General features: G+C 61.2%; 56 protein-coding genes (2 of these 56 only partly in view). 24 read left to right on the top strand and 32 right to left on the bottom strand.

Annotation, left to right across the window (positions count from 1 at the left end; all coding sequences use genetic code 11):
• On the bottom strand, positions 1 to 1,264 hold the 5' portion of the coding sequence (locus Q1A07_RS15590) for a peptide chain release factor 3 (RefSeq protein WP_299782923.1). It extends 344 nt beyond the left edge of the window; the window shows 1,264 of its 1,608 coding nt (coding positions 1-1,264); its start codon is at positions 1,262 to 1,264; its stop codon lies beyond the left edge, outside the window.
• Positions 1,265 to 1,349: 85 nt separating this feature from the next.
• Positions 1,350 to 2,357, bottom strand: a complete 1,008-nt coding sequence (locus Q1A07_RS15595; RefSeq protein WP_299782924.1) for a Hint domain-containing protein — start codon at positions 2,355 to 2,357, stop codon at positions 1,350 to 1,352.
• A 140-nt stretch (positions 2,358 to 2,497) separates the two neighbouring features.
• Here Q1A07_RS15595 and Q1A07_RS15600 point away from each other — a divergent pair, with 140 nt between their 5' ends.
• From Q1A07_RS15600 to Q1A07_RS15625, 6 genes are all read left to right on the top strand, one after another.
• Complete coding sequence (locus Q1A07_RS15600) at positions 2,498 to 3,277, top strand: SDR family oxidoreductase (protein ID WP_299782931.1); 780 nt, start codon at positions 2,498 to 2,500, stop codon at positions 3,275 to 3,277.
• Positions 3,278 to 3,280: 3 nt separating this feature from the next.
• Complete coding sequence (locus tag Q1A07_RS15605) at positions 3,281 to 4,399, top strand: hypothetical protein (RefSeq protein ID WP_299782934.1); 1,119 nt, start codon at positions 3,281 to 3,283, stop codon at positions 4,397 to 4,399.
• 145 nt (positions 4,400 to 4,544) lie between these two features.
• Positions 4,545 to 5,627 carry an ABC transporter ATP-binding protein gene (locus Q1A07_RS15610; protein ID WP_299782936.1) on the top strand — a complete coding sequence of 361 codons (1,083 nt, stop codon included), beginning with the start codon at positions 4,545 to 4,547 and terminating at the stop codon, positions 5,625 to 5,627.
• 21 nt (positions 5,628 to 5,648) lie between these two features.
• A complete protein-coding gene (locus Q1A07_RS15615) occupies positions 5,649 to 5,999 on the top strand; it encodes a Lin0512 family protein (protein WP_299782939.1) in 351 nt (116 codons plus the stop codon).
• A complete protein-coding gene (locus Q1A07_RS15620; RefSeq protein WP_299782941.1) occupies positions 5,992 to 6,360 on the top strand; it encodes a Lin0512 family protein in 369 nt (122 codons plus the stop codon). Before Q1A07_RS15615 ends, Q1A07_RS15620 begins: the two co-directional genes overlap by 8 nt.
• 102 nt (positions 6,361 to 6,462) lie before the next feature.
• The gene (locus Q1A07_RS15625; RefSeq protein WP_299782944.1) at positions 6,463 to 6,693 is read left to right on the top strand and encodes a glycine zipper 2TM domain-containing protein; all 231 of its coding nucleotides are present in this window, start codon (positions 6,463 to 6,465) and stop codon (positions 6,691 to 6,693) included.
• 53 nt (positions 6,694 to 6,746) lie between these two features.
• On the opposite strand, the gene Q1A07_RS15630 is transcribed toward Q1A07_RS15625, so the two are convergent.
• Together Q1A07_RS15630 and Q1A07_RS15635 are read right to left on the bottom strand one after the other, a co-directional pair.
• On the bottom strand, positions 6,747 to 7,412 hold the full coding sequence (locus Q1A07_RS15630) for a YafY family protein (protein ID WP_299782946.1): 666 nt from the start codon (positions 7,410 to 7,412) through the stop codon (positions 6,747 to 6,749).
• Positions 7,413 to 7,439: 27 nt separating this feature from the next.
• On the bottom strand, positions 7,440 to 7,814 hold the full coding sequence (locus tag Q1A07_RS15635) for a hypothetical protein (RefSeq protein ID WP_299782948.1): 375 nt from the start codon (positions 7,812 to 7,814) through the stop codon (positions 7,440 to 7,442).
• A gap of 225 nt (positions 7,815 to 8,039) precedes the next feature.
• Between Q1A07_RS15635 and tatA the strand changes: the two genes are divergently transcribed.
• From tatA to Q1A07_RS15655, 4 genes are read left to right on the top strand one after another with little or no spacing between them, the layout of a single operon-like run.
• A complete protein-coding gene (gene tatA / locus Q1A07_RS15640) occupies positions 8,040 to 8,249 on the top strand; it encodes a twin-arginine translocase TatA/TatE family subunit (protein ID WP_195820502.1) in 210 nt (69 codons plus the stop codon).
• A gap of 3 nt (positions 8,250 to 8,252) precedes the next feature.
• On the top strand, positions 8,253 to 8,705 hold the full coding sequence (tatB, locus tag Q1A07_RS15645) for a Sec-independent protein translocase protein TatB (RefSeq protein ID WP_299782951.1): 453 nt from the start codon (positions 8,253 to 8,255) through the stop codon (positions 8,703 to 8,705).
• Positions 8,702 to 9,616 carry a twin-arginine translocase subunit TatC gene (locus Q1A07_RS15650; RefSeq protein ID WP_299782953.1) on the top strand — a complete coding sequence of 305 codons (915 nt, stop codon included), beginning with the start codon at positions 8,702 to 8,704 and terminating at the stop codon, positions 9,614 to 9,616. The genes tatB and Q1A07_RS15650 overlap by 4 nt, the downstream gene beginning before the upstream one ends.
• Positions 9,613 to 10,458, top strand: a complete 846-nt coding sequence (locus tag Q1A07_RS15655; protein ID WP_299782955.1) for an ATP-binding protein — start codon at positions 9,613 to 9,615, stop codon at positions 10,456 to 10,458. The genes Q1A07_RS15650 and Q1A07_RS15655 overlap by 4 nt, the downstream gene beginning before the upstream one ends.
• Before the next feature lie 162 nt (positions 10,459 to 10,620).
• Here Q1A07_RS15655 and Q1A07_RS15660 read toward each other — a convergent pair whose 3' ends face one another.
• From Q1A07_RS15660 to Q1A07_RS15725, 14 genes are all read right to left on the bottom strand, one after another.
• Complete coding sequence (locus Q1A07_RS15660) at positions 10,621 to 11,646, bottom strand: Hint domain-containing protein (protein ID WP_299782957.1); 1,026 nt, start codon at positions 11,644 to 11,646, stop codon at positions 10,621 to 10,623.
• A 156-nt stretch (positions 11,647 to 11,802) separates the two neighbouring features.
• A complete protein-coding gene (locus tag Q1A07_RS15665; RefSeq protein WP_299782959.1) occupies positions 11,803 to 12,996 on the bottom strand; it encodes a LysM peptidoglycan-binding domain-containing M23 family metallopeptidase in 1,194 nt (397 codons plus the stop codon).
• Between the two features lie 69 nt (positions 12,997 to 13,065).
• Entirely contained in the window at positions 13,066 to 13,710 is a 645-nt protein-coding gene (locus tag Q1A07_RS15670; RefSeq protein WP_299782961.1) for a protein-L-isoaspartate(D-aspartate) O-methyltransferase, read from the bottom strand.
• A complete protein-coding gene (gene surE / locus Q1A07_RS15675; protein WP_299782963.1) occupies positions 13,707 to 14,492 on the bottom strand; it encodes a 5'/3'-nucleotidase SurE in 786 nt (261 codons plus the stop codon). Before surE ends, Q1A07_RS15670 begins: the two co-directional genes overlap by 4 nt.
• Positions 14,493 to 14,565: 73 nt before the next feature.
• A complete protein-coding gene (locus Q1A07_RS15680; protein ID WP_299782965.1) occupies positions 14,566 to 15,219 on the bottom strand; it encodes an SDR family NAD(P)-dependent oxidoreductase in 654 nt (217 codons plus the stop codon).
• A gap of 39 nt (positions 15,220 to 15,258) precedes the next feature.
• Positions 15,259 to 15,783 carry a hypothetical protein gene (locus Q1A07_RS15685; protein ID WP_299782967.1) on the bottom strand — a complete coding sequence of 175 codons (525 nt, stop codon included), beginning with the start codon at positions 15,781 to 15,783 and terminating at the stop codon, positions 15,259 to 15,261.
• Positions 15,780 to 17,261, bottom strand: a complete 1,482-nt coding sequence (purF, locus tag Q1A07_RS15690; protein ID WP_299782969.1) for an amidophosphoribosyltransferase — start codon at positions 17,259 to 17,261, stop codon at positions 15,780 to 15,782. Before purF ends, Q1A07_RS15685 begins: the two co-directional genes overlap by 4 nt.
• A 167-nt stretch (positions 17,262 to 17,428) precedes the next feature.
• Entirely contained in the window at positions 17,429 to 17,983 is a 555-nt protein-coding gene (locus tag Q1A07_RS15695) for a CvpA family protein (protein WP_299783552.1), read from the bottom strand.
• A gap of 29 nt (positions 17,984 to 18,012) precedes the next feature.
• Positions 18,013 to 19,374, bottom strand: coding sequence for a DNA repair protein RadA (gene radA, locus Q1A07_RS15700; RefSeq protein WP_299782971.1), 1,362 nt, complete (start codon positions 19,372 to 19,374; stop codon positions 18,013 to 18,015).
• A gap of 50 nt (positions 19,375 to 19,424) precedes the next feature.
• Positions 19,425 to 20,177 (bottom strand): DNA repair protein, encoded by a 753-nt coding sequence (locus tag Q1A07_RS15705; protein WP_299782973.1) that lies wholly within the window; start codon positions 20,175 to 20,177, stop codon positions 19,425 to 19,427.
• 192 nt (positions 20,178 to 20,369) lie between these two features.
• Positions 20,370 to 21,116, bottom strand: coding sequence for an ATP-binding cassette domain-containing protein (locus Q1A07_RS15710; RefSeq protein WP_299782975.1), 747 nt, complete (start codon positions 21,114 to 21,116; stop codon positions 20,370 to 20,372).
• On the bottom strand, positions 21,113 to 21,886 hold the full coding sequence (locus Q1A07_RS15715) for an ABC transporter permease (protein WP_299782976.1): 774 nt from the start codon (positions 21,884 to 21,886) through the stop codon (positions 21,113 to 21,115). Before Q1A07_RS15715 ends, Q1A07_RS15710 begins: the two co-directional genes overlap by 4 nt.
• A complete protein-coding gene (gene alr, locus Q1A07_RS15720) occupies positions 21,886 to 22,917 on the bottom strand; it encodes an alanine racemase (RefSeq protein WP_299782978.1) in 1,032 nt (343 codons plus the stop codon). Before alr ends, Q1A07_RS15715 begins: the two co-directional genes overlap by 1 nt.
• An 82-nt stretch (positions 22,918 to 22,999) precedes the next feature.
• Entirely contained in the window at positions 23,000 to 23,788 is a 789-nt protein-coding gene (locus Q1A07_RS15725) for a DUF1194 domain-containing protein (protein WP_299782980.1), read from the bottom strand.
• A gap of 263 nt (positions 23,789 to 24,051) precedes the next feature.
• On the opposite strand from Q1A07_RS15725, the gene Q1A07_RS15730 reads away from it, so the two are divergent.
• Positions 24,052 to 24,483 (top strand): NUDIX hydrolase, encoded by a 432-nt coding sequence (locus Q1A07_RS15730; RefSeq protein WP_299782982.1) that lies wholly within the window; start codon positions 24,052 to 24,054, stop codon positions 24,481 to 24,483.
• A 34-nt stretch (positions 24,484 to 24,517) separates the two neighbouring features.
• Here Q1A07_RS15730 and Q1A07_RS15735 read toward each other — a convergent pair whose 3' ends face one another.
• From Q1A07_RS15735 to Q1A07_RS15755, 5 genes are all read right to left on the bottom strand, one after another.
• Positions 24,518 to 26,011 carry a replicative DNA helicase gene (locus Q1A07_RS15735; protein WP_299782984.1) on the bottom strand — a complete coding sequence of 498 codons (1,494 nt, stop codon included), beginning with the start codon at positions 26,009 to 26,011 and terminating at the stop codon, positions 24,518 to 24,520.
• Between the two features lie 154 nt (positions 26,012 to 26,165).
• Entirely contained in the window at positions 26,166 to 26,846 is a 681-nt protein-coding gene (locus Q1A07_RS15740) for an orotate phosphoribosyltransferase (RefSeq protein ID WP_299782986.1), read from the bottom strand.
• 69 nt (positions 26,847 to 26,915) lie between these two features.
• On the bottom strand, positions 26,916 to 27,950 hold the full coding sequence (gene pyrC, locus Q1A07_RS15745; RefSeq protein ID WP_299782988.1) for a dihydroorotase: 1,035 nt from the start codon (positions 27,948 to 27,950) through the stop codon (positions 26,916 to 26,918).
• Positions 27,951 to 27,988: 38 nt separating this feature from the next.
• Positions 27,989 to 28,918 (bottom strand): phosphoadenosine phosphosulfate reductase, encoded by a 930-nt coding sequence (locus tag Q1A07_RS15750; RefSeq protein WP_299782989.1) that lies wholly within the window; start codon positions 28,916 to 28,918, stop codon positions 27,989 to 27,991.
• 104 nt (positions 28,919 to 29,022) lie between these two features.
• Entirely contained in the window at positions 29,023 to 30,054 is a 1,032-nt protein-coding gene (locus Q1A07_RS15755) for a glycosyltransferase family 2 protein (RefSeq protein ID WP_299782990.1), read from the bottom strand.
• 237 nt (positions 30,055 to 30,291) lie between these two features.
• Here Q1A07_RS15755 and Q1A07_RS15760 point away from each other — a divergent pair, with 237 nt between their 5' ends.
• Positions 30,292 to 31,200, top strand: a complete 909-nt coding sequence (locus Q1A07_RS15760; protein ID WP_299782991.1) for a MoxR family ATPase — start codon at positions 30,292 to 30,294, stop codon at positions 31,198 to 31,200.
• Positions 31,201 to 31,266: 66 nt separating this feature from the next.
• On the top strand, positions 31,267 to 32,529 hold the full coding sequence (locus Q1A07_RS15765; protein WP_299782992.1) for a VWA domain-containing protein: 1,263 nt from the start codon (positions 31,267 to 31,269) through the stop codon (positions 32,527 to 32,529).
• A gap of 3 nt (positions 32,530 to 32,532) precedes the next feature.
• Here Q1A07_RS15765 and purL read toward each other — a convergent pair whose 3' ends face one another.
• Both purL and Q1A07_RS15775 read right to left on the bottom strand, forming a co-directional pair.
• Positions 32,533 to 34,692 carry a phosphoribosylformylglycinamidine synthase subunit PurL gene (purL, locus tag Q1A07_RS15770; RefSeq protein WP_299782993.1) on the bottom strand — a complete coding sequence of 720 codons (2,160 nt, stop codon included), beginning with the start codon at positions 34,690 to 34,692 and terminating at the stop codon, positions 32,533 to 32,535.
• A gap of 263 nt (positions 34,693 to 34,955) precedes the next feature.
• Entirely contained in the window at positions 34,956 to 35,861 is a 906-nt protein-coding gene (locus tag Q1A07_RS15775) for a LysR family transcriptional regulator (RefSeq protein WP_195820479.1), read from the bottom strand.
• Between the two features lie 173 nt (positions 35,862 to 36,034).
• Between Q1A07_RS15775 and Q1A07_RS15780 the strand changes: the two genes are divergently transcribed.
• From Q1A07_RS15780 to Q1A07_RS15825, 10 genes are all read left to right on the top strand, one after another.
• Positions 36,035 to 39,454 carry an indolepyruvate ferredoxin oxidoreductase family protein gene (locus Q1A07_RS15780; RefSeq protein WP_299782994.1) on the top strand — a complete coding sequence of 1,140 codons (3,420 nt, stop codon included), beginning with the start codon at positions 36,035 to 36,037 and terminating at the stop codon, positions 39,452 to 39,454.
• 85 nt (positions 39,455 to 39,539) lie between these two features.
• Positions 39,540 to 40,412 carry a lysophospholipid acyltransferase family protein gene (locus Q1A07_RS15785; RefSeq protein ID WP_299782995.1) on the top strand — a complete coding sequence of 291 codons (873 nt, stop codon included), beginning with the start codon at positions 39,540 to 39,542 and terminating at the stop codon, positions 40,410 to 40,412.
• A 26-nt stretch (positions 40,413 to 40,438) separates the two neighbouring features.
• Complete coding sequence (murI, locus tag Q1A07_RS15790; protein ID WP_299782996.1) at positions 40,439 to 41,248, top strand: glutamate racemase; 810 nt, start codon at positions 40,439 to 40,441, stop codon at positions 41,246 to 41,248.
• Positions 41,249 to 41,278: 30 nt separating this feature from the next.
• Complete coding sequence (argC, locus tag Q1A07_RS15795; protein ID WP_299782997.1) at positions 41,279 to 42,307, top strand: N-acetyl-gamma-glutamyl-phosphate reductase; 1,029 nt, start codon at positions 41,279 to 41,281, stop codon at positions 42,305 to 42,307.
• A 6-nt stretch (positions 42,308 to 42,313) separates the two neighbouring features.
• A complete protein-coding gene (ccmE, locus tag Q1A07_RS15800) occupies positions 42,314 to 42,757 on the top strand; it encodes a cytochrome c maturation protein CcmE (RefSeq protein ID WP_299782998.1) in 444 nt (147 codons plus the stop codon).
• A gap of 93 nt (positions 42,758 to 42,850) precedes the next feature.
• The gene (locus tag Q1A07_RS15805) at positions 42,851 to 43,462 is read left to right on the top strand and encodes a holin-associated N-acetylmuramidase (RefSeq protein WP_299782999.1); all 612 of its coding nucleotides are present in this window, start codon (positions 42,851 to 42,853) and stop codon (positions 43,460 to 43,462) included.
• Positions 43,453 to 44,043 carry a holin family protein gene (locus Q1A07_RS15810; RefSeq protein ID WP_299783000.1) on the top strand — a complete coding sequence of 197 codons (591 nt, stop codon included), beginning with the start codon at positions 43,453 to 43,455 and terminating at the stop codon, positions 44,041 to 44,043. Before Q1A07_RS15805 ends, Q1A07_RS15810 begins: the two co-directional genes overlap by 10 nt.
• A 60-nt stretch (positions 44,044 to 44,103) precedes the next feature.
• Positions 44,104 to 46,068, top strand: a complete 1,965-nt coding sequence (locus Q1A07_RS15815; RefSeq protein WP_299783001.1) for a heme lyase CcmF/NrfE family subunit — start codon at positions 44,104 to 44,106, stop codon at positions 46,066 to 46,068.
• Complete coding sequence (locus Q1A07_RS15820; protein WP_299783002.1) at positions 46,065 to 46,517, top strand: cytochrome c-type biogenesis protein; 453 nt, start codon at positions 46,065 to 46,067, stop codon at positions 46,515 to 46,517. The genes Q1A07_RS15815 and Q1A07_RS15820 overlap by 4 nt, the downstream gene beginning before the upstream one ends.
• 70 nt (positions 46,518 to 46,587) lie before the next feature.
• On the top strand, positions 46,588 to 47,364 hold the full coding sequence (locus Q1A07_RS15825) for an enoyl-CoA hydratase-related protein (RefSeq protein WP_299783003.1): 777 nt from the start codon (positions 46,588 to 46,590) through the stop codon (positions 47,362 to 47,364).
• Positions 47,365 to 47,366: 2 nt separating this feature from the next.
• Here the strand turns inward: Q1A07_RS15825 and Q1A07_RS15830 are convergent, their stop codons facing one another.
• The 3 genes from Q1A07_RS15830 to gltX all read right to left on the bottom strand — a co-directional run bounded on the left by Q1A07_RS15830 (position 47,367) and on the right by gltX (position 50,863).
• A complete protein-coding gene (locus tag Q1A07_RS15830; RefSeq protein ID WP_299783004.1) occupies positions 47,367 to 47,678 on the bottom strand; it encodes a hypothetical protein in 312 nt (103 codons plus the stop codon).
• A gap of 392 nt (positions 47,679 to 48,070) precedes the next feature.
• The gene (gene gltA, locus Q1A07_RS15835; RefSeq protein ID WP_299783005.1) at positions 48,071 to 49,366 is read right to left on the bottom strand and encodes a citrate synthase; all 1,296 of its coding nucleotides are present in this window, start codon (positions 49,364 to 49,366) and stop codon (positions 48,071 to 48,073) included.
• An 87-nt stretch (positions 49,367 to 49,453) separates the two neighbouring features.
• A complete protein-coding gene (gene gltX, locus Q1A07_RS15840; protein ID WP_299783006.1) occupies positions 49,454 to 50,863 on the bottom strand; it encodes a glutamate--tRNA ligase in 1,410 nt (469 codons plus the stop codon).
• An 89-nt stretch (positions 50,864 to 50,952) separates the two neighbouring features.
• Between gltX and Q1A07_RS15845 the strand changes: the two genes are divergently transcribed.
• Entirely contained in the window at positions 50,953 to 53,001 is a 2,049-nt protein-coding gene (locus Q1A07_RS15845) for a ComEC/Rec2 family competence protein (RefSeq protein WP_299783007.1), read from the top strand.
• Here Q1A07_RS15845 and lexA read toward each other — a convergent pair.
• From lexA to trpC, 4 genes are all read right to left on the bottom strand, one after another.
• Entirely contained in the window at positions 52,995 to 53,696 is a 702-nt protein-coding gene (lexA, locus tag Q1A07_RS15850) for a transcriptional repressor LexA (RefSeq protein ID WP_299783008.1), read from the bottom strand. The two genes, Q1A07_RS15845 and lexA, sit on opposite strands and share 7 nt — an antisense overlap.
• 66 nt (positions 53,697 to 53,762) lie before the next feature.
• A complete protein-coding gene (gene glp, locus Q1A07_RS15855; protein WP_299783009.1) occupies positions 53,763 to 54,935 on the bottom strand; it encodes a gephyrin-like molybdotransferase Glp in 1,173 nt (390 codons plus the stop codon).
• The gene (moaC, locus tag Q1A07_RS15860; protein ID WP_299783010.1) at positions 54,932 to 55,411 is read right to left on the bottom strand and encodes a cyclic pyranopterin monophosphate synthase MoaC; all 480 of its coding nucleotides are present in this window, start codon (positions 55,409 to 55,411) and stop codon (positions 54,932 to 54,934) included. Before moaC ends, glp begins: the two co-directional genes overlap by 4 nt.
• Before the next feature lies 1 nt (position 55,412).
• Positions 55,413 to 55,752: the 3' end of an indole-3-glycerol phosphate synthase TrpC gene (trpC, locus tag Q1A07_RS15865; RefSeq protein ID WP_299783011.1), read on the bottom strand. Its footprint extends 473 nt past the window's final position; 340 of the gene's 813 nt are visible here — the last part of the coding sequence; its start codon lies beyond the right edge, outside the window; its stop codon occupies positions 55,413 to 55,415.

Below are 55,752 nucleotides of genomic sequence, written 5' to 3' on the forward strand. Positions count from 1 at the left end.
TCAGGGCTTTTTCAAGGTGTTTGGCTTTCAGCGGATCGCCCGCCCGCACGCCTTGCAGCAGTTCCGGCGCAAAAGAGGGGATGCCGGTAACGCGGATCGCCTCACCTTCGGTCAATGTGTCGCCGATGCGCAGTTGCCCGTGGTTGGGGATGCCGATGATATCCCCGGCCCAGGCCTCTTCGGCCAGCTCGCGGTCACTGGCTAGAAACATCACCGGGTTGGTGATCGCCATTGGCTTCTTGGAGCGCACGTGGGTCAGTTTCATGCCCCGCTCAAAATGTCCCGAGGCCAGCCGCACAAAGGCCACGCGGTCGCGGTGTTTCGGGTCCATATTGGCTTGCACCTTGAAGACGAATCCGGCCACTTTTTTCTCTTCGGGCAGGATCTGGCGCGGCTCGGCCGACTGGATCTGGGGCTGCGGACCGTAGGAGGCGATGCCCTCCATCAACTCCTTGACGCCAAAGGAATTGATCGCGGAGCCGAACCAGATGGGGGTGAGCGATCCTTCGTGCATCGCGGCCATGTCGAGGGGGGGGAGCAATTCGCGCGCCATTTCCAGATCCTCGCGCAGCTTTTCCAGCAGCTCGGCGGGTACATGTTCTGCCAGTTTCGGGTCGTCCAGCCCATTGATCTCGACGCTTTCGGCGACCCGGTTGCGGTCCGCCCGGTCCATCAATTCCAAACGGTCGCGCAGGATATCGTAACACCCCAGAAAGTCGCGCCCGACGCCGATGGGCCAGCTGGCCGGCGTCACGTCGATAGCGAGGTTCTCCTGAATTTCGTCAATGATCTCAAAGACGTCACGGCTTTCCCGGTCCATCTTGTTACAGAAGGTCAGGATGGGCAGATCACGCATGCGGCAGACCTCAAAGAGCTTTTGCGTCTGGCTCTCGACCCCTTTCGCACCGTCGATGACCATAACCGCCGCATCCACTGCCGTGAGTGTGCGATAGGTGTCTTCAGAGAAATCGGAGTGGCCCGGCGTGTCCACCAGATTGAACCGGAACTCCCTGAAATCAAACGACATTGCCGAGGCGGACACGGAAATGCCCCTGTCTTTTTCCATAGCCATAAAGTCAGAGCGGGTGCGGCGGGCCTCGCCCTTGGCGCGCACCTGTCCCGCCATCTGGATCGCCCCGCCAAAGAGCAGGAACTTTTCCGTCAGCGTGGTCTTGCCCGCATCCGGGTGACTGATGATCGCAAAAGTGCGGCGGCGCGCGATTTCAGGCGGCAGATCGGGGCGGTTTTTGGTGGTGTCCAACATGAGCGAGCATATAGCGAGGCAGACCGGGCACAGCAAGCGCTGCGCTCTCGGTGGACAGGTAGGGTGGGCTTCAGGCCACCTGTGATCAGCGCAGCGAGGCGCGACGCAGCAACTCGGCAGCATCTGGATGGTTCAACAGGTCCTTCTGCACGTCGAGCCCCCGCAACGTATCATGGTGCCGTTGAGGCTGCCCGTCCTGACCATTCTGTCCCAGCACAGGTGGCAGCAAGGGCGCCGTTCGGTCATCCACAAGCATGGATTCCGCCGCGATACCTTCGGCGTAGATGATCTGGTGGGTGTCAAACAGCAGTTGAAAATAGTCGATAAATCCGCCTTGTTGTACAGTCACGCTCTGCCCGTTGACCAGATGGCGGGCCTTGACCAGTAATTCCGAACGCCCAGCACCCAACCGATCCGTCCGCTGATAGATGAAAAGTCTGTGGTCCGGGCTCACAACCAGGTTTCGAGTGTTGTTAAGCGTGCCTGCCGCTATGCGAATCGGAGCAAACTCGCCTACCGCGCGTTGCGTGCTGTGCCCGACCCAGCGGATCGGTTGCACCCCATCATCGCGGGTCAGTACCGGATCACCCGGCTGCAGCTCTTCGATCGGGCGCTGGCGGCCTGATCCCATGGTGATATGCGTGCCGCGGGAAAAGGAGACACAGGCCACCTGCGCCAGTTTTCGGGCGGCATCGGACCTGTCGATCCCGACCAGTTGGTATTCGGTCTTGGGGACCAGCGGTGCCAGCGGCAGCGCAAAAACATCCTCCGCATGCCCATCAGCGCCTACTTGCACAAGGATCAGCACTTCGGTCACCGGAGCATCCTGTGACATCAAAGTGAGCGCACAGTCCAGGTGCACCTCGGCGCCCGGTGTGCCCAATTCAGTGTCCGTGCCGATGACCATTTCGTGGGTATGCGCCCGCAACAAGGCCAGCCGCGCGAGCTCGGCGCCCGACCGTAGCCCATAGATGTCATCCATGATCAGATCATCGGCAAAGCTCAGGCCGTCCCCTTCGTTCGCGCCGGAGATCACCAGTAAATCGGCAGCCCGCAAAACGGAAACGGATTGGCTGGTGGTGATCAGGGACATCAGCGGCGGTCGCTTTCTTCAAGGTGCATCAGCGCATTAACCTAGAATTGTGGCAGGTACCGGTCAACTTTCCGGTGTTTTACTGGTCTCCACCGCGTGCGAGGTGCTACGCATGCGATGAATCACGGGAGGAGCATGACATGGATTTGGGTATTAATGGTAAACGGGCGGTTGTCTGTGCCTCTTCCAAGGGGTTGGGGTTTGGATGCGCCCAGGCTTTGGCGGCCGCGGGCTGCGATCTCATCCTGAATGCACGGGGTGCAGATGCGCTGGAAACTGCGGCCGACGCAATCCGCGCCGCCCACGGTGTGTCCGTTCAGACAGTGGCTGCGGACGTGACGAGCGAAGAGGGGCGCGCAGCCGTGCTCGACGCGGCGCAAGGCGTTGATATCCTTGTGAACAACGCTGGCGGCCCACCGCCCGGCATGTGGCACGACTGGGATCGGGATGATTTCATCAAGGCGCTGGATGCCAACATGCTGACGCCCATCGCGATGATCAAGGCGCTGGTGCCCGGCATGATGGAGCGGGGCTGGGGCCGGGTGGTCAATATCACCTCGCAATCGGTCAAGGCGCCGATCCCGCAACTGGGCCTCAGCAATGCGGCACGCACCGGGCTGACGGGCTATGTGGCGGGCACAAGCCGTCAGGTAGCGGGGTCCGGGGTGACGATCAACAACCTGCTACCGGGTATTCACGCAACCGACCGCGCCGAAGCGCTGGACGGCCCCGTGGCCAAGCGGGAAGGTATCACCATCGAAGAGGCCCGCGCGCGCCGCTCGGCCACCATCCCCGCCGGACGCTACGGCACCGCAGAGGAATTCGGGGCCACCTGCGCCTTCCTGTGTTCGCAGCACGCAGGGTTCATCGTTGGCCAGAACATCCTGTGCGATGGCGGCGCCACCAACGCCACGATCTGATCCATGGCGGAACGGTTTTCTCTCAAGGACGCGCTTTTCAACGCCGAGAGCGTCGGCCAGTTGGCTGGTGAATACGCAGGTGCTGTCCCCGGCTTTGATGCCGACAGGTTCAAGGCGGAGGCGCTGGCAGGATTTCCCGACCGTGAATTGATGGCGCGACTGGAGTGGCTCGCCGATTGCATCGAGACGCAGTTGGCCGATGACTTTCCGACCATGGCCGAGCAGCTGGAAGCCGCGATGCCCGCGCCATTGGACCCTGGCCTCAAAGACGACGACTTTGGTCAGTTCATTCACGCGGTGCCGGGCATTCTGGCCGTACGGCACGGGCTGGAGGATCATCGGGACCGGGCGATGGACCTGCTCTACCGGGCCACACAGCGGTTCTCGATGGAATTCTACATCCGCCCTTTCCTCAACCGCTGGACGGAGGCAACGCTCGCTGATCTGGAAACATGGGCCGTGGATCAGAACTACCATGTCCGGCGATTGGTGAGCGAAGGTACCCGTCCGAAACTGCCCTGGGCCAAGGCCGTGACGCTGACACCGGATCAGACCCTGCCGCTGCTCGACCGGCTGCAGGGGGATCCCACGCGCTATGTGACACGCTCTGTCGCGAACCATCTCAATGACCTCTCCAAAACCCATGACGATCTGGTGCTCGGCAGGCTGTCGGCGTGGCAGGCAAAAGCGATCCAGACACCCAAAGAGTTGGATTGGATGACCCGTCACGCCCTGCGCACCCTGATCAAGCAGGGGCATCCGGGAGCGATGACTGCTCTGGGGTTTGACGGGGACGTGCCGGTCTCTGTCGCCCTTGATATCGAAACGCCGCAGGTCGCAATGGGGGAGGCCTTGTGCTTTTCCTGCCGTGTCGCGGCGGAAGTCGATCTGCCGCTCCTTGTGGATTACAGGATCACCTTTGCCCGTCCGGGCGGCAAACAGGCGGCAAAAGTTTTCAAGCTGAAACAGGGCCAGAGCACACCGGCAAAACCCTTCGAGGTGCGCAAGGTTCACAAGCTGAAAGGCAACGCGACGACATTTACGCTGCACCCCGGCACACATCTGATTACGGTTCAGGTCAATGGCGTGGACCGCGCGCAGGCATCCTTTGAACTGGGCTGAGGCAGGGCTTGGCCGCACCGGTTGAATCTCGGGCGGGACGATCTGCCTGCACCACGGAGGCGCGCGCGCGGCTGCAGTGCTTGCGGGCACGCCAAAGGGCTGATAGCTCGTTATCCGATGAATTCTATCGGATTTGGACCGCCACGTGACCACTCCCCCTGCACGGCTGGAAATCAGGAACCTGCGCCGCGTCTTTGACGGGCGCGCCGTGGTTGATAACGTCAGCATTGCCATTCAGCCGGGGCAGGTGACCTGCCTGCTGGGGCCCTCGGGTTGCGGTAAATCCACGACCCTGCGGATGATCGCGGGTGTGGAAATGCAGGACAGCGGCGAGATTTACGTGGACGGCCAGCTGGTCTGTGACACGATTTTCCGCCTGCCGCCGGAAAGGCGCGAGATCGGCCTGATGTTTCAGGACTTCGCCCTCTTCCCGCATCTCAGCGTGGCCGACAATGTGGCCTTTGGCCTGAAGGGGGCCACCAAAGTCCAGAAACGCGCGCGGGTAGAGGAGCTGCTGGAGCGGGTGGACCTGATGCGCTTCATTGATGGCTTTCCGCATCAGCTGTCAGGCGGGGAACAGCAGCGCGTTGCGCTGGCCCGCGCGCTGGCACCGAAGCCCAAGATCATGCTGATGGACGAGCCTTTCTCCGGCCTCGACAATCGCCTGCGCGACGGCATTCGGGACGAGACCCTGACCATCCTCAAGGAGGAGAACACCGCCGTCCTGCTGGTCACCCACGAGCCCGAAGAGGCCATGCGCATGGCCGATGAAATCGCTCTGATGCGCGACGGCAGGATTGTGCAGCAGGGCGCGCCTTATAACGTCTATACCCGACCGGTGGACCGCGCCGCCGTAGCGTTCTTTTCGGATGCCAATGTGCTGCGGGCCACGGTGAGCGGCGCCTTGGCGGAAACACCCTTCGGTCAGTTTCTGGCGCCCGGCGTGCCGGATGGCACGGATGTGCACATCGTTTTCAGGCCGCAACACCTGCGCATTGATTTCGACCGGAACGGGCAGGGGCCCAAACCCACCGCGACGGACGGCACGGCGGCGCGCGGGGTTGTGCAGCGGGCGCGGTTCATGGGCAACGAAAGCCTCGTGGAATTTGCGATGGATTATGATGGCTCTGTCCTGCGCGCGACGGTGCCCAATGTGTTCCTGCCGCAGCCGGGGACCGTCATGTGGCTGACGATCCGGCGCGACAGATGCTTTGTATTCGATGCCTGAGGGGCGCAGAGGAGAATGGCGATGACAAGACTGCTGGTGGAATTCGGCATGGGCACCTCGCTGCGGCGGGGCGACTATACGCAGGCGGCGGTGCGTGGGGTGAAGGACGCCTTGTGGCATAATTCGATCAACCTGGCCGAGCTGTTCGGATTTGAGAAAACGGATATGCAAATCCGCGTCGACATCGGCGTCCAGAACCCCGATGCCGTCGATGTGGCGGAAGTGCTCAAGGTTTTTCCCTACGGCGATGCGCAGGTGCATGTGCAGCACGGCGGGCTGGATATTTCGCGCCCCGAGGGCGAGGGCAACCCGACGATCATGGCCAATGTGGCGCTGACCGTTGGCTTTGACATGGAGCGGGCCGATGGCTGAGCAACGTCTGATCATTGAAATGGGCATGGGCAACGACCTGCATGGGCAGGATTACACCAAGGCGGCCAAACGCGCGATCGAGGATGCGTTTCGCCATTCGTCGCTGCCGATCTTTGGCGTCGTTGGATTGGGGCACGATCAGATGCGGGTTCAGGTCACCGTCGGGGTGCAAGACCCCGAGGCCGTTGATGTGGACGCCCTCGTGTCTACCCTGCCGCGGGGCCGCGCAGAGGTGCGCGTGGTCAAGGGCGGGCTGAACGTCGGCACGGACACGGATGACCCGATTGTGATCGCGCAAGCCAGCGTGGAGGCCTTTTTGCCGCCGCAAACCGATTGGCGGCTGCGCGCTCAAAGCCAGTAATTTTTTTCGATAGTTTGGACTATTTTCGGACTTTATGCGTTATCCCTTCACGGGCGCGCTGCATGTCGCGGGCGACCCAATGTTTGAAAAAGGACCAGTACGATGAAAAAATTCGGTATTCTCAGCGCTTTGGGTGTGATGGCAGTGCTGCAGGCCTGTGCAACAACCCCGCAACAACAACGGCAGGTCGGATGCACCGGCGCCGGTGTCGCCGGTGCACTGGCCGGGGCTGCTGTTGGCAATCAGCTGGGTGGCGGATCCGGCAGAGATATCCTGACCGCCGGTGGTGCGGTCGCGGGCGGCCTCGCCGGCAACAACGCGGCGGGCTGCTGAGCGCAGAGCGTTACCATCCCGCGTTCCTTGCGCGGTGACCGATCTGCGATGCCTCAGGGCACGTAGTCGGCAAGCGTCTTTCCGGGCTCGTCGACAAAAAGCTCGGGAAGCGCGTCTGCTGTCTGGATCAGATCGACCCGGAACACGCGGAAATCATTGCGCAATTCGCACCATGATGTGAGCGTCCAGATCCGTCCCCAATACTCCATATGCAGGGGGCGGATCGTACGCGTGGTCACCCGCGCCTCCTTGGAGGTATAGGTCAGGCGCAGTTTCTGTTTCGCCCGGATCGCCGCGCGCAGTGTCGGCATATGGGCGAACCCGCGTGCGGCATCCGCGAAAGGGTAGACCGCAAATTTCCATTGATCCGCGTCGGCGATGGTCTTCGTGGGTAACACCGCATCGACCTTGTCCGCCAAGCTCAGGGCGGCAGCTTTCAGATCAGGGTCAGCGGCTTCCGCCACAATCGCCATGCCGAGGTTCAACGCCTCCAGCTCCGCCACGGTCAGGTTCAGCGGCGGCAGGCTGATCGCTTCGGTGATCATGTAGCCCACGCCACGTTCACCCTCCACCGGCACGCCAGAGGCCACGAGCGTGTCCATGTCGCGGTAAATCGTGCGGGTCGAGACTTCCAGGGTCTCCGCGATGTCCTGCGCGCGGTGCAGTTTCCCGTCGCGCAGGATCTGGATGATGTCAAAAAGGCGGTCAGTGCGACGCATGGGCCGACCCTGCCACCGACCCGCCGTCTAGTCCATCTGCATCAGAACCGGCGCATGGCGCAACTGCGCTGATCCCTCCGCCATCATAGCAAAGAACGCAGCGAATTCAGGGCGTTCCATTGCCTGCGCTTCGGTAGCCTTGGCCGCTTCAAGCGACGTCCAGAGGATGTAGTCGGTCCAGAGGCCATTTTCATCCCGCGACAATTGACGGGACAGGACGGCACCGGTGTCGCGCAGGAAGGCTTCGGTCTTGCGCGCCGCCTGCAACAGGTCTTCGGTTTCGATGCCATCCCTGACGGTGTAGGTCACAATTTCGGCAACCGGCATCTGTGCCGTGCCGCCCCTGGCAGTATCCGCTGCCGCAAATGGTACAAAGGGGGTAAGACGCGTGAGTCTGCGCATGAACGTATCCTTTCTGTATCTTGCGTTCGACGTGGACATGGCAGACATCAACTGACATAAACCTGTCAGTTGATGTCCAGAGGCCGTGATTTCTTGAATAAGTGACGGGTGTCCGAGGCCGTTTGGACGCATCAGCGCTTTCGGGATCTGCAGGATTTCCGTAGTTCTATAAGCGACTTGAGCGGGTCCCTGCTGTCGGGATTCGCACGATATGGGAGAAATGACATGTTGAACAATATTGGTCTGCCGGGCCTGCTGTTGATTGCCGTGGTGGTGCTTGTGCTCTTTGGCCGCGGTAAAATCTCGAGCCTCATGGGCGAAGTGGGCAAGGGCATCACTTCGTTCAAGAAAGGCATCAGCGAAGGTCAGGATGAAATTGCCAAGGCCGAAGAGGCCAAGGACGTCACCCCCGAGACGGAAAAAGACAAGGTCTAAACAATGCTCGACATCGGCTGGACGGAGATGCTGGTCATCGGCATCGTCGCGCTCATTGTTGTGGGTCCCAAGGATTTGCCGGTTCTGTTCCGCAAGCTGGGGCAGGCCGTGGGCAAGGCCAAGGGCATGGCGCGCGAGTTCAGCCGGGCCATGAATGATGCCGCCGATGAGACCGGTATGAAGGACGTGGCCAAGGGGCTGAAAACGGCAACGAACCCGATCAATTCCGCGATGGATGGCGTGAAAAGCGCCGCTGCCGATCTGGGCAAGTTCGATCCTGACAGCGAAACCGGCAAGCTGGCGGCGCAACGGGCGGAAGACACCAAGAAAATTCAGGCCGCCACGGCGCGTGCCGCTGCCGACCGGAAGATGAAAGAAGCGCAGGAGGCGCAGGCCAGGGCCGCCGAGCTTGAGGCCGCGCGCGATGCCGAGCCACCTGCAAAGAGTGATACATGAGCGCATCTGACGACATTGACGAAAGCGCCGCCCCGCTGATCGAGCATCTGGCGGAGTTGCGCACACGGCTGATCCGCTCTGTGATCGCCTTCCTGATCGGCATCGTGCTGGTCTTCACGGTGGCCGAGCCGATTCTGCAGTTCCTGCTCGGCCCCATCGAGGAAACTCTGCGCGAATTGGGCGATCCGTCGCCCACCATGCAGTACACCTCGCCGCAGGAATACCTCTTCACCCTGTTCCGCATCTCAATGGTCTTTGGCTTTGCGCTGGCCTTCCCGGTGATCGGGTTTCAGCTCTGGCGCTTTGTAGCGCCGGGCCTCTACAAAACGGAAAAGAACGCGTTTTTGCCCTTCCTGATCGCATCGCCCGTCATGTTCCTGTTGGGCGCATCCTTTGCGCATTTCGTTGTCACACCGCTGGCCATGGCCTTTTTCCTTGGCTTTGCGGATGTGCCCTCGATCATCGCGGACCTTATGGGGTCTGTCACTGGCGCGGATCAGGTCCCGGTTGTCGCAGGCGCTGCGCAGGAGGGTATTCGCATTACCTTCTTCGGGAAGGTGAACGAATCCCTTGATATCACGCTGAAATTCATCATGGCCTTTGGGCTTTGCTTTCAACTGCCGGTGCTTCTGACCCTGATGGGAAAGGCCGGGTTGGTGAACGCCGAGGGGCTTGGCAATGTCCGGAAATATGCTGTCGTGGCCATTCTCGTGCTGGCTGCCCTGGTCACGCCGCCCGATGTCATCACGCAGGGCATTCTCTTCACAGTGGTCTACGGGCTCTACGAGGTGTCTATTTTCCTTGTCCGGCGGGTGGAGACCAAGCGCGAAGCGAAGCTGCGCGAGGAAGGTGTCTGGTTCGAGGATGACGATGAAGAAGCAGATGACATCGCCGAGGACCAGCTGAAGTGATCGACGATCCGATGGACCGCATCGCGGCGGCATTGGAGCGCATGGCGCCAGCGCCGCAACCCGCGCCTGATTTTTCCGTAGCATCAGCTTTTGTCTGGCACGTGGAGCCGGATCGTCTGGAACCGGTGCAGCGTGTCGCGCGGGTGGACTTGCCGTTGCTGGTTGGGGTGGATCGATCACGGGATACCTTGCTGAAGAACACCGAACAATTTGCTCGCGGTTTGCCAGCGAACAACGCGCTGCTATGGGGCGCGCGGGGTATGGGAAAATCAAGCCTTGTGAAGGCAATACACGGAAAAGTTCACGCGCAACATGAGGCTTTGCGCATCGTCGAATTGCAACGCGAAGATCTGCCCTCGGTTGGTCGCCTGCTGAACCTTCTGCGCGATGCGCCCTATCGCTTTATCCTGTTTTGCGACGATCTGTCCTTTGGCCATGATGATGCACACTATAAGAGCCTGAAAGCGGTGCTTGACGGCGGTATCGAAGGGCGACCGGAGAATGTGGTGCTCTACGCGACATCGAACCGGCGTCACCTGATGCCACGCGACATGATCGAGAATGAACGCGGCAGTGCGATCAACCCCTCTGAAGCGGTCGAGGAAAAGGTATCGCTGTCAGATCGTTTCGGGCTGTGGCTGGGCTTTCATCCCTGTGACCAGGACCAGTATCTGGAAATGATCCGCGGCTATTGCGATGCCTATGGTGTCGAAATCTCGGATGCTGATCTGCGTGCGGAAGCCGTTGAATGGCAGGCCACACGTGGTGCGCGCTCGGGCCGCGTCGCCTGGCAGTATTTTACTGATTTGGCGGGCAGGCGGGGTGTGGTGCTGGCTGATTAACGGGCTGGACTAGGCGAACAACCTTGGCGCGGCGTCCAGAGCATCTCATTGCCGTTCGGTTGCGTTGCAAAGTGATGCAAAGCGATTTGCAGAATCCTCTGTCCTTGTTGCCGAGAAAAAACGATGCCGTGACCGTTTGTGCGTTTTTTCTCAAGGAATGGGTCATGAGAGAAGACACGCAGCCTCGAAACGGCGCAAGCAGCGCGCGGCCTTGGGTCCAAAGGACTGCAGGTCCGGGAAGAGTGTTTCGATTTCCATCCGCGCCGCAGGGTTCACGGTCTGCAGCGTCATGTCGCCGGGATAGAGGCTTTCCGACCACAATCCCGAGGCCTGCACCAGATGATGCGCATCAAAGAGGATGTGACAGTACGTCACGATACCCCCGGGGCGTCTGTAAACGCCTTCGTGTCCCAGAAGGTCGACAGCGCGTACCAGAACATCCGGCGCGCCATACAGCAGTTCCGCCCGCCAGTCTTCCAGCAGCAAGGCATGTTGTGGCGAGACAATCAGATCGCGATCGTTTCCTAAAACGCCTGCTGAAATGACGATGGGCGCAAGATCGCCCACTGCGGGCACCATGGTCGCGCCCGCCCATCGCAGGGGCTGTGCGCCGGCATCCCGTGTCAACACCATGTCATCTGCCTTCAACGTCTCTACAGCCCGCGGCCCGAATGGTGTTTCGATCAGCGTTCCCGCCGCAAAACATACAACGGTAGCCCCGAGACCCAGATGCGGCGTGCTATTGTCATTCTCGACGATGCCAAGGACGTTCAGGTCGGTGTCTGCCGGGGGCATGCCGTCGGGAAAGACCAGGAAGTATCCGTTTTCCGCACCTGCCTGGATGGAATCGTCATTGTTCAGATCGACGTCGATGACAGCGACCCGCCACGTATCGGTACCGTCGGTCACTTCGAACGTATAGTCCCAGATCAGCTGGGTCTGTGTGCCGCCGATATCGGTTGTTTGCTCCCAGGTACCGCCAATCTGTTCCTGCGCCGAGACTTCTTCATTTGTCGGATCGCCATTGAATTGGGTGGCCCCGTCGTTTTCCTCGACAACGAAATAGGTGTCGGTGCCGGTATAGCGCCAGACGCCGCTGGGGGCGAAGCGATAGTCAATCGCCGCGCCACCAGTGGTTGATGACTGTGTGCCAAAAATGGCGAATGTATAGGCGTAGAAAACCGCCATAGGTGCCGTCCAATGGTTGAAAACCTGTTGGATTGTTTCTGACGGTGAAACGCGGCAGCAGAATGGCCCGTGATCCGGCATTGGGGCAGGATCAGGGCATTTCCCGGGTTATTTCAGTGCGTTAACACTTTTAGATTGATTTGACCGACGCGCCTATCACTGCAGGTAGGGCATCGGATCGACACTGTCGAAGCCTTTGCGCACCTCAAAATGCACATAGGCATCGCTGCCGCTGCGCAGTTTTGCAATGGGCTGACCGCGTTTGACCTTGGTGCCTTTTTCCACGGAAACATCTGTCACATTTGCATAGACGGTCAGCAACTCAGGGTCGTGCCGGACAACAATGATAGGAATGCCATCGGCGCTTTTCGTGATCGCAGCCACCGTACCTGCATCCGCCGCGTTGACGGGGGCGCCGGCGTCGGCCTTGATGTTGATGCCTTCGTTCTTGCCCTTGGCGTATTCGCGGATGATCGAACCGGTAACGGGGAACACCATACGCGCGTCCGAAGAGGTTTGGGTCTGTTCGCCCACATCCACCGGCGGTGGGGCCGCGACAGTCTTCTGAGGCTCGGCCTCGGGCAAAGGCTTCACAGCACTGGGCGGGGTCGGCGTGGGAGAGCCTGCGCCGGGCTTGGTGACAGTGGCGGCAACCGGGGCCGCCTGCTTTGCAACCGGGATCAGGAGGTACTGCCCCTCACGAATGGCAAAATCTGAGCCCAGCCCGTTCCATTCAGCCAGCGATTTGACCGGTACCTGGTAGAGGCGCGCGATGGTATAGGCGGTTTCGCCACGTTCAACCTTGTGACGCGTGGGTTCATCACCGGTTTGTGGTTTTGGCGTTGCTGCCGCTGTTGCGGGGGGAAGGGCAGCCGTTTGCACGCCCTGACCTTCTGGCGTCCGGTTGATCGCGTCGCCGGCCAGCGTACCGATATCAACACTGCCGGACTGGATCGGGCCGGTTCCCACGGCGCCCGTTGCGGGAGAGGGTTCAGCCACGCGTTTCGGCAAGGCAATCACCTCGCCCTTTCGCAGCGGCACATCGGCCTCGATCCCGTTGAAACGCGCCAGCTCAGGCGTGCTGACACCCAGTCGCGATGCGATGCTCTGGATTGTGTCGCCGCGTTCGGCCACGGCCACTTGATAGTTCGGGTAAGAGATAACGCCCCGGTCATCGGGCTGTGGTCGCTCGGCCGTTGCGGCGCCGGTTGCGGCGCTTGCGGTACTGAAGCCCCCAAGCCCGCCCCGCAGATCGAAGTCCAGCGGATCGGTACAGGCGGTCAGTGCCACCAGTGACGTTACGGTCATCAGCGAAAGGCGCGCTCGGCTGCGCGAAATCCTAAGGGTCATCTGCTTGTCCTCAATCGGGCCACGGCCACGCATTGGTTGGTCCAACACTTTATACCCCTTTATAGCAGCTTATGCGTCCTTTCCCAAGCCTTCGAGTAAAGGCACGAAGCGAACCTGACGCAATTCTTCGTAATCAATGCCTTCCGCCGTCTTGCGCACGATGATGAGGTGCTGCACGGCATCGGATTGTCCGACCGGCACCACCATGATGCCGCCGACCTTGAGCTGCTCCATCAGGGTGCCGGGCGGGTCCTCGGCCGCTGCGGTCACGATGATCCGGTCAAAAGGGGCCTGATCGGGAATGCCGAAACTGCCGTCCGCGGTGATCGCGGTGATGTTGGTGAGCCCCATGTCGTCAAAAAGGTCGCGGGCCTCGCGCACCAGGCGGCTGTGCCTGTCGATGGTGTAGACGCGCCGGGCCAGTTTGCTGAGGATGGCGGCCTGGTAGCCCGAGCCCGTGCCAACCTCGAGCACTTTGTCGCGTGGGCTGACGTGCAGTGCCTGCGTCATCAATCCTACAACCGAGGGCTGGCTGATGGTCTGGCCACAGGCGATGGGCAGTGGCATGTCCTCATAGGCGCGCCCCGAAAAGATGCCCCGGATGAAGGGTCCGCGATCAATCGCCTCCATTGCGGAAAGCACGCGTTTGTCTGTCACCCCCTTGGAGCGGAGGGCGTAGAGAAACTGCATTTTGCGTTCCGCGTCCTCGCTCATGTGGCGATGCCCGAGAGCTGATCCATCATGTCGTGGGCCGTGAGATCCGCGCGCATTGGTGTCACGGAGACGTAGCCATCGAGGTTGTCGGCAGCGTCCGAACCGGGGGCTGTGGCGATCTGCTGATTGCCGCCCCTGATCCAGAGGAAGCGGCGGCCTGAGGGAGAGAGATGCGGCTCGGTTGAAAACCCCGTGCCCGGGCGCATGCCTTGGGTGGAAAGCCGGATGCCCTTGACGTCCGCGCCGGTCACCGGCGGGAAATTCACGTTGTAGAAAAGCCGGTAGCCGCCGTTTTCTTCTGGCGTGCGGGCCAGAATACGCCGGACCACCTCGGCACCATGCTGCGCTGCCGCCTCGAAAGGGTTGTCCGTCTTGGCGTTGCCGGGTCCGTAGTATTGCGACAGGGCAATCGCCGGAAGGCCTTGCAAGGCCGCCTCCATTGCACCGCCAATGGTCCCGGAATAGAGCGTGTTTTCGGCGGAGTTGTTGCCCCGGTTCACGCCAGACAGCACCAGATCGGGGGGCGTGTCTTTCATCACGTCATGCAAACCGGCAAGCACGCAATCGGCGGGTGAGCCTTCGGCGGCAAAGCGGCGTGGGCCAAATTCGCTGATCATCATCGGATGGGTGTAGCTGATGCAATGGCCAACGCCCGATTGCTCAAAGGCGGGGGCGACCGTCCAGACCTCGCCGCCGTCGCCGGCAAGTTCGGTCGCAATGGCGTGAAGCACCTCTAAACCGGGGGCGTTGATACCGTCGTCATTTGTGATGAGAATGCGCATGAATGGGTCCCTTTGCGCCTTGATAGGCGAGGGGTGTGCAGGCGGCAAGGGTGGGTGCCTCCGGCGGGCATATTTATAGTGCCGATGAAACCTGTATCTCTGCCAGAAGTCGTTTCGCCTGCCCGGCGGGATCGTTCAGAGGCGCGCGGTCTTCGCCCGGAAAGAAGCGGGCGCGGGTGGCCGTAGGCATCGGTTCCGGTGTCAGGATGTGAACCCTGGGGCCGGTTTTGATGGTTTCGGCCTGCCAGCTTTTGGCGAGGGTGATTTGCGCGGATTTGGTGGCGCCGTAGCTGCCGAAGAATTTTGCGCCTGCGTTTGGATCATCGAAGAATGCCGCCTGCCCGTTTTGGCCCAGCAGAGGGGCAACATAGCTGATCAGCGTGGCGGTGGCGGTGACATTGCAGGCGGTGGATTTGGCGAAATCCTCGGCATCAATATGATCAGCGGGTGCCAAAGGGGCCGCGTGGATGGCGGTGTGCAGCCATAGATCCAGGCTGCCCCAGCGGTCGAAGATGCCCCGGCAGAGCGTCGCCATGGCGTCGGCATTGGTGACATCCATCGGGGCCAGCGTGGCGCTGCCGCCCTTGGCGCTGATCCGGTCGTCCAGCTCTTCCAGTGCACCGGTGGTTTTGGCCACGGCGATGATGTGATGGGTTGGGCAGAGGGCTTCGGCGAGGGCGGCACCAAGGCCACGGGACGCGCCGGTGATAAGGGCTGTTTTTGTCATGGCGCCGGTGTGTGGCTTGTGGCCGGAAAGGTCAAGTGACTAGTGGGTGTCCGCCAATTGTCCCCAGTTCTCAATGAACGGATCAAGCCAGCCGTCCGGATAGGGATTTTGGTCAGCGCCGAACACTCTCTCGTAGTCCGGCAGAAAGCGGCGCATGGTGCTGTCTTTGCGTTGCTGGCCTTTCGCGCCTGGCGTTGCAAGCCATGTCGCGTGCGAAAGACGCACCGCGTCAGCGACGGTCCCACTGGGGACAATCCAGACCTTGCAGGCCTTTGCGCTGGTGGAGACGAAGTCGACGAAGCAGTAGTAAAGTGTTGGGCTGACGATGTTCTCATGCTTGGCACTCATGTGCCAGCCGCGATCTGCGCCGTGACCTCGTCTTGTTTTCACCTGAATGCCGGTTTGGAAGCGGCCATCTTCGGTTGAGACGACGATGTCGAGATTTGGCGCTCCTTCCGGTGCGAGCGCTGCGATATAGCCGCGCCGTAACAGGCAGGACATCACGTAGTGTTCGCCCGCCGCACCCATCAGCGGCGTCGCGATGCGGCTGCGCGACGGGCTCACTCCGCCGCTTTCATCTCGAAGCCGCTTTCGATCTGGTCGGCGGGCTCGACGGGGTATTCACCGGAGAAACAGGCGTCACAGTACTGTGGCTGCATGCAGTTGCGCCCATCCGCTTCGCCCACGGCGCGGTAGAGACCATCCAGCGAGATGAACTTGAGGCTGTCCACCTGCAGATGGTCGCGCATTTCCTCTTCGGACATGGTCGCGGCCAGCAGTTTTTCGCGCTGGGGCGTATCGACCCCGTAGAAACACGGCCAGGCGGTGGGGGGCGATGCGATGCGGAAATGCACTTCCTTAGCGCCTGCATCCAGGATCATCTCCTTGATCTTGCGGCTGGTGGTGCCGCGCACCACGCTGTCGTCCACCAGAATGACCCGCTTGCCCTTGATCAGCGCGCGATTGACGTTGAGCTTCAGCCGTACGCCCATGTTGCGGATCTGCTCGGTGGGCTCGATGAAGGTGCGGCCCATGTATTGGTTGCGGATGATGCCCATGGCGTAGGGGATGCCCGAGGCCAGCGAATAGCCGATGGCCGCCGGGGTGCCGCTGTCCGGTACGGGGCAGACCAGATCCGCCTCGACGGGGGATTCTTTGGCCAGCTCGCGCCCGATGGCCTCGCGCGTTTCATAGACGGAGCGGCCCCCGAGGATGCTGTCAGGACGGCTGAAATACACATGTTCAAAGATGCAGAAGCGTGGTTTTTGCGGACGGAAGGGGAAGTGCGATTCCACGCCGTTGGCGGTGATCACCACCATCTCGCCCGGCTCGATCTCGCGGATGAATTCGCCGCCGATGATGTCCAGCGCGCAGGTCTCGGAACTGAGCGCCCAGCCATCGCCGACCTTGCCCAGCACCAGCGGGCGCACGCCCAGCGGGTCGCGCACGCCAATCAGTTTGGTGCGGGTCATGGCGACCACGGAGAAGGCGCCTTCGACCCGGCGCAGCGCGTCTTCCATGCGTTCGGGGATGGTGCGTTGCAAGCTTCGCGCCATCAGGTGGATAATGCATTCACTGTCTGAAGACGACTGGAAGATCGAGCCGCGCTCGATCAGCTCACGCCGCAGGGCGTTGGCATTGGTGATGTTGCCGTTGTGCGCAATCGCCGCCCCGCCCATGGCAAATTCGCCAAAGAAGGGTTGCACGTCGCGGATCGCCGTCTGGCCTTTGGAGCCGGTGGTGGAATAGCGCACATGGCCGATGGCCAGCGGGCCGGGCAGGGTCTCCATCACCTTCTGCGAGGTGAAATTGTCGCGCACGTAGCCAAAGCGCCGGGCGGATTGGAAGCCGTGTTCCGGGTGATGGCTGACGATGCCGCCGGCCTCCTGCCCGCGATGCTGCAGGGCGTGCAGGCCGAGGGCCACGAAATTCGCGGCATCCCCAACGCCGATGACCCCGAAAACCCCGCATTCCTCCTTGAGCTTGTCGTCCTCATCCGCGTCGCGCAGAAAGGAGGTGTCAAAAGGATGTGCGGGAGGCATGATCTTGGACAACGGGGCAGCTCCGAATCCGGTAAGAGGCGTCGCCCCGTATGTAGGGCGTCAGGCGGCCGCTGTCACGAAACTATCATGATCTCACGCGGAATTGTCGCCTCGCGGCAACGGTGGCAACACGTCTTGCGGGAAACCTGCGGCTCTCCGCGGAAAAATCAGGCGCCGCAGTTGCCGACCAGCGTTTCATATTGCTGGGTGATCCAGCCAAGCGCCTGCTCAGGCTCTGAGTTCTGGATGCGGTCGGAGACCTGCGCAAAAACCACGGCAGAACGGCTTTCATCAACGACGGTGTAGGTTTCGCCTGTGACCACGGTCTCATAGACAAAGAAGGCGATGGCCACGAGCAACACGCCCCGCGCCACCCCAAAGACAAAACCAAACCCCTGATCGATGCCACCCAGCGCCGACCGCTGTACCACGGAGGCAAAGAGCGGGGTAAAGAGCGAGACCACGATCAGCGCCACGGCAAAGACGAGGGCGAAGGCGCCGATGATCGACAGCTCGCAGCTGTCTGCGAGGAATTCACCGACAACGGGGATTTCGCGCACCAGCGGTTCCACCTGCGGCGCAAAGAGAAATCCCAGCACAGCAGCGGCGATCCAGCCGACAATTGCCATGACCTCGCGCACGAGACCGCGCCCATAGGCCAGAAGCGCCGAGACGATGATGACCAGCGCCACAACGCCGTCAATGATGGTAAAACCTTCCATAGTGCTCAACGCCTCTCCGTTTTTGGCTCTCAGCCTGCGCCAAATATTTCGCCCACAAAGCCGGTCAGGTCGCTCATCGTGTTCAGGGAAATCCCGCTGACACCAACAGCTTTGCCGCCCCCGGGGGCAATTGCAGCGGTGAAACCAAGTTTTTGCGCCTCTTTCAACCTGTTTTCGGTCTGAGTGGCGGGACGCAGCGCGCCGGAGAGGCTGATTTCGCCAAAAACCACCGTGTCGGCGGGCAATGCCGCGTCTTCCCGGGCGCTCAGAAGGGCGGCGGCCACGGCGAGATCGGCGGCAGGCTCGGAGACCTTCATGCCGCCCGCGACATTGAGATAGACGTCGAGGCCTGCAAACGGGATGCCACAGCGCGCCTCCAGCACGGCGAGGATCATCGCCAGACGCCCGCCGTCCCAGCCCACAACCGTGCGGCGCGCCTGTGCATGGGGGGAGGGGGCGACAAGGGCCTGAAATTCCACCAGCACGGGGCGCGTGCCTTCAACCCCGGCAAACACGACAGATCCGGGCGAGGGTTCCCCTCGTTCGGACAGAAAGAGCGCGGAGGGGTTGGCGACTTCGGACAGCCCCTGGCCGGTCATCTCGAAGACGCCGATCTCATCTGCCGGGCCAAATCGGTTTTTCACCGCGCGCAGGATGCGGAACTGGTGGCCGCGCTCGCCCTCGAAGTAGAGCACGGTATCGACCATATGCTCGACCACGCGGGGGCCTGCGATCTGGCCTTCCTTGGTCACATGGCCCACGAGGATCACGCTGATCCCCTTGCGCTTGGCAAAACTGGTCAACTCATGGGCGGCGGCACGGACCTGGCTGACCGAGCCGGGCGCGCTTTCCACATTGTCGGCCCACATGGTCTGGATGGAATCGATGATGGCCAGCTGCGGTTTTTCCGTCTCCAGCGTGGTCAGAATATCGCGGAGGTTGGTTTCGGCGGCCAGTTTCACCGGGGCATCCGCCAGCCCGAGGCGTTGCGCGCGCATGCGCACCTGTGCTGCGGCTTCCTCGCCGGAGACATAGATGGTCTTGAGGCCCGAGCGGGCAAATTGCGCCGCGGCCTGCAAGAGCAGGGTGGATTTGCCGATACCCGGATCGCCGGCCACGAGGATCGCGGAGGCTGGCACCAGCCCCCCGCCCAGAACACGGTCCAATTCCTCGATCCCCGCTTTGGTGCGGGGCGGCGGGGCCTCTTCGGTCGCAAGATCGGTCAGGACAATCGACGCACCGCGCTTGCCGCCCAGCGATTTGGCCGGGCCTTTGGAAATTCCGGCATCTTCTGAAATGGTGTTCCACTCGCCGCAGGCTTCGCAGCGCCCGGCCCATTTGGTGGTGACATTGCCGCAGGCGGAACAGGAAAAGGAGGGGGATTTAGCCATTCGGCTTTCATGCCCCAGCCATCCTGCGGCGTCAAAGGGTAAAGCGCGGGCTACTCAGCGGCGACTTTGCTCAGACGCACAACGCGTCCGGCGGTGCCCTCTGCCTGCTTTCGGGCTTCGGGCAATACTTCATCCAACTCACCGACCAGCCGGTCCAGCTGGGACTGCGCCACGGCTTCGTCCATCTCCACCCGGTTCAGCCACTGACGGATGTCGTAGTTCAACGCCTTGGCATGGTCGAGCCGCTCCTGAAACAGCGCGACCTCCTGCTGCCGCTGCACAAGGAATTCACGGGCGCGGTCTACCTTCTCGTCGGAATAGGCCTGCGCGAGGTTCTGGCTGATCTGGCTCATCTGGGCGGCCACTTCCAGAAGATCGGGCTCCAGACTGCTCAGATCCGGATGATCGCGCAGAAACTCCATGCGTTCCTTGACGGCGTCATATTCCGCCGCGGCCTGAAAGCTGCCCTTGCGGTCTTCTGCATGGGCCAGCGCATAGGCCCGGGTCACGTCTTCCATGCGCATCGAAAAGCGGTGATGCGCTGCCTCCAGCCGCATGATGCGGTTGTTGGTGGGGACAAAAAAGCACAACACCAGAAGCAAGGCGGTCAAAGTCAGCTGCGCGTACATGCCCGCCTGGTCCACCGGTACGCCATTGACGCCCAGTGACAACTCCACCCACGGCAGCACCCCGGCAAAGGCAAGGGCGGAACCGATCACCAGAAGACAAGCGGATGTGACGATCAGAAAGAGCGAAAAGGTCTGGCAGACAGAGCGGATAATCGCGACAAGAGGGCGGGCCATTTCCATGATGAAATACTCCGAACAAAATCATTACAGGTCGGCAAAAAAACACCGTTACCGGGACAGAATACACCAAAACTGGCGAAAATTATAATGAAAGCAGGATATTGGTGAACGGCTTACCTTACGCGCGAAGATTGTTCGCTGTCCGTGATCAAACGCGTTTTGTGGTCTGGATTGTCGCCAAAAACCTTACCTGACGGCTTCAATCGGGCCGTCGGCCTTGCCTTGGATAAACTGGTCCAGATAAGGATTGCCGCTGGTATCCATCTGGCTCACCGGTCCCGTCCATTGGATCACGCCGTCGTGCAGCATGGCGATATTGTCGGCGATGGCACGTACGGAGGTCATGTCGTGAGTGATGGTCATGGCTGTCGCGCCCATCTCCACCACGATCTCGCGGATGAGTTCGTTGATCACGCCTGACATGATCGGGTCGAGACCGGTTGTGGGCTCGTCGAAAAAGATGATCTCGGGCTCGGCGGCGATGGCGCGGGCGAGGCCCACGCGCTTGGCCATGCCGCCCGAAAGTTCTGCGGGGAACCGGTCTGCCACGTCCGATTTCAGGCCGACGCGGCGCAGCTTTTCGATGGCAATTTCACGGGCTTCTTCGCGCGGACGTTTAAGCGAGCCGCGCAGCAGCCGGAAGGCAACGTTCTGCCAGACGGGGAGGCTGTCAAAGAGCGCACCGCCCTGAAACAGCATGCCGAACCGCGCCAGAAAGGCATCGCGGTCACCGGTGCCTGCGTCTTTGCCATCGACGGTGATGCTGCCGCTGTCCTGCTTGACGAGACCGAGGATGCACTTCAGCGCAATGGATTTACCGGTGCCCGAACCGCCGATGATCACCATTGAGGTTCCCTTGGGGATCGACAGGTTGAGACCGCGCAGCACGTGGTTTGACCCGAACGATTTCTGGATGCCCTTCATCTCGATCATAGCGTGAAAAACACTCCTGTGAGCACGAAATTGGCAGCCAGGATAAGAATTGCAGCGCCTTCGACGGCGGACTTCGTGGCCCGTCCCACGCCCATGGCGCCACGGCCCGAATTCATGCCATGAAAGCAGCCCATGAGTGCGGCGGCAAAGCCAAACACGGCGCCTTTTGTAAGCGATGAGATGATGTCCAGCGGTTCAAGGAAATTGACCGTATTGCGGATATACCCTGCCGGGTTGAACCCCAGCGTGCCGGTGGCGACGGCATAGCCGCCAAAGACCCCGATGATGTCACCCACGCCGACAAGCAGCGGCACCACCAGAACGGCAGCCAGCACGCGCGGCACGGTCAGGTATTTCATCGGGTGTGTGGAGAGGGTGACGAGCGCGTCGATCTGTTCGGTCACTTTCATCGTCGCAATTTCGGCGGCAATGGAAGAGGTCACGCGCGCAGCGATCATGAGGCCGACCAACACCGGGCCAAGCTCGCGCACCATGCCCACGGCGACGATCTGCGGCACCACCGCCTCGGCGTTGAACCGCGAGCCACCCGCGTAAATCTGGAGCGCCAGCGCGCCGCCGGTAAAGACCGCCGTCAGCCCGACGACCGGCAATGATAGCCAGCCGATGTTGAGCAGGGCAGAGAGGAACTCGCGGCCATAGAAGGGCGGACGCAACATATGGCTGATGGCCTCTACGCCGAAGAGCGCGATCCGGCCAATTGTGGCCAGAGCCGCCATCACGGTGCGGCCTATCAGGGCGAGCGGTTTCATCAGACGTAGACGCGTTTGTACCGCGCTCCCAGAGAGGTCAGGACTTCGTAGCCTATGGTATCGGAAAATCCGGCGACGGTGTCCACCGATTGATGTGGGCCAATCAGCTCCAGGGTGTCCGGCTCTTCGGCCAGCCCGGTCACATCCACACCGATCATGTCCATGGAAATCCGCCCGACCACGGGGACGGCGGAACTGCCGGTGTGCAGATGCGCCTGTGGTCCCATGGCCCGGATGATCCCGTCCGCGTATCCGGCGGCGATGGTGGCAATCCGCGACGGGCCGCGCGCCACCCAGGTGTTCGAATAGCCCACCGTCTCGCCCACGCTCACATCACGGATCTGGATCACAGGAACATGCAGGGCCACAACCGGGCGGGCGTCCACATAAGGCAGGCCGCCGTACAGGCCGATCCCGGGGCGGATCATGTCGAAATGGTAGTCAGACCCCAGCAGGATGCCACCTGTCGCCGCCAGAGAGCGCGGCGCGTCGATCCCTTGCGTCATCTCCACGAAGGTCTGCAGCTGCCGGGCGTTCATTGCGTGATCGGGCGCGTCGGCACAGGCGAGGTGCGACATGATGAGCGTCGGGTTCTGGCTGAGCGCCACGTCACGCAGGGCGGCCCACTCCGCATCTTCCATACCCAACCGGTTCATGCCGGTATCCAGCTGAATACCAAAAGCGTGACCGGGCAGGGACTCCACATGGCGCAGCATCTGGTCGATGGAATTCAGCATCGGCGTCAGGTTAGCGTCGCGGATCAGGGCGGTGTCGCCCTCCATATGCCCCGAAAAGACGTTGATCTTTGGGCCTTTGCCAAGGATCTGCCGCAGGGCAGCGCCTTCTTCGGCCATGGCGACGAAGAAAGTGCGCGCGCCGGCCCGCGCCAGCGCACTGGCGATGGGCTTCAAGCCCAGACCGTAGGCATCCGCTTTGACAACGGCACCGGCATCCGATTGCGCCATGGCGCTGAGGTTGCGCCAATTGTCAATCAGGGCGGTCATGTCGATGGAAAGAATTGCACTGGCCATTCCCGCGTTTTGACAGGGATCGGGCGAGCGTCAAGTGAAAATTGGGCCTTGGGCAAGCCCGTGCGCAGATGGCGTCGCCTGGTCAGGGAATGTCGAAATAAGCCCGGTTCTGTTCCCACATCTTTTCACCGATCAGGCAATCGTAGGGTTGTTCTTGTGTGAGTTGTGCACGGTAGATGCGCGCAGGCAGGCCGGCAATCTCCAACACCAGCTTGCGTTTGACGGCATCTGCGAACTGATCCCAGGCCAGAACCGGAATCACAAAGGCGCCCGGGCCCCCGATCACGCAGTGCCGGTAGTAAATGTCCAAATCTGGAATGCCCCAGATTTCGCTCAAAGGGTCCTGCGTCATCAACGGCAAACCATTAATGATGAACCCATCGGCCAGCGCTGCGTCACGGGCGCGTTCCACCGGACGGCCCTGGTTGTTCGGTCCGTCACCGGAGACATCGATCACCCGGCGCAGCCCCTGAAACCCGTTGTCGTCGAAATCCTCTGCGGCATAGAGCAGGGCGCCCGAGATCGACGTACGCCTGAGGCCCGCATCGAACCGCGCCGTGATCCTGTGCGCAATCGCTTGTGCCTCCTGGGGCGTGGCAAGCAAGGTCCAGGGCACAACAACCCGCTGCGAGTACTCGCCCGCCCATTCCACATACGTAATGGCGATGCGGCCCAGCAGACCGTTCTCAATGGCCTTCATCACCTGCGCGCTGGTGAGCGCTTCGGCATAGCCGCGCCGCTGGATTTCCAGCTCCGCAGGCGACATGGAACGCGAGACATCCACGGCGAGGAACAGCTCCACATCCACTTCGACATCTTGTGCGGACAGGAGGGTGGGCAGGATCAGGAGCAAGGCAAGCCAGTGTCGCATGTGTCCATTGCGCCAGAGAATGCGGAGCCTGTCCAATCACAAATGACGAAGCTGCATGCCACGGGGCAACTCGGGAAGTTTCGGGCCGGGTATCCGACGCAAACCGCACCCGCGTATGTCGAGAGTAGCGGGTGGGGACGAACAACAGGCATGCTGTGTCGAGATCACCCGGCTGGATTGTCGTTGCATGATGTTTGTTGCGCAGGCGCACTCCTTTCCACCTATGGTAATGCGAGAAATAGGTACGGGGAATCGCACAGATCATGATCAGCACGCCCAGACTGGCAGCGCTTGCCGTGGTGATCCGCGTGGATCATGTCCTGCTGGTAAAGCGCAAAAACGCGCCGGATGCAGGTCTCTGGGGGTTTCCCGGCGGGCATGTGAACCTCGGAGAAACGGCGCTTGCTGCTGCCGCGCGGGAGCTTCGGGAGGAAACTGGCGTGCGTGGGCGGCCGGTGCAGTATCTTACAAATATTGATGTCATTCAGCGCGACACGCACGGCGACATGCAGTTTCATTTCCTGCTCGCAGCGGTGCTCTGCGACTTCCTGGGCGGAACGCCGGAGGCGAATGACGACGCGAGCGCGGCGGCCTGGGTGCCTGCGACCGATGTTCTGAAGGGGCGGTTTTCCTGCAGCGCGCATGTCGATGACGTACTGCGCCTTGCGCAGGCGGTTGGACACGGCAGCACGTAACTGTCGTAGGACACGTGAAAATACCTGGCCGGGCTCAGAACTCCCGGTCACCGCCTTGTTGCCATGGTTGCACGAGGTTGCCGAAGCGGGTGAAGCGGCCCTCGAAGCTCAGTTCAACCGTGCCGATGGGGCCGTGACGCTGCTTGCCGATCACCACCTCGGCGCGACCGTGCAGGCGTTCCATCTCTTCCTGCCACTTGGCCATGGCTTCGAGATCGTGGTCACCGGGTTTCTCGCGTTCCTTGTAGTATTCTTCGCGGAACACGAACATCACCACGTCGGCGTCCTGTTCGATGGAGCCGGATTCGCGCAGGTCGCTGAGCTGCGGGCGTTTGTCCTCGCGGTTTTCGACCTGACGTGAGAGCTGCGAGAGCGCGATCACCGGGATGTCCAGCTCCTTGGCGATGGCCTTGAGGCCCATGGTGATCTCGGAGATTTCGTTCACGCGGTTTTCTGATTTGCCTGTGCCACGCACCAGCTGCAGGTAATCCACGATCAGCACGTCGAGCCCGTAGGTCCGTTTCAGACGCCGCGCGCGGGCCGCCAGCTGCGAGATCGGCAGGGCGGGCGTGTCGTCGATGTAAAGCGGGCAGGCTTCCAGCGCCTTGGCGGCATCGACGAAGCGACGAAATTCGGTCTCGGTCATATCGCCGCGACGGATCTGTTCGCTGGGCACTTCTGCTGCCTCTGACAGGATCCGCGCGGCGAGCTGCTCGGCACTCATCTCTAGCGAATAAAAGCCGACAACACCGCCATCCACGGCTCCCTCGGAGCCGTCCGGCAATTGGCCGCGCTTGTAGGCCTTGGCGATGTTGAAGGCGATATTGGTGGCAAGGGAGGTCTTGCCCATGGACGGACGGCCCGCGAGAATGAGCAGGTCGGACCGGTGCAAGCCTCCAAGCTTCTTGTCCATATCGATCAGGCCGGTGGACACCCCTGCCAGGCCACCATCACGCTGATAGGCGGCATTCGCGACATTAACTGCGTCTGTTACCGCCTTGAGAAAGCTTTGAAAACCGCTCTCCACCTGACCTTGTTCCGCAAGCTTGTAGAGCGCCTGTTCGGCCTCCACGATCTGCTCGCGCGGCTCGGAGGCGACATCGACCGTCGCCGCCTTGTCGGAGATTTCACGGCCCAGCTGGATCAGGTCGCGGCGCACGGCAAGGTCATAGATCATCTGCGCATAGTCGCGCACGGCAAAGGCGGAGATTGCGGCACCGGCAAGGCGCGCGAGATAGGCGGGGCCGCCCAACTCCTTCAAGCCCTCATCGTCCTCCATGAAGGCCTTGAGCGTGACCGGTGAGGCGAGGTTGTTCTTAGCGATCCGGGCGGCGGCAATTTCGAAGATGCGCGCATGCACGGGATCATAAAAGTGTTTCGGACCGATGATAGACGCAACCCGGTCGTAAATGTCATTGTTGGTCAGGATCGCGCCCAGAAGCTGTTGCTCAGCCTCGATCGAGTGCGGCATGGTCTCCGGCGATTGCACATCGACGCCGGTCGGATTGAATGCTGCGATTTCGTTCATGCCTGCCCCACCTTGTCCCGGCTCTGGTCTTACCCGCGTGCCTAGGGCAAGCGCAATCAGGATAAGACGGTATAACCTGTGGATATGTTTTTATCTCAAAAACATACCGGATCTGGTGGTGGATTGCACGCGAAATACAGGATGAGGTGGCGCGTCAGCTGCTTTTTCGGACGTCCTGCCAGGCGCGGGGATCGTTCAGGAAGGTTTCGACTTCGTCCAGCGTTGTGGCGTCAAACGTGCCCTGCGCCTTGGCTTCGGCCAGCACATCCCACCAGGTGCACAGGGAATGCAGAGCAACCCCATGATCGCCAAGGGTCTTTTCCGTCTCCGGGAAAATGCCGTAGTAAAAGATCACCGCCGTGTGCCCGCAGGTCGCACCCGTGTCGCGAATCGCATCGACAAAGGAGAGCTTGGAGCCGCCGTCGGTTGTGAGGTCTTCGACCAGCAGCACGCGTTGACCTTCGCTCATATCGCCTTCGATACGTGCATTGCGACCGTAGCCTTTGGGCTTTTTGCGCACATAGGTCATGGGCAGGCCCATCCGTTCGGCGACCAGCGCCGCGAAGGGGATGCCCGCCGTTTCGCCGCCGGCGATGTTATCGAAGGCTTCAAAGCCCGCGTTGCGCATCACGGTTACGGTCAGGAAATCCATGAGTGTTGTGCGGATGCGCGGATAGCTGATCAGCTTGCGGCAATCGATGTAGGTGGGGCTGGGCAGGCCGGAGGCGAGGGTGAAGGGTTCGGCGGCGTTGAAGTGGACGGCCTTGATTTCCAGCAGCATGCGCGCGGTGAGGCGGGCCATTTCGGTGGCGTCGGGGTAGCTGCTGGGGGTCATCATGTTGTCCTTTGCTGTCGTGCCGGAAAGAGTCTTGCCTCCGGCGGGGATATTTCTGGCCAGAAGAAACTAGCGCACGGCCCATGCCAGCGGAAAGCCGGGATCAAAAACTGTGACTGGCCCGTCAGCAGTTTCGATGTGAGGGGGGTAGGTTGCGCCGGACTTTTCCAGGGTGATGGTGTCGGTATTGGCGGGCAGGCGATAAAAGGCGGGGCCATTCAGGGAGGTGAACGCCTCCAACTGGTCAAGCGCGTCTTCTTCTTCGAAGACATGGGCGAGAATGGACAGGGTGTTGGGCGCGGTAAAGCAGCCTGCACAGCCGCAGGGCAGCAGCTTGTTGGCATCCGTATGCGGGGCGGAATCGGTGCCGAGGAAGAACCGTGCGTCGCCGGACGTGGCGGCCGTGCGCAGGGCCAGCCGATGCTCTTCCCGTTTCGCGACCGGCAGGCAGTAGTAATGCGGCCTGATTCCGCCCGCGAGGATGTGATTGCGGTTGATCACAAGGTGATGCGTGGTGATCGTGGTACCTAGGCTGTCATCCTGCGCTCGGGCATAGTCGACCGCGTTGCGCGTTGTGATGTGTTCCATGACGACGCGCAGACCGGGCGTCGCCCTGCGGATCGGGTCAAGCACACGGTCGATGAACACGGCTTCGCGGTCAAAGATATCGATGTCGGCATCCGTCACCTCGCCATGCACGCAGAGCGGCAGGCCGATTTCGGCCATTCTTTCCAGCACCGCACGCACGTTGTCAAAGTTGGATACACCACTGGCGGAATTGGTTGTGGCCCCCGCGGGATATAGTTTCACCGCATGCACAAGACCTGAGGCATGCGCGGCTGCGACATCCGCTGGGTCGGTGTCTTCGGTCAGATAGAGGGTCATCAGGGGGGTGAAATCCATGCCTTCGGGAAGCGCGGCACGGATACGGTCGTGGTAAGCGCTGGCCTGCGCGGCGGTCACCACCGGCGGCACCAGATTGGGCATGATGATGGCGCGGGCAAAATGCCGGGCAGTGGCAGGTAGGACAGCCTCCAACATCGCACCGTCACGCAGGTGCAGATGCCAATCGTCCGGGCGTCGCAGGGTCAGTGTCTGGCTCATGTCGCTGCGCTAGCACAGCTTTGCCCGTAGTGCCAGTATCAGCCGTCTTCCGCTTCGGTCAGCTGCTGCAGACGCTTGATAAAGCGGGGCGCTTGGAGGCGTTCAGCGACGTTGCGACAGAGCGCGTGAACCAGAGTATGCCGCCCTTGTTGGTCGAGCTTTGCCAGCAGGCGTCGTAGGTAAGGCAGGTGATCGCGCCGCGCCCGCATCAGTTTCGCGAAGCGGCCCGGTGTCAGGTCGCCTTCCCCGGTCGCAAGGATCAGCGCATGCAGCACATCCATCTGCAAGAGGCTTGTCTGAAGGATCCGCCCCATGTTGCGCATTGGCAGTTTCGTTACACCGGCTTTTGTGAAAAGGGCGGCGTGCATGGCGTCTTCGGTCTCGGTCGGATCGAAAATGATCAAGGTTTCCGAGGCCGCATCCAGCATGTCCGGCGCGTACCCATAGCGATCAGCGAAATTCACTCGGCGCATTTCGGTAAAGCGTTTGTCCCACTCAGTCACCCGCGGGTCGAGCGTTGCTTGCGGCTGGATGGCCAGCACTTTTGCGCCTGGCGCCGCAACGGAATAGGCTGCCGCCGCATACCCACAGGGACCAGCGCCGTAAAACAGGACCGTATCGAATTCGTCGAAAAACCCGTCATCCACGAGGCGATCGAAAAATGCGTAGACTGCCGGATCGCGAAACCAGGTATCGCCGTTGCTGATCACCCCCAGGTGGGACCATCCGGCGCGTTTGACCATGTCCCATCCCAGCGGGTGTGCTTGCTCTGAAAGGGTCTGGATGCCTTGATGGGTCTCAAACGTCACCAGCAGCGTGGTGCCGTCTTCTACAAAAGTGGCGATATGCTTGCGGCCGAGCGGCGTCAGATATCCGTGATCATCGACCAGGTCGGTCACCTCGGATATCCATTCCTGCCGGGTCATGTTGCCCAGCGAATGTTCAAAACTTATTGCCGCGTCCGGCATGGCACGCTTCCTCAACCTGCCTTCGGTCATATGCCGCAGGGCTTGTCATTGTAAACTAAGCTTGGTTTGAGGCAAAATTGCGGAAACAACGTGCGGAATTTTCGCTAATTGTTGCTGTTTTGGCGATCCTGAAGGGCGAAGTGCACCAGCTCTGCTGCCGCTATGCGGGAAACTGGTTGCGACGGCTGCGTCATGAGAAGCCGCGAATAAAGTGCGCGGAATCGGTCTTGCAGCATCAGGGCTTCAAACCGTGCCTTGCGCCACGCGACGGCTGCGTGATGCAGATCGGCCAGGATAGGATCGGCCATCAGGTCGTTCAACGCTGCCGTGCTGGCGGGCCGGAGTGCGTGAATTGACGTATCTTCCTCGGTGTTCAGGTTCCGCTCCACCCAGTAATCGAGCGCGAGAGGGTCATCCGCGTGCACTGCGCGTCCCCGATCGGCCTTTAGAACAAAGCTTTGCATTGCGCCCAATGGGTAATGGTTGAGCTGCACCAGCGCGTGATTGGGTTGCCCGTAGTTGGAGAAAATGCGGTTGCGTTTGAATGATGTGCCCAGCTCTCGCCCTTCACCGTCAAACCACCTTGCACCGCCAACCCGATCAGCGTCCGGTGCCTTCGGTCTGTGCACCCCAAGTTTTCCGTAGGTCTGATCGTTGCGATACAGTGTTTTGAACATCGCCGCCCGCCAGGGCCAATAGATGACCTCGGGGGCGCAACGTGCGAACTGCCGGGTTATTGGAGTGTCTGTGAATTCCTGAACGCCTGCATTGCCGAAAAGGCGCCATGTCAGGGTAATGGCTGTGGCCTCGGGTAGCGCGGCGATCAGCGCGGGCAGCGTATGGTCGCCGCATTTCACATTGACGAATTCGTCGATATCGAGCGGCAGCAGCCAGTCCGTATTGCGGACGGATGGGTGTTTGTCGGCCAGATGCAGCGCGGTAAACTGGATGCCGCGTTTGCCATAGGGTCCGTCGTTGCGGATGTGCGCTAGCCAGCCGAGACTCTCCAGATGGTTCAGCATCGCGTCGGTGCCATCGCTGCAATCGTTCGAGCAGACTACGAAATCCGTGATCCCTGCCGCGCGGTGATGCGCCAGCCATTCCAGCAAAAATGCCGCTTCGTTTCTGACCGTCAATACGGCGGTGATCCTTGGTCGCTGATCAGACACAGCGCGTCGGCTTTCCGGAAACGCGCCTGATGGAGAATGTGCTCGTCTGCCGGGGGATATCGGTCATTGCCGATCCTCTCAATTGTCGCCGATTGACCATGCCACTTGCGGTAAATCGCGTCAACGTAGACCAAATGGCAAGTCATCAACGCTTGACCCGCCTGCCGTGGAGTGCAGGTTGTTTGCGGGAAAAGAGGAGAATGCATGGCCGGGTTTGATACGATTGACGCCGTTCAGGAGATGCTGTCGGCGCAGGGATACGTTTGCGACCGGGCGCTTGGCACTGTGGTGTTTCTGGCGCTGCGTCTGGGGCGTCCGCTCTTTCTTGAAGGCGAGGCAGGTGTCGGCAAGACCGAGATTGCCAAGGCCCTGTCTGCCGGTCTGAACCGGCGGCTGATCCGGCTCCAATGCTACGAGGGGCTCGATGCCTCCACCGCCGTCTACGAGTGGAATTTCCCCGCCCAGATGGTCGCCATCCGCACAGCGGAAGCGGCGGGCGATCAGTCCCGCGCGGATTTGCAAGCGGAGCTTTTCAGCGACGACTACCTGATCGAACGGCCACTGCTGGAGGCGATGCGTCCGGATGAAAACGGCGCGCCGGTGCTGCTGATTGATGAACTCGACCGGACGGATGAACCCTTCGAGGCCTTTCTGCTGGAGGCGCTGAGCGATTTTCAGGTGACAATCCCGGAACTGGGTACCATCAAGGCCCCCGAGCCGCCGATCGTGATCCTGACTTCCAACCGCACCCGCGAGGTGCATGACGCGCTGAAACGCCGCTGCCTCTATCACTGGGTGGACTATCCCGACTTTGACCGGGAGATGGAAATCCTGAACGCGCGTGCGCCCGAAGCGGCTGCTGCGCTCAGCCGCGAAGTGGTGGCTTTCGTGCAGCAATTACGCACCGAAGATCTGTTCAAGAAACCCGGCGTGGCCGAAACCATTGACTGGGCCAAATGCCTGCTCGCGCTGGATGTGATCAACCTCAGCCCCGAAGTGATCGCCGATACGCTGGGCGCGATCCTCAAGTACCAGGACGACATCCAGAAACTGCAGGGTTCGGAGGCCAAGCGCATCCTCGATCAGGTCAAAGCGACGCTGGAGCCCGCCTGATGTTTCTTCTGGCAAAAAATATCCCGGGGGAGCGCGCAGCGCGGGGGCAGCGCCCCCTGGACCGCGATGCCTGAATACGCCCCCCTTGATCTGCCCGAAAACCCGAAACTGGCGGGCAACATCACCCATTTTGCGCGGGCCTTGCGCCGGGCCGGTGTGCCTATCGGGCCGGGGCGGGTGATCGATGCCATCCGCGCGGTCGAAGCGGCAGGTTTCACCGAAAAACGCGATTTCTACTGGACGCTGCACGCTTGTTTCGTGAACCGGCCTGAGCATCGTCTGGTCTTTGCACAAATCTTCCGGCTCTACTGGCGCGATCCGCGCTATCTGGAGCACATGATGTCCTACATGATCCCGGCGGTGCGCGGCGTGCAGGAGGATCGCAAGGCGCAGTCCGCTGAGAAACGCGCCGCAGAGGCCTTGCTGGACGGGGCAGAGGCACCGGACTTTGGCGAGGACGCGCCGGAGAACGAGGACACAACCGAGATTGAGATCGACGCCAGCCTGACAATGTCCAGTCAGGAACGGCTGCGCAGTCTCGATTTCGAACAAATGAGCACGGCGGAAATGGCGGCAGCCAAACGCATGCTGGCCCGGTTGAACCTGCCGGTGCGGCCGATCCTGTCGCGCCGCGCCAAGGCGAGCCTGACTGGCCGTCGGGTCGATGCCGCGCGTACGTTGCGGGCGTCAATGCGGCAGGGCGGTGATCTGCACAAGATCGCCCTGAAGGAACCGCGCCCGCGCTGGCCAAATCTGGTCGTGCTTTGCGATATTTCGGGCTCGATGAGCCAGTACAGCCGCGTGGTGCTGCATTTTCTACATGCCGTGGCCAACGCCAAGGGCGCGGGCTGGGCCAAGGTGCATGCTTTCACTTTCGGCACGCGGCTGACCAACATCACCCGGCATCTGCGGCAACGGGATGTGGACGCGGCCCTGGCCGCCGCCGGGGCAGAGGCGCAGGACTGGGAAGGCGGCACGCGCATTGGCGACTGCCTGACCCGCTTCAATCGCGACTGGTCCCGCCGGGTCATGGGGCAGGGGGCGGTGGTGTTGCTGATCACCGACGGGCTGGACCGGGACGACCCGGCGGCGCTGACCCGCCAGATGGAGCGGTTGCATCTTTCGGCGCGTCGCCTGATCTGGTTGAACCCGCTGCTGCGCTGGGAAGGTTTTGCCCCCAAGGCGCAGGGTATCCGGGCGATGCTGCCCCATGTGGACAGCTTTCGCGCGGGCCATTCCATTGCCTCGCTTGAAGACCTCGCAGCCTCGCTCTCCCGCCCCGATGACATGGGCGAGAAAGACCGGCTCATGCGGCTGATCGACGGCTAGACGTCAGGCGACCGCATCGGCAAAGGCGCTGCGGTACAAGACGGAAAGCGCCGTCATTGACGCGGTGCTGCCACCCATCTTGACGTCATAGCCGCCAAAGGTGCCGACTTTCTCCAGCGTGAGACCGGCCGTTTTGGCCGCAGCCAGCAATGTTTCCGCGTCATCCGCTTCGCAGGAGATCAGGTAACGCCCCTGATCCTCGCCAAAGAGTTTGCCAGTGTCACCCGTCTCCAGTGTCACACCCAACCCGGCGTTTTCCGCCATTTCAAAGGCAGCCAATGCCAGACCGCCATCGGAGAGGTCTGTGCAGGCGGCAATGGTGGCCCGGTTGGCGCGGATGAAATCGCCATGCGCCACTTCCTGTGCCAGATCCACCGGCGGGGCGTCACCCTCTGCGCGGTCAAAGACCTCTGCCAGCAGGGCCGACTGCCCCAGATGTCCGGCCGTTTCGCCCAGCACCAGCGCCACATGATCCTCGCGCACGTCACAGCCGATGATGTCATCCACATGCGCAATCAGACCCACCGCGCCGATGGTTGGTGTCGGCAGGATCGCCGCGCCATCGGTCTCATTATAGAGCGACACGTTGCCGGAGACGATGGGCATGTCCAGCGCTTTGACCGCCTCTCCAATGCCTTTGATCGCGCCGACGAACTGGCCCATGATGCGCGGCTTTTCCGGGTTGCCGAAATTCATGTTGTCGGTCGTTGCCAAGGGGACAGCGCCGACAGCGGTCAGGTTGCGGTAGGCTTCGGCGACGGCCTGTTTGCCGCCCTCAACCGGGTTGGCCTGCACATAGCGCGGCGTGACATCCGAGGTGAAGGCCAGCGCCTTGTCGGTCCCGTGCACCCGCACGATGCCTGCGCCAATGCCGGGAATGCGCACGGTATCGGCCATGACCATTGTGTCGTATTGCGTGTAGACCCATTCCTTGGCCGCATAGTTCGGGCTCAGGATAAGTTTCCTGAGCGCCTCCATCGGATCGACCTGCAGGTCTTCGGTGAAGGCGGCGGGGGCGGGGGTTTCCTCCCACGGGCGGTCGTATTCCGGGGCCGTGCCTGCCAGTGTCTTGAGCGGCAGATCGGCTTTGACCACGCCATTGTGCACAATGAGGAAGCGATCTTCGGCAATGGTTTCGCCGACAATCGCGAAATCGAGGTCCCATTTGTCGAAGACCGCCTTGGCTTCGGCTTCAAGCTCGGGGCGCAACACCATCAGCATGCGCTCCTGGCTTTCCGACAGCATCATTTCATAGGCGGTCATGGCCTCTTCGCGCACGGGTACGTTTTCCAGATCAAGCCGCACGCCCAGGTTGCCCTTGTCGCCCATCTCCACAGCGGAGCAGGTCAGCCCGGCGGCCCCCATGTCCTGAATGGAGATCACGGCACCCGTCTGCATCAGTTCCAGCGTCGCCTCCATCAGGCGCTTTTCGGTGAAGGGGTCACCAACCTGCACGGTGGGGCGTTTTTCCTCGATGGTGTCGTCAAATTCGGCAGAGGCCATGGTGGCCCCGCCGACACCGTCGCGCCCGGTTTTCGCCCCCAGATAGACCACCGGCATGCCGACACCCGAGGCGGCGGAATAGAAAATCTTGTCGGCGTCCGCGAGGCCAGCGGCGAAGGCGTTCACCAAGCAATTGCCGTTATACGCCGGATCAAACCGGACCTCACCGCCCACCGTCGGGACACCGAAACAATTGCCGTAGCCGCCGATACCTTCGACAACGCCGTTGACCAGCTGCCGGGTCTTGGGGTGCGTGGTTTCCCCGAAGCTCAGCGAATTCATCGCCGCAATCGGTCGCGCGCCCATGGTGAAGACGTCGCGCAGAATGCCGCCCACCCCGGTGGCCGCGCCCTGATAGGGTTCGATGTAGCTGGGGTGGTTGTGGCTCTCCATCTTGAAGACAACCGCCTGGCCGTCGCCGATATCCACCACGCCCGCGTTTTCACCGGGTCCACAGATCACTTGTGGGCCTTCGGTGGGCAGGGTGCGCAGCCACTTTTTAGATGATTTGTAGGAACAGTGCTCGTTCCACATGGCCGAAAAAATGCCCAGCTCGGTGAATGTCGGCTCCCGGCCCACGATCTCGAGGATGCGGTCGTATTCATCCGGGCTGAGCCCGTGTTTTGCGATCAGATCCGGTGTGATGGCAGGTTCAGTCATCGCGCGTATGGCCCCCCGTGGCAGTGCTGCGCTGTCTTTAGAGGAAGGGGCAGGCGGGGAAAAGAGCAAAGCCGGACAGGCCCTGACGAAAAAAAAGGCCGAGCACGAAGCTCGGCCAAGTCCAACAGGGAGGTATGAAGGCAGATGCAGGGCATCCGCACCTTCAAGAGATCAAATAAGTGGCGGCCTGCACACGATCAAGGCTGATTCTGTATTAGAGTGAGCATGCCAGATATGCGGATTTTGCATAGCTGACCAGATGGTCAAGGATTCTGTTTGTCTCTCAACTGTTTGCGGTAACTTATGATCTCTTCCTGAACGAAATCCTTGAAGGCAGAGACCCGCTGCGAATGGCGCAATTCTTCCGGATATGCCAGAAAAACAGGCACATCCGCGGATTCCAGATCCGGCAGCACGCGCACCAGATCGGGAAAATCCTGTGTGACGTAGTCCGGCAGTACGCCGATTCCAAGATTGTGAAGAACACCCTGCAGAACACCGAAGTAATTGTTCACCGTCAGAAGCGAGCGGATGTCATAGGTCATAAGGTGCTGTACGAGGTTCAGGCCCGCACCCACCTGGTCGCTGTCCGTGTTCTGGCAGATGAGCCGGTGGTCCGCGATGTTCTCGATTTCCTTGGGCGTGCCGTTCTCGGCCAGATAATCGGGCGTGGCGAAGAGGCACATGCGGATCATCATCAGCTTTTTGCGAATGAGGTCAGCCTGGCTGGGCTCCTTCATGCGGATCGCGACATCCGCCTCGCGCATTGGCAGGTCGAGCACGCGCTCTTCCAGCATCAGGTCGATTTTAAGGTCCGGGTATTGCTCATAAAGCTTGGGCAGGCGCGGCGCGAGCCAGAGCGTGCCGAACCCGGTTGTTGTCGTGACCCGAAGCTCGCCAAACACTTCCTCCTCGCTGTCGCGGATGCGGGCAGAGGCCGTGTCGAGCCGTTTGGTCATGGCCGATGTCGCATCGAACAGCAATTCCCCCTGTTCGGTGAGAATCAGGCCCCGTGCGTGGCGGTGAAACAGCGTGGTGTTGAGCATCTCTTCGAGCCCACGCACCTGCCGGCTGACCGCCGATTGCGACAGATTCAGCTTATCGCCAGCGTGGGTCAGGGACCCTGCGTCCGCCACTGCGTGAAATATTCTAAGCTTATCCCAATCCATGTCGCATCCCGTGCAAACCCTCCGGCACGTCCTAGCGACATATTGTTTCGAAATACAGAGAAGGTGGTGATCTGAGCGGCGAAAAGTAAAAAATCCCCTATGCAGGTCAGTCTTTGTGACCTAATATTGCGGTAAATCTGTGCAAGACTGGGCAAACGCTGGGGAGGCGACCAATGAGCACTCAGAAGGTATCGCTAAATGACCGTTACGACCTGACAAAGAGCCCGGTGCTGCTGAATGGCACGCAGGCTCTTGTGCGTCTGATGATGATGCAAAAAGCGCTGGATCGCGCCGCCGGGCTGAATACCGCCGGGCTGGTCACCGGGTATCGAGGCTCACCACTGGGTGCGGTTGATATCCAGATGCAGCGGGCGCTGAAACCCCTGTCCGAGCATGACGTTACCTTTCAGACGGGTCTGAACGAGGATCTGGCCGCCACGGCACTCTGGGGCAGCCAACAGGCGGAATTGCGCGGCGAAGGCAAGTTCGATGGTGTCTTTGGCCTGTGGTACGGCAAGGGCCCGGGCGTGGATCGCACTGGCGATGTAATGCGCCACGCCAATATGGCAGGAAGCTCTACGCATGGCGGCGTGTTGATGGCGATGGGCGATGACCACACTGGCGAAAGCTCCACGGTCCTGCACCAGTCCGAATGGGCCATGGTCGACGCCTACATGCCGGTTGTGAGCCCGGCAGGGGTGCAGGAAATCCTCGACTACGGGCTCTACGGTTTTGCGCTTAGCCGTTTTTCCGGTCTCTGGGTCGGGCTGAAAACCATGAAGGACACTGTCGAGGCGACATCTGTCGTGGATACCGACCCTGGGCGGGCGTCTTTTGTACTGCCGCACTTTGAGATGCCGGACAGCGGGCTGAACATCCGGCTCATCGACACGCCGCATGAGCAGGAAGCGCGCATGATTGACTACAAGCGCTTTGCGGCGGAGGCATTTTCGCACGCCAACAAGATGGACAAGCGCGTGTGGGGTAAGCCAGGCGCCAAGATCGGTTTTGTGGCCGCCGGTAAGAACTGGCTTGATCTCGAACATGCGCTGACACTCTTGAACATCGACGCGGTGGAAGCAGAGCGGCTGGGGATCACGACCTACAAAGTCGGGCAAACTTTTCCGCTGGACATGGAAGGGTTCCACGACTGGGCTGAGGGGCTCGACCTGATCGTCGTGGTCGAGGAAAAGCGCAAGCTGATCGAAGTGCAGATCAAGGAGGCAATCTTTGACGACCGGCGCGGGCGGCGGGTCTACGGCTGGCACAAAGGCGGTGGCGCCGGGTCCATGCACGGCGAGGAGTTGTTCCCGACCCGTGGGGCCCTCGACCCAATCATGATTGCCGAGAAATTGGGTGAGATTCTGATCGAAGAAGGGCGTGATAATGATAGGTTGCGCGCAGGCCTTAACGTTCTTGAAGGTGCTCGTCGCAATGATAACGCCGAAGATATCGCGACGCGCTTGCCTTATTTCTGTTCCGGCTGTCCACATAACTCCTCCACGAAACTGCCGGAAGGCTCACGCGCCTACGCGGGCATCGGATGTCACTATATGGTGCAATGGATGGACCGCGAGACCACCGGGTTTACTCATATGGGCGGCGAGGGCGCGAACTGGATCGGCGAGGCACCATTCTCCACCCGTGATCACGTGTTTCAGAACCTTGGCGACGGTACCTACAACCATTCCGGTGTGCAGGCCATTCGCGCAGCGTTGAACGCGAAGACGAACATCACCTATAAAATTCTCTACAATGACGCGGTGGCCATGACGGGCGGCCAACACAATGAAGGCGATCTGGACGCGCCACGGATCGTCAAGGAACTGCAGGCGATGGGTGTTGCGCATGTTGCAGTTGTCTATGATGAAAAGGAAGACGTTGATCTCAATGCGTTTTCCGGCGTTGAAATTCACGAAAGAAAATATTTGCAAACTGTTCAGGAGGACTTTGCAAAGCTGTCCGGCGTGTCGGCGATTGTCTATATCCAGACTTGTGCAGCCGAAAAACGCCGTCGGCGCAAGCGCGGTCTTTTCCCCGACCCTGACAAGCGCGTGTTCATCAATACCGATGTTTGTGAAGGTTGTGGTGACTGCGGCATACAGTCCAATTGCGTGTCCATTGTGCCAAAGGAAACGGAATTGGGACGCAAACGCGCGATCGATCAATCGTCCTGCAACAAGGATTACAGCTGTGTCAAAGGCTTCTGCCCGTCCTTTGTGACGCTGGAGGGGGCTAAGGTTCGCAAGGATCCTACCACGAAGCTGGATCTACCTGATCTGCCGCAACCGGATCTACCGGCGATTAACGGCACATGGAATGTGGTGATCACAGGGGTCGGCGGCACGGGCGTTGTGACCATTGGGGCCGTGATGGCGCAGGCGGCGCATATCGATGGCAAGGGTGCTGGCATGATGGAGATGGCAGGCCTGGCGCAGAAAGGCGGCGCCGTTCATATCCATTGCAGACTGGCTGAAAAACCAAGTGATATCAGTGCGATCCGTGTTGCTACCGGCGAAGCCGATGCGCTGATCGGGGGCGATCTCGTTGTCTCTGCCGGGGCAAAGACACTTGGACTGACACACGCGGACCGTACCGGGGCCGTGGTCAACAGCCATGAAATCATCACCGGTGACTTTACCCGCGACACGGAATTTCAATTGCCCAGTGAGCGGCTGTCTCTGGCGCTTAAAGCGCGGTTGAAGGACAAGCTAGATCTCTTCGACGCCTCAGACCTTGCCAAGGCGACCCTGGGCGATTCCATCTTTTCCAACATGATGATCTTTGGCGCAGCCTGGCAGCGCGGGTTGATCCCGCTCTCGGCGGAGGCGATCACGCAAGCGATCACGCTCAACGGCACTGCGGTAGAGCGCAACCTGCGCGCCTTTGACATCGGCCGGTGGGCAGTGCTGTTCCCCGACGATGCAGCGGCAGTGTTGTCGCCCAAGGTTGTGCAGCTTCCGAAGACGCAGCAGGAAAAAATCGCTTTCCGCGCGGATCACCTGACCGCGTATCAAAGTGGTCGGCTGGCAAAAAAATACCGTAAGTTCCTCGACGATATCTCGGACAACGACCTGCGCGATGCAGCTTTAAAAGGGTATCATAAACTGCTGACGTACAAGGATGAATATGAAGTTGCGCGCTTGCTGCTTTCCAGCCGCGAGAAGGCTGCGGCGGAATTTGAGGGTGACTTCAGAATGACCTTCAACCTCGCCCCGCCCATGCTGTCAAAAAAGGGGCCGGACGGGCGGCCGATGAAACGCACCTTCGGTCCCTGGCTGGAAAAACCGCTGCGCGTTCTGGCCCGGTTCAAGCGGTTGCGTGGCACGCCGTTCGATCCCTTCGGATACACGCGGGAACGCCGTATGGAGCGCGCGCTGATCAAGCAATATGAGCGTGACATGCGCGAGGTTCTGCCCCTGCTGAGCGATGCGACGAAACCCGCCATCATCGCCCTCGCGGAACTGCCGCTTCAGATCAAGGGGTTTGGGCCGGTCAAAGAAGCGCATGAAGTAAAAGCGGCCAAGCGGCGCGAGGAATTGCTGGCAACGATACGCGCCGGGGGCACGGAAACGGCGCGCGCCGCAGAGTAGTGTCACATTGGTGTTATAATCACTGGGCATAGAGCGTCACCAAAGCTAGGGTTTGGCCAGACCGACTATGCACGGAGCCAAAGGGATGCGCCGCAACATCACGCGGGATATCAGCTATTCATACTCCGCCGAAACCAAAGGTGGCCGTGCCCTGATCCGCGTAATGGAGAACAGCACCGGTCGTCTGCGTCTCATTAAACGGGCCCGCGGGTATGAACGTGAGGTCGCGAGGGGCCGCGATTTCTTTGATGTTATGGTGGACCGCTATGGTCTCTCCCTCGATGTCGTGTCGGGGTCGCTGGATAACATTCCGCGCAGCGGACCGCTGGTCCTGATCGCGAACCACCCTTACGGCATCCTCGACGGGTTGATGATGGGCCATATTCTGGCGCGGACGCGGGGCGATTTCCGCATTCTGGCCAATTCGGTGTTCCGTAAGGCCGAGGATCTGAACCGTGTCATCCTGCCGATCAGTTTCGAGACCACCAAGGACGCGCTGGCGCTCAACATTGCCACCCGGAAAACGGCGCTCGACTATCTGCGCGATGGGGGGGCGATTGGTATCTTTCCGGGCGGCACGGTCAGCACCGCCGCGCGCCCGTTTTCGCGACCCATGGACCCGGGCTGGCGCAGCTTTACCGCGCGCATGATCGGCAAATCCGGTGCCACGGTCCTGCCGGTTTACTTTGACGGGCACACCAGCCGCCTGTTTCAGATCGCCAGTCACATGCATTCCACGCTGCGCATGGGATTGCTGATCAAGGAGTTCCGAAAACGCGTGGACACGCCCGTCCGCATTGCCGTTGGGCAGCCCATTGGGCGCGATGTGCTCGACCCTTTGGCGAAAGACGGCAAAGCGATGATGGATTTCCTGCGCAAAGCAACGTATGAGCTTTCCACGGACCCGGATAAACGATTTGATCTGGGTTATGAATTCGAAGAGCGGCACCGGTCCTGAGCGGGTGCCACAAAGGCACCGGACGCATGGCTGTTGGTATTTTTGATAGCGGATTGGGCGGGTTAACCGTTCTGGAGGCAGCGCAGAAGCGTCTGCCTGAGGTACCCTTTGTCTATCTGGCGGACAGTGCCCATGCGCCTTACGGGGTACGTACGGCCGATGACATCTATGAGCTGACCTGTACGGCAGTCTCGCGGCTTTTCGAGGCGGGGTGTGATCTGGTGATTCTCGCCTGTAACACGGCATCGGCCGCAGCGTTGCGTCGGATGCAGGAATCCTGGGTGCCCGAGGACAAGCGGGTGCTGGGCGTTTTCGTGCCGCTGATCGAGGCGATGACCGAACGGCAGTGGGGGGACAATTCCCCGCCGCGCGAAGTGGACGTCAAACATGTCGCCTTGTTCGCCACACCCGCCACCGTTGCCAGCCGCGCGTTTCAGCGGGAACTGGCGTTTCGGGCGATTGGCGTGGATGTGGAGGCGCAGGCCTGCGGTGGCGTTGTCGATGCCATAGAGGATGGCGATATGATCCTGGCGGAGGCGCTGGTGCGCAGCCACGTCGACGCGCTCAAGCGCAAGATGCCGGAGCCGGATGCGGCCATTCTGGGCTGCACGCATTACCCGTTGCTGCAGGACATCTTTCAGGATGCCCTTGGCGAGAATGTGCGGGTATTCAGTCAGGCGACACTGGTTGCAGAGAGCCTGGCGGATTATCTGACCCGTCATGCCGATATGGCGGGGGCAAGCGGCAGCGATTTCCTGACCACCGGCGATCCGCGCCGTGTGAGCGACCGGGCGACACAGTTTTTGCGACGACAGATCACCTTTCAATCTGCCTGAGCATTTCAACTCTATCGAGACGGACCTTCCATGACCTATTCCATCGCCATCCTTGGCGCCTCTGGCTACACGGGCGCAGAACTCATTCGGCTGATCGCCGAGCATCCTCATCTGAACATCACCGCGCTTGGCGCGCATTCCAAAGCCGGGCAGTCCATGGCGCAGGTGTTCCCGCATCTACGCCATCTGGACCTTCCCACGCTTTTGCAAATAGGTGACATCGACTTTGCAAACATCGATCTGTGCTTTTGCGCTCTGCCGCATAAGACCAGCCAGGAAGTGATCGCCAAATTGCCTGCCGACCTGAAAATCGTCGATCTGAGTGCGGATTTCCGTCTGCGGAACCCGGAGGCCTATCAGCAGTGGTACGGAAACGAACACGCCGCGGTAGAGCATCAAAAGGAGGCGGTCTATGGGTTGACCGAGTTCTACCGCACCGAAATCAAATCGGCGCGGCTGGTTGCTGGCACCGGGTGCAATGCGGCGACCGGGCAGTTTGTGTTGCGCCCCCTGATCCAGACCGGGTTGATCGACCTCGACGAGATCATCCTCGACCTCAAATGCGCCGTGTCCGGGGCCGGGCGGAGCCTGAAGGAAAATCTGCTGCATGCCGAATTGTCCGAAGGCTACCATGGGTACGCCGTGGGCGGGACGCATCGGCATTTGGGTGAATTCGATCAGGAATTCAGCGCCCTGGCAGGCAGGCCGGTCAAGGTACAGTTCACGCCCCATCTGATTCCGGCCAATCGCGGCATTCTGGCGACCGCCTATGTGAAAGGTTCTGCAGATGCGATCCATCAGGCGCTGGTGGATGCTTATAAGAACGAGCCCTTCATCGAGGTGCTGCCCTTTGGCGAAACGCCCAGCACGCACCATGTCCGTGGCTCCAATTTCTGCCATATCGGCGTTGCAGCGGATCGCATTGACGGCCGGGCGATCATCATTGGTGCGCTTGATAACCTGACAAAAGGTAGCAGCGGGCAGGCGTTGCAAAATGCCAACCTGATGTTAGATGTTGAGGAGACCGCAGGGCTGATGATGGCCCCGCTTTTCCCGTGAGGATCGATGAAAAGTCTCAAGAAACAGCGCCGTATTCAGGTCATCGCCGTGGCGGTGGTGGCCTTGTCGCTCTCGACGGCGCTGATCGGTTATGCGATGCGCGATGGCATCAACTTCTTCCGCGCGCCCAGCCAGATCGTGGCCGAACCCCCGGGACCATCTGAGGTCTTTCGCATTGGCGGGCTGGTCGAGGAAGGTTCCATCGTGCGCGGACAGGGCGAGACAATCCGCTTTAGCGTGACCGATGGTGGCGCCGTTGTCCCGGTGACCTACACTGGCGTTTTGCCTGATCTTTTCGAGGAAAATCAGGGGATGGTCGGCACCGGGCGCTACATTGACGGTGTCTTTGAAGCCCATGAAATCCTTGCAAAACATGACGAGACCTACATGCCTGCAGAGGTCGTGGACGCGCTAAAGGAGCAAGGGGTCTACCAGGACCCGAACGGTTAGCACCGTACGGTGGTTAAGAACGCACCGTTAGCCCATGTTTACCATTAATTGACTTTATCCGCCGCGACGTGATGCGAGCGGAGGGCAGTCATTATGCAAACGGTCAGAGAGATCGCGACGGAAATCGTCGCACGCGAAGGGGGCTTCGTGAACGACCCCGACGACCCGGGCGGGGCCACCAATTATGGCGTGACGATCCATACAATGCGGGCCCTGGGCATCGATCTGGACCGGGACGGGGCGGTGACGATCTCCGATGTGCGCGCGCTGACCCGGGAGCATGCGATTGAAATCTTCGAAAAACACTACTTCGAGAAGCCGCTGATCGCTTTGCTGCCGCCAGTGCTGCAAGCCTCGGTCTTTGACATGTATGTCAACGCGGGCGCCAATGCGGTGAAAATCCTGCAGCGGCTGTTGCGCGATATGGGGCACAAGATCGCCGTGGACGGCATTCTCGGGCCAAAGAGCATTGCGGCGGCGCAGGCGGCCTATCTTGACGCGCCAAATCATCTGGCCGACGCCTACGGAATTGCCCGGCGGAACTACTATTTTCGCGTCGCGGACAGACGTGTCGCCAGCCGAAAATATGCCCGCACACGTGCCGGCGGCAAGGGTGGCTGGATCAAGCGGGCCGAGGAGTTCATCTCCCGGCAATATCACATGACAGAGCAGCAATTTAAGCAAAGGGTGGCAGGATGGGTCTGATCTCGGGACTTCTCAACATCATTTTTGGAAATGATCGCAACGTGATACTGGAGACCGCGGAGGTGTTTCGGGAGAACACCGAAGAAGGTGCCGAACGGTCGCAGGAGCTGCGCCTTGAGGCGATGAAACAGTTCGCCCGCGAATTCGAGGCCTCCAAACAAGGCTGGTTCGATCAGGTGATGGATGGCGTCAACCGGATACCACGGCCGGCGCTGGCCTTGGGAACCTTGGGGCTTTTCCTTGCGGCGATGATTGACCCGATCTGGTTTTCCGCGCGCATGCAGGGTATCGCGCTGGTGCCGGAACCTTTGTGGTGGCTGCTGGGGGTGGTTGTGTCCTTCTACTTCGGCGCGCGGCATCAGGTCAAAAGCCAGCAATTCCAACGGTCTATTGCGCAAACCATGTCGCTGGCGCCAAAGGTGGTCGAAAATCTCTCCGCACTCCGCGCGTTGCGGCCCACTTCGCCGGGTCTTGCCGATACCGGTCATGATGCGCGCCTGGCGAGCCTGTCGGTCCTGCCGGATGACAACTCCGCTCTTGTCGACTGGCGCGCCCGGAAAGGTCCAGCCGCGACAAAGTGATCGCCCTGACTGGCGCGATTGTCATTGGAAGCCTCTGCGTGGCCCCGTATACTCGGGGACATGATCACAGAGTTTGGACATTTCGCGCTGATCCTGGCCTTCCTGGTGGCCATTGTTCAGATGGTGGTACCTCTGGTCGGCGCGCACAAGCGCTGGCCCGCGTGGATGGCGGTGGCGGAACCCGCGGCCTCCGCGCAATTTCTGCTGACGGCCTTTTCTTTCGCCGCGCTGATGTATGCGTTCATCACCTCTGACTTCAGCCTGCGTCTGGTCACGCTGAACAGCCACTCGGCCAAGCCGATGATCTACAAGATCAGCGGCACATGGGGAAACCACGAAGGCTCCATGCTGCTCTGGGTGCTGATCGTGACGCTCTTTGGCGCGATGGCCGCGTGGTTCGGGGGCAACCTGCCACCGACCCTGCGGGCGCGGGTACTGGCGGTGCAATCCGCCATCGGGGTAGCGTTTTTCGCCTTTATCCTCTTCACGTCGAACCCGTTTTTGCGGCTGGCGGTGCCGCCCTTCGACGGGCAGGACCTGAACCCGCTGCTGCAGGATCCGGGCCTCGCGTTCCATCCACCGTTTCTCTATCTCGGTTACGTCGGCTTGAGCATGGCGTTCAGTTTTGCCGTCGGCGCGCTGATCGAAGGCCGCGTCGATGCAGCCTGGGGCCGCTGGGTCCGGCCCTGGACGCTGGCGGCCTGGATTTTCTTGACAATCGGCATCGCTCTGGGCTCCTGGTGGGCGTATTACGAGCTCGGCTGGGGCGGCTTCTGGTTCTGGGACCCGGTTGAAAATGCCTCCTTCATGCCCTGGCTGCTGGCTGCGGCCCTGCTTCATTCCGCCATTGTGGTGGAAAAACGCGAGGCGCTGAAGAGTTGGACGATCCTGCTGGCCATTCTCGCCTTTGGCTTCTCGCTCATCGGCACCTTCATCGTGCGGTCGGGCCTGCTGACCTCCGTGCACGCCTTTGCCAATGATCCCGAACGCGGTGTCTTCATCCTGATGATCATGGGGTTCTTCATGGGCGGCGCGCTCATCCTCTTTGCGCTGCGCGCCAGCACAATGGAGGCCAAGGGCGTCTTTGGTCTTGTCAGCCGCGAAAGCGCGCTGCTCGCCAATAACCTGCTGCTCGCCGTGGCCTGTTTCGTGGTTTTCGTGGGCACGATGTGGCCGCTGGTGGCGGAGATGTTCTTTGACCGCAAACTGAGCGTCGGTCCGCCCTTCTTCAACATGGCGTTTTCGCCTTTCATGCTCGTGCTGGGGCTGATCCTGCCCATCGGCTCGGCCATGCCGTGGAAACGGGCGCGGATCATGCGGGCCATGCGCCCCTTGCGCTACGTCTTCGTGCTGGCTCTGGCGGTTGGCGGTTTGGCTTATGCGATGCAGTCCGGGCGGACTTTGCTGGGGCCCATCGGCATGTTTCTCGCGGCCTGGGTTGTGATGGGTACGATCGTCGATCTGGCGCAACGCACCGGACGTGGGTCCGGGCGCCTGGGCCGCTTGATGCGCTTGCCCCGCGCGGATTGGGGCAAGATGGTTGCCCATGCCGGTCTTGGCATTACGATGATGGGTGTGTCGGGCCTGATGGCGTGGCAGCAGGAGGACATCCGCGTCGCGCAATTCGGCGAACCTTACAGCATCGGGCGCTACACGATCACGCTGGATGATGTGGTGAACAGTGAGGGGCCGAATTACCTCGCCACCACGGGGTTCATCACGCTGGCGCAGGACGGGCGCGAGATTGCACAGCTGCGCCCTGAAAAACGCATCTACCCGGTGGCCCAGATGCCCACCACCGAGGCGGCGATTGACTATGATCTGGCGCGCGACGTCTACGTGGTGATCGGCGACCGTCAGAACGACGGTGGATGGGCGGTGCGGACCTACATCAAGCCGATGACCAACTGGATCTGGATCGGCTCCGGCCTGATGGCCCTGGGCGGATTGCTGAGCCTTTCGGATCGGCGGTTCCGCGTTGCCGCGGGGGCACGCAAGGGCGCTGTTCCGGTGCCTGCGGAATGATCCGCCTCGCGTTGATCCTGCTGCTGCTGGCCAGCCCGCTCTGGGCGCTGGACCCGTCCACGGCACTGGATGACCCGGTGTTGGAGGCGCGGGCCCGTACGATTGATCATGCCCTGCGCTGTGTGGTGTGCCAGTCGGAATCGGTGGCCTTTTCGAACGCCAACTGGGCCGAGGACGCCCGCCGCACCGTGCGCGAGCTGATCACCGACGGTGCCAGTGACGCGGAGGTGTTTGATTTCTTCGTGGCCCGCTACGGCGAATTTGTCCTGATGTCACCGCGGGCCAGCGGGTCGACCTGGCTCTTGTGGGCGGCGGGGCCGGCCATGCTGCTGCTGGCTCTGGGCGTCGGCTATGGATATCTGCGCGGGCGATCCCATGCCAAGGCGCCGCAGGAAGCAGCCCTGTCGGAGGATGAAGAGGCGCGCCTGCGCGAAATCCTGAAAGATTGACGCCTCGTTGCTCTTTTCTGAACCGGTCAGTTTGGTATGACGGGTGAGCGCGGTAAGAAAAGGAAGCCACATGGACTACCAGACGTTGATCTACACGCTGCAGGATGGCGTGGCCACGATCACCCTGAACCGGGTTGAGAAGATGAATGCGCTCAGCACGCAGATGCGGGCGGAGATCGCCTATGCGGTGTCCGAGGCGGGCAAGACCGCGCGTGTGGTGGTGATCACCGGTGCGGGCAAGGCCTTTTGTTCTGGTCAGGATCTGGGTGACCGGGTCAGTGCCGCCAATCTCGATCTGGAACGCACTCTGCGCGATGAATACCAGCCGATGCTGCATGCGATTACCGAATGCCCGGTGCCTACGATTGCGGCAGTGAACGGCCCGGCGGCGGGGGCAGGGGCCAACCTTGCGCTGGCGGCCGATGTGGTGATTGCGGCGGAGAGCGCCTATTTCCTGCAGGCTTTCGCCCGCATTGGCCTGATCCCGGATGCGGGTGGCACCTATGTCATGCCGCGCACCATGGGCATGGCCAAGGCCATGGGGGCCGCCCTTTTTGCCGATAAGATCACCGCCCGGCAGGCTGATGACTGGGGCATGATCTGGGAAGCGGTGCCGGATGCGGAATTTGACGCGCATTGGAAGGCCCGTGCGGCGCATCTGGCGCAAGGTCCAACGGCGGCCTATGCGGCGATCAAGAAGGTCATCCGGGGTAGCTGGGACAATTCGATGGAAGACCAGCTGACGCTGGAGGCCAAACAGCAGGGCCACTGCGGCAAATCAAGGGATTTCAAAGAGGGCGTTCTGGCCTTCACCGAAAAACGCCCCGCCCAGTTCGAAGGCCGCTAGGGTCAGTCCCTGGCGGTCACGAAACGTTCCACAAGCAATACATCGTCCACAGTCAGCCGCGGACCATCGGCACAGGCAACAATGGCCACGGCCACGCCGTTTGCATGCACGGTCTGCACCCCACCTGAAACGTCGGTGATGGTGATGGTGGGCGGTGTCTCGCCCTTGTCGTAAACCACGGCGATCTTGTCCTCATCCTCGGCGACGTCGGGGATAATCGCCCCTTCGAGTCCGCTGGCGGGACCCGTGGTCACCGGCATCCGCCGCGCCAGAGGGGTACTTTTCTGATAAGAGCCGTCCATCTGTCGTGTCATCCGCGCCTCGCAACAATACCATTCCGCGATGATGCGCCCTGCACATGCGGGTGCCTGACGCACCCAACCCCGCGTAACCCAATTCAACTGGCGCAGAAAACCTCGTCCTTCGAAATCCTACCGCAATATGGCAGGGATCGACGGGTCGGTCTGCGCACCCGACGCCTTTACCTAAAGGGTCGTGATCCAAATGGTCAAGAAATGCGGTTTATTATGCAGGGGTCCGAAACAATGACACATTTCGAACACATTTCGCTGAGGGATTAAGAGACAGTCCGCGCCGCAAATATCGGTAATCTCAGCAGAAAGGGCGCTTTGTCCACAAGGGCACTCTCGGGTGATTCGCCTGTTGCGGGGCCCCGCGCCGGCACATGCCGACGCAGGGCGGTTTGTCAGCGGTTTTCGATGTCGATGTAGTTGCGCGAGGTCTCGCCAAGGTAAAGCTGGCGCGGGCGACCAATCTTGTTCTGCGGATCTGCGATCATCTCTTTCCACTGGGAAATCCAACCGACCGTGCGGCTCAGCGCAAAGATCGGCGTGAACATGGAGGTGGGGAAGCCCATCGCCTCAAGGATGATGCCGGAATAGAAATCCACATTCGGGAAGAGCTTTTTCTCCGCAAAATACGGGTCGGCAAGTGCTGCGGCTTCCAGCTCCTTGGCGACCTGCAGGATCGGGTTGTTTTCAACGCCCAACAGGTCAAGCACCTCGTCAGCGGATTGCTTCATCACCTTGGCGCGGGGGTCGAAGTTCTTGTAAACCCGGTGACCAAAGCCCATCAGGCGGAAGGGGTCATTCTTGTCCTTGGCGCGGGCGATGAATTCGGGGATACGGTCCACGGTCCCGATCTCGTTCAGCATCTCCAGGCAGGCCTGGTTTGCACCGCCATGCGCCGGGCCCCAGAGGCAGGCGATACCAGCGGCGATACAGGCAAAGGGGTTCGCGCCTGAAGAGGACGCCAGACGCACCGTGGAGGTGGAGGCGTTCTGCTCATGGTCCGCGTGCAGGGTAAAGATACGGTCCATCGCACGGCTGAGGATCGGATTGACCTCGTAGTCTTCGGCAGGCACGGCAAAGCACATGCGCAGGAAGTTGGAGGCATAATCCAGATCATTGCGCGGATACACGAAGGGCTGGCCGATTGTGTACTTATAAGCCATCGCGGCAATCGTCGGCATCTTGGCGATCAGGCGGATCGAGGCGACCTCGCGCTGCCATGGATCGGCGATGTCGGTGCTGTCGTGATAGAAGGCGGACATCGCGCCGACCACGCCGACCATCACGGCCATGGGGTGCGCATCCCGACGGAAGCCGCGGAAGAAATTCATCATCTGCTCGTGCAGCATGGTGTGATTGGTCACACGGCTCTCGAAATCCTCCAGTTGTGCGGGCGAGGGAAGCTCGCCGTAGAGCATCAGATAGCAGACCTCCAGATAATGCGACATGCCGGCCAGCTGATCGATGGGGTAGCCCCGGTGCAGCAACTCGCCCTTGTCACCATCGATGAAGGTGATTGTGCTGTCGCAGCTTGCGGTCGAGGTGAAACCGGGATCATAGGTGAACACCCCGGCCTGAGCATAGAGTTTGCGGATATCAACCACGTCCGGCCCGGCCGTCGGGGAAAAGATCGGCAGATCATACTCCTTGCCGTCAATGCTCAGCTTTGCAGATTTTGTGCTTTCGGCCATGGGACGTCCTTCCTGTCTTGCTCGCGGGCGCACCCGCCATCCGGCTCTTGATGCAGGGCGCATCGGGCCAATTCCTTGCGCAGGGTATTACCCGGCGTCTTCAGCTGCATCTGTCAAACGGGCGAGGGTCTCTTCTTGGCCCAGAACCAGCATCATGTCGAATACCGAAGGTGTGACCGCCCGGCCTGCAAGCGCTGCGCGCAGGGGCCCGGCCAGTTTCCCGAACTTGGTGTCCTTGCTTGCCGCAAAAGCGTTCAGGAGGCCCTCCAGATTTTCTCTGTCCCAGCTATCAGTTTGCAACTGCGGCGTCAAATCCTTGAGTATACCACGGGATACCGTATCAAGGTTCTTGGCGGCTTTCTCATCCGGTTCTACAGGACGGGAGGTTAACGCAAAGTGTGCTTTATCAAGGAGTTCGGGTAAGGTCTTCGCGCGCTCTTTCACGCAGTACATGGCGCGCGACAGCATCTCGGCTTGGTGAGGTGTCAAAGCGGCTTCCCCCGCGGACGCCAGGTACTCGTGAGTTTCCTGCTGCAATGCGGCATCGTCGGACTGCGCGATATGCTGGCCCGACAGGTTTTCGAGCTTTTTCAGGTCAAACCGCGCCGGGCTTTTGCCGATTCCGTCCAGATCGAACCAGTCGCGGGCCTGCGCATCGGTAAAAAATTCGTCATCGCCGTGGCTCCACCCCAGCCGGGCGAGGTAGTTGCGCATGCCCGCCGCCGGATAGCCCATCGCCTGATATTCCTGCGCGCCCAATGCGCCGTGGCGTTTCGACAGTTTCTTGCCATCGGGCCCGTGGATCAGCGGGATATGCGCCCAGACCGGCACGTCCCAGCCCATCGCCTCATAGATCATCATCTGGCGCGCGGCATTGTTGAGGTGGTCATCCCCCCGGATCACATGAGTCACGCCCATATCATGGTCATCGACAACAACCGCCAGCATGTAGACGGGCGTGCCATCGGAACGTAACAGCACCATGTCATCGAGTTGGTCGTTGCGGATCGTCACATCGCCCTGCACGCGGTCCCGGATCACGGTTTCGCCGGATTGCGGTGCCTTGATCCGGATCACATAGGGCGCATCGGGATGGGTGCTTGGGTCCGCATCGCGCCAGGGAGAACGGTAGAGCGTGCTTTTGCCTTCGGCCCGCGCGGCTTCACGAAAGGCGGTGATGTCTTCCTGTGTGGCAAAGCATTTGTAGGCTTTGCCAGCGGCCAGCAATTCCTCGGCCACGGCGGCGTGACGGGGCGCGTTTTCGAACTGGCTGACGATCTCGCCATCGTGATCGAGGCCCAGCCACGCCATGCCCTGCAGGATGGCGGCGGTGGCTTCGGGGGTGGAGCGGGCACGATCCGTATCCTCGATCCGCAGCAGGAATTTACCGCCGCGTCCCCGCGCGTAAAGCCAGTTAAAGAGCGCCGTGCGCGCGCCCCCAATGTGCAGAAAACCGGTTGGAGAGGGCGCGAAACGGGTGACAACGGGCGCTGACATGCAGGTGTTTACCTTTCAGTAACCATGAGGGGCGTAAATCTAGAGTGTCTGTCTATCCAGTGCGCTAACCGGGGGCAAGGAGGTGCTGCGTGACACGGATCCGGGCCATTTTGCTCGATCAACGCGGGTCGCTCTTTGAATGGGTCCCGGTGTGCCTTGCCATTGGCATCGGCCTCTATTTTCTGCTGCGGTTCGAACCCTCCACCGTCTTTCTGGCCAGTGTGGGGCTTGGGGCCTTTCTGATCCTGTTGATGGGCAGGTGGTTGGGGGAGGCGTTCAGTCCGCTGGCCATTGCCCTTGTTCTTGTTGCCTCCGGTTTCCTGCTGGCGGCCTACCGGGCGCATGACGTGGCAAGCCCGGTCATGGGCTGGCGGTATTACGGACCCGTCGAGGGGCGTGTCGTCAACCTGGACCGCAGCAGTTCCGACGCGCTGCGCATCACACTCGATCAGGTGGTACTGGAACGGGTGTCGCCCCAACGCACGCCCGAGCGGGTGCGCGTGTCATTACACGGCGATCAAAGTCTCAGCGTTGCCCCGGCGCCGGGCCTACGCGTGATGACCACGGCGCATCTCTCGCCGCCGGGGGGGCCGGTGGAACCGGGAGGTTTCGACTTCCAACGCCATGCCTGGTTCGGGCAATTGGGCGGGGTCGGTTACACGCGGGTGCCCCTGCTGGCAATCGCACCACCGCAGGATGATCAGCTTGAGCTGGCCGTGTTCCGGGTGCGGATGGCCGTCGCAAAACGGATGCTGGACATTCTGCCCGGTGATGTGGGGGGATTTGCCGTCGCGGTCACAACCGGTGCCCGCAGTTCAATCAGCCAGGAGGCGCTGGAGGATTTGCGCGCAAGCAATCTGGCGCATCTGCTGGCAATTTCCGGGCTGCACATGGGGCTGTTGACCGGGTTCGTCTTTGCCCTGCTGCGCCTGACAATTGCGCTGGTCCCGCCGTTGGCGCTGCGGGTGCCTGCGCGCAAACTGGCAGCGGGCGGCGCGTTGATCGTGGCCTCCGGATATCTGGCCCTGTCGGGCGGCAATGTCGCGACCGAACGGGCGTTCATCATGGTGGCCGTGGCGCTGACGGCGCTGATGTTGAACCGTCGGGCGATTTCCCTGCGCGCCGTCGCCATCGCCGCCACGATTGTTCTGCTCTTGCGGCCCGAAGCCCTGCTGGGCCCGGGGTTCCAGATGTCATTCGCCGCGACCACAGCCCTTGTGGCGGTCTTCGGATACATGCGCGATCACCGCATCGGCATGGGGCCGAAATGGGCGAAACCGGTGGTGGCCGTGCTGATTTCCTCCGGGGTGGCCGGGTTGGCCACGGCGCCCATTGGGGCCGCGCATTTCAACGCGATTTCGCATTACGGGCTGCTGGCCAACCTGACGTCGGTGCCGATGATGGGGACGGTGGTGATCCCCGCCGCGGTGCTGGCGCTGATCCTGGCCCCTCTCGGACTGGATTGGATCGGGTTGTGCATCATGGGGGTCGGGCTGCGCTGGATCCTCTGGGTGGGCAATTTCGTGGCCAATCTGGATGGCGCGCGCTCCTTCGTGCATGGCCCCGAAGTCATTGTCTTGCCGATGATTGCCCTCGGCTTCTTATGGCTCTGCCTGTGGCAGGGCCGGACGCGGCTGATCGGGGTGGCGCCTGTGCTTGTTGCCTTCTGGCTCTGGGCCACGACGGACCGGCCCGTGGGGCTGATCGCCGAGAATGGCGCGCTTGTGGGGGTGATGACGGATCAGGGCCGCGCGCTCAGCAAGGCCAAAGGCGCAGGCTTTGTGGCGCAGAACTGGCTTGAGAACGACGGCGACGCGACCGATCAGTTTACAGCGGCCGCGCGTTGGCCCGACACCCGTGCCGCCCCGCTGCCCGGCGGGATCAAGGTCACTCATCTGTCTGGCAAAAAGGCGGTTGCGGCTTTTGACGGATGCGCCGACGGGCAGATTGTCGTCGCCAATCAGGATCTGCCGAAACGCGCGTCGGCTTGCATTCTGCTTGACCCGGAACGTCTACAGGACATGGGGGCCGTCGCCATCATGCAAAGCGGGGACGGGGTGCGCCTGAGTTCCGTGCGTGACCGGACGGGCGACAGGCTCTGGACCCCGTGGTACCGCGACAAGATGCGGCGTCAGTAGGTGCGGATCAACCCGACCAGCTTGCCCTGCACCTTGACCTGATCCTCGTTGAAAATGCGGGTCTCATACGCCGGGTTGGCAGCCTCTAGGGCAATCGCGTTGCCCTTGCGCATATAGCGCTTCAGCGTTGCCTCGTGATCTTCGACCAGGGCCACGACGATGTCGCCGTTATCTGCCACGTTCGTCTCTTTGATGACGACCACATCGCCGTTGTTGATCCCGGCGTCGATCATCGAGTCGCCGCGCACTTCCAGCGCATAGTGCTCTCCGGAGCCGGACAGCATCTGACCGGGAACCGCGACACTTTGGGAATGCTGACTGATGGCCTCAATCGGCACACCTGCTGCGATCCGGCCCACTAACGGTACCTCGGTCGCCGCCACAGGGCGGACAGATTGTGCATTTGCGGGTATCGGCGCGTCCGGTTTGTCGCCGTCAATGACACGCGGCGCAAAGCCAGAGGTCGAAGCGCCGCCAAGGCTTTCGGGCAGTTTGACAATCTCGATGGCGCGGGCCCGGTGGGCGAGGCGACGGATAAAGCCGCGTTCCTCCAGCGCCGTGATCAACCGGTGGATGCCGGACTTGGACCGCAGGTCCAGGGCCTCTTTCATTTCATCGAAACTGGGCGGCACGCCATCGCGTTGCACGCGCTTGTGAATGAATTCCAGCAAATCCAACTGCTTCTTGGTGAGCATCTTTTGGTCCTCCGACGCCTGAATTAACATTTGTTCTAGTGATGTTCCCGTTTTGTGTCAACGGTTTCAGAGCGGCAGATAGGAAATCCGCTCACCTTGATCGCGCGCGGGGTCATGCGGCGGGCGCACAAGAAGCGCATTGGCGCGTGCCAAAATGCTGAGCAGAGAGCTGTCCTGCTGATCGAAGGCGCGAAGGCCATCCGATGCGACGGTCGCGCGCATGTAATGTTCGCGTGGGCCATTTGCGGGCAGGGCGGCGGCAAGCGTCGTCTGCATTTGGGGTGCGGGATGTGCCCCGAGGCCCAGCATGGCGCGGATCACGGGCGCAACAAACACCTTGCCACACACCAGCGCGGAAACCGGGTTGCCGGGAAGGCCGATCATCGGCGTGCCGTTCAACCGCCCGGCCATCAAGGGTTTGCCGGGGCGCATTGCCACCTTGTAAAAGGATTGCTGCATGCCAAGCTCTTCGGCGACCGGCGCGACAAGGTCATGGTCCCCCACAGACGCGCCGCCAATGGTGACAATGAGATCGGCGGTGGCGGCCAGTTGAAACGCCGTTTTCAGCGAGGCTGCCGTGTCCCGCGCGATGGGCATCAGGCGGGCATCTGCCCCCTCGGCCTCCAGTTGTGCGGCAAGCCCAAAGGTGTTGGAGGCGATGATCTGATCAGGGCCGGGTGTCTCTCCCGGCATGACAAGCTCGTCGCCCGTGGCCATGATCGCCACCGAGGGACGCCGGATCACCGGAACCTGTGCGATGTTCATCGCCGCCAGCAGGGCGACATCGGAGGGGCCAAGACGCCGGGGCACCGTTATCCTGTCCCCCGCTTTGAAATCGACGCCGGCAGGGCGGACGTTATCTTTGCCATCCATGTCGCGGTTGAGCGTGATCAGATCGCCGCGCCGGGTGACGTCCTCCTGAATGACAACGAAATCCGTCTCGTCTGGCACCGGGGCACCGGTGAAAATACGCACGCATTGGCCGGGACCGACCTTGCCGTCAAAAGCGTGCCCCGCCGCCGCTTCGCCGACCACCTTGAACATCGCATCCGGTTCGACTTCTGCTCGGCGCAGCGCATAGCCATCCATGGAAGACGCATGAAAGGGCGGCTGGGTGCGGCTGGCCTGAACATCCCGTGCCAGAACACGGCCCGCCGCCGCGCGCAGCGGCACGGTTTCCGTACCCATCGCATCGGCCAGGGCAAAGAGATGGGCCAGCGCCTCGGCAACCGATATCATGTGGCCTCGAACCGGCCGGATTTGCCGCCGTCCTTCAGGACAACGCGCAAGTCGCTGATCTGCATGGCCTTATCAACGGCTTTTGCCATGTCATAGACTGTCAGCGCCGTGACGGAGGCGGCGGTCAGCGCTTCCATCTCCACCCCGGTTTGGCCGGTTGTCTTCACCGTCGCCTCGATCTCAAAGCCGGGCAGCGCAGCATCGGGCGCAAATTCCACGGAAACCTTTGTGATCGGCAGCGGGTGACACAGCGGAATGAGGTCGGAGGTGCGTTTGGCCGCCATGATCCCCGCCAGCCGTGCAACCCCGAGGACGTCGCCCTTCTTGGAGCGCCCTTCTGAAATGATATCAAAGGTTTCCGACGCCATCTTAATGCTGCAGCGTGCTGTCGCAATTCGAGCGGTGACCGGCTTCTCACCCACATCCACCATATGCGCATCGCCCTTGCCGTCGAAGTGCGTAAGCTTTCCCGTCATGCTACATGCCCCCGGCGGTGACCGGGTTGGCCAGCAGATCGCGCGTGGCCTGTTCCACATCCTCCTGCCGCATCAGGCTTTCCCCGATCAGGAAAATCCGCGCACCATATTGGGCCATATCCGCCAAATCTGCGGGCGTACGCAGGCCCGATTCCGCCACGATCAACCGATCCTCGGGCACCCGGCGGGAGAGGGTGCGTGTTGTGTCCAACGACGTCTCAAAGGTCTTGAGATTGCGGTTGTTGATGCCGATAAGGCGGCTTTTCAGACGCCCGGCGCGCTCCAGCTCTATTTCATCGTGGACTTCAAGCAGCGCATCCATGCCCCATTCCGTCGCGGCC

Origin of the sequence: uncultured Roseobacter sp. (assembly GCF_947492555.1) — a bacterium.
Classification (GTDB): domain Bacteria; phylum Pseudomonadota; class Alphaproteobacteria; order Rhodobacterales; family Rhodobacteraceae; genus Roseobacter.

What these genes read in the sequence shown, in the direction of transcription:
- Q1A07_RS15595 (WP_299782924.1), bottom strand. Translation starts at nt 2,357, where the DNA reads ATGTCCCTGATCACCACCAGCCAATCCGTTTCCGTTTTGCGGGCTGCC.
- Q1A07_RS15600 (WP_299782931.1), top strand. Translation starts at nt 2,498, where the DNA reads ATGGATTTGGGTATTAATGGTAAACGGGCGGTTGTCTGTGCCTCTTCC.
- Q1A07_RS15605 (WP_299782934.1), top strand. Translation starts at nt 3,281, where the DNA reads ATGGCGGAACGGTTTTCTCTCAAGGACGCGCTTTTCAACGCCGAGAGC.
- Q1A07_RS15615 (WP_299782939.1), top strand. Translation starts at nt 5,649, where the DNA reads ATGACAAGACTGCTGGTGGAATTCGGCATGGGCACCTCGCTGCGGCGG.
- Q1A07_RS15620 (WP_299782941.1), top strand. Translation starts at nt 5,992, where the DNA reads ATGGCTGAGCAACGTCTGATCATTGAAATGGGCATGGGCAACGACCTG.
- Q1A07_RS15625 (WP_299782944.1), top strand. Translation starts at nt 6,463, where the DNA reads ATGAAAAAATTCGGTATTCTCAGCGCTTTGGGTGTGATGGCAGTGCTG.
- Q1A07_RS15630 (WP_299782946.1), bottom strand. Translation starts at nt 7,412, where the DNA reads ATGCGTCGCACTGACCGCCTTTTTGACATCATCCAGATCCTGCGCGAC.
- Q1A07_RS15635 (WP_299782948.1), bottom strand. Translation starts at nt 7,814, where the DNA reads ATGCGCAGACTCACGCGTCTTACCCCCTTTGTACCATTTGCGGCAGCG.
- tatA (WP_195820502.1), top strand. Translation starts at nt 8,040, where the DNA reads ATGTTGAACAATATTGGTCTGCCGGGCCTGCTGTTGATTGCCGTGGTG.
- tatB (WP_299782951.1), top strand. Translation starts at nt 8,253, where the DNA reads ATGCTCGACATCGGCTGGACGGAGATGCTGGTCATCGGCATCGTCGCG.
- Q1A07_RS15650 (WP_299782953.1), top strand. Translation starts at nt 8,702, where the DNA reads ATGAGCGCATCTGACGACATTGACGAAAGCGCCGCCCCGCTGATCGAG.
- Q1A07_RS15660 (WP_299782957.1), bottom strand. Translation starts at nt 11,646, where the DNA reads ATGGCGGTTTTCTACGCCTATACATTCGCCATTTTTGGCACACAGTCA.
- Q1A07_RS15665 (WP_299782959.1), bottom strand. Translation starts at nt 12,996, where the DNA reads ATGACCCTTAGGATTTCGCGCAGCCGAGCGCGCCTTTCGCTGATGACC.
- Q1A07_RS15670 (WP_299782961.1), bottom strand. Translation starts at nt 13,710, where the DNA reads ATGAGCGAGGACGCGGAACGCAAAATGCAGTTTCTCTACGCCCTCCGC.
- surE (WP_299782963.1), bottom strand. Translation starts at nt 14,492, where the DNA reads ATGCGCATTCTCATCACAAATGACGACGGTATCAACGCCCCCGGTTTA.
- Q1A07_RS15680 (WP_299782965.1), bottom strand. Translation starts at nt 15,219, where the DNA reads ATGACAAAAACAGCCCTTATCACCGGCGCGTCCCGTGGCCTTGGTGCC.
- purF (WP_299782969.1), bottom strand. Translation starts at nt 17,261, where the DNA reads ATGCCTCCCGCACATCCTTTTGACACCTCCTTTCTGCGCGACGCGGAT.
- Q1A07_RS15695 (WP_299783552.1), bottom strand. Translation starts at nt 17,983, where the DNA reads ATGGAAGGTTTTACCATCATTGACGGCGTTGTGGCGCTGGTCATCATC.
- radA (WP_299782971.1), bottom strand. Translation starts at nt 19,374, where the DNA reads ATGGCTAAATCCCCCTCCTTTTCCTGTTCCGCCTGCGGCAATGTCACC.
- Q1A07_RS15705 (WP_299782973.1), bottom strand. Translation starts at nt 20,177, where the DNA reads ATGGCCCGCCCTCTTGTCGCGATTATCCGCTCTGTCTGCCAGACCTTT.
- Q1A07_RS15710 (WP_299782975.1), bottom strand. Translation starts at nt 21,116, where the DNA reads ATGATCGAGATGAAGGGCATCCAGAAATCGTTCGGGTCAAACCACGTG.
- Q1A07_RS15715 (WP_299782976.1), bottom strand. Translation starts at nt 21,886, where the DNA reads ATGAAACCGCTCGCCCTGATAGGCCGCACCGTGATGGCGGCTCTGGCC.
- alr (WP_299782978.1), bottom strand. Translation starts at nt 22,917, where the DNA reads ATGGCCAGTGCAATTCTTTCCATCGACATGACCGCCCTGATTGACAAT.
- Q1A07_RS15725 (WP_299782980.1), bottom strand. Translation starts at nt 23,788, where the DNA reads ATGCGACACTGGCTTGCCTTGCTCCTGATCCTGCCCACCCTCCTGTCC.
- Q1A07_RS15730 (WP_299782982.1), top strand. Translation starts at nt 24,052, where the DNA reads ATGATCAGCACGCCCAGACTGGCAGCGCTTGCCGTGGTGATCCGCGTG.
- Q1A07_RS15735 (WP_299782984.1), bottom strand. Translation starts at nt 26,011, where the DNA reads ATGAACGAAATCGCAGCATTCAATCCGACCGGCGTCGATGTGCAATCG.
- Q1A07_RS15740 (WP_299782986.1), bottom strand. Translation starts at nt 26,846, where the DNA reads ATGACCCCCAGCAGCTACCCCGACGCCACCGAAATGGCCCGCCTCACC.
- pyrC (WP_299782988.1), bottom strand. Translation starts at nt 27,950, where the DNA reads ATGAGCCAGACACTGACCCTGCGACGCCCGGACGATTGGCATCTGCAC.
- Q1A07_RS15750 (WP_299782989.1), bottom strand. Translation starts at nt 28,918, where the DNA reads ATGCCGGACGCGGCAATAAGTTTTGAACATTCGCTGGGCAACATGACC.
- Q1A07_RS15760 (WP_299782991.1), top strand. Translation starts at nt 30,292, where the DNA reads ATGGCCGGGTTTGATACGATTGACGCCGTTCAGGAGATGCTGTCGGCG.
- Q1A07_RS15765 (WP_299782992.1), top strand. Translation starts at nt 31,267, where the DNA reads ATGCCTGAATACGCCCCCCTTGATCTGCCCGAAAACCCGAAACTGGCG.
- purL (WP_299782993.1), bottom strand. Translation starts at nt 34,692, where the DNA reads ATGACTGAACCTGCCATCACACCGGATCTGATCGCAAAACACGGGCTC.
- Q1A07_RS15775 (WP_195820479.1), bottom strand. Translation starts at nt 35,861, where the DNA reads ATGGATTGGGATAAGCTTAGAATATTTCACGCAGTGGCGGACGCAGGG.
- Q1A07_RS15780 (WP_299782994.1), top strand. Translation starts at nt 36,035, where the DNA reads ATGAGCACTCAGAAGGTATCGCTAAATGACCGTTACGACCTGACAAAG.
- Q1A07_RS15785 (WP_299782995.1), top strand. Translation starts at nt 39,540, where the DNA reads ATGCGCCGCAACATCACGCGGGATATCAGCTATTCATACTCCGCCGAA.
- murI (WP_299782996.1), top strand. Translation starts at nt 40,439, where the DNA reads ATGGCTGTTGGTATTTTTGATAGCGGATTGGGCGGGTTAACCGTTCTG.
- argC (WP_299782997.1), top strand. Translation starts at nt 41,279, where the DNA reads ATGACCTATTCCATCGCCATCCTTGGCGCCTCTGGCTACACGGGCGCA.
- ccmE (WP_299782998.1), top strand. Translation starts at nt 42,314, where the DNA reads ATGAAAAGTCTCAAGAAACAGCGCCGTATTCAGGTCATCGCCGTGGCG.
- Q1A07_RS15805 (WP_299782999.1), top strand. Translation starts at nt 42,851, where the DNA reads ATGCAAACGGTCAGAGAGATCGCGACGGAAATCGTCGCACGCGAAGGG.
- Q1A07_RS15810 (WP_299783000.1), top strand. Translation starts at nt 43,453, where the DNA reads ATGGGTCTGATCTCGGGACTTCTCAACATCATTTTTGGAAATGATCGC.
- Q1A07_RS15815 (WP_299783001.1), top strand. Translation starts at nt 44,104, where the DNA reads ATGATCACAGAGTTTGGACATTTCGCGCTGATCCTGGCCTTCCTGGTG.
- Q1A07_RS15820 (WP_299783002.1), top strand. Translation starts at nt 46,065, where the DNA reads ATGATCCGCCTCGCGTTGATCCTGCTGCTGCTGGCCAGCCCGCTCTGG.
- Q1A07_RS15825 (WP_299783003.1), top strand. Translation starts at nt 46,588, where the DNA reads ATGGACTACCAGACGTTGATCTACACGCTGCAGGATGGCGTGGCCACG.
- Q1A07_RS15830 (WP_299783004.1), bottom strand. Translation starts at nt 47,678, where the DNA reads ATGACACGACAGATGGACGGCTCTTATCAGAAAAGTACCCCTCTGGCG.
- gltA (WP_299783005.1), bottom strand. Translation starts at nt 49,366, where the DNA reads ATGGCCGAAAGCACAAAATCTGCAAAGCTGAGCATTGACGGCAAGGAG.
- gltX (WP_299783006.1), bottom strand. Translation starts at nt 50,863, where the DNA reads ATGTCAGCGCCCGTTGTCACCCGTTTCGCGCCCTCTCCAACCGGTTTT.
- lexA (WP_299783008.1), bottom strand. Translation starts at nt 53,696, where the DNA reads ATGCTCACCAAGAAGCAGTTGGATTTGCTGGAATTCATTCACAAGCGC.
- glp (WP_299783009.1), bottom strand. Translation starts at nt 54,935, where the DNA reads ATGATATCGGTTGCCGAGGCGCTGGCCCATCTCTTTGCCCTGGCCGAT.
- moaC (WP_299783010.1), bottom strand. Translation starts at nt 55,411, where the DNA reads ATGACGGGAAAGCTTACGCACTTCGACGGCAAGGGCGATGCGCATATG.